At 37.2% G+C, this 57,671-nt stretch carries 62 protein-coding genes, 2 riboswitches and 1 other annotated feature; of the genes, 36 read left to right on the plus strand and 26 right to left on the minus strand.

What is annotated here, in order from left to right; all coding sequences use genetic code 11:
* Positions 1-284: 284 nt before the first annotated feature.
* Both D8M05_RS12615 and D8M05_RS12620 read right to left on the minus strand, forming a co-directional pair.
* Entirely contained in the window at positions 285-1,250 is a 966-nt protein-coding gene (locus D8M05_RS12615; RefSeq protein ID WP_121132341.1) for a M23 family metallopeptidase, read from the minus strand.
* A 61-nt stretch (positions 1,251-1,311) separates the two neighbouring features.
* The gene (locus D8M05_RS12620; RefSeq protein WP_245985348.1) at positions 1,312-1,899 is read right to left on the minus strand and encodes a YhcN/YlaJ family sporulation lipoprotein; all 588 of its coding nucleotides are present in this window, start codon (positions 1,897-1,899) and stop codon (positions 1,312-1,314) included.
* A 134-nt stretch (positions 1,900-2,033) separates the two neighbouring features.
* On the opposite strand from D8M05_RS12620, the gene D8M05_RS12625 reads away from it, so the two are divergent.
* Positions 2,034-2,309, plus strand: a complete 276-nt coding sequence (locus D8M05_RS12625) for a YutD family protein (protein ID WP_121132343.1) — start codon at positions 2,034-2,036, stop codon at positions 2,307-2,309.
* A gap of 55 nt (positions 2,310-2,364) precedes the next feature.
* Here the strand turns inward: D8M05_RS12625 and D8M05_RS12630 are convergent, their stop codons facing one another.
* The gene (locus D8M05_RS12630) at positions 2,365-2,616 is read right to left on the minus strand and encodes a hypothetical protein (RefSeq protein ID WP_121132345.1); all 252 of its coding nucleotides are present in this window, start codon (positions 2,614-2,616) and stop codon (positions 2,365-2,367) included.
* 442 nt (positions 2,617-3,058) lie between these two features.
* On the opposite strand from D8M05_RS12630, the gene D8M05_RS12635 reads away from it, so the two are divergent.
* Entirely contained in the window at positions 3,059-4,489 is a 1,431-nt protein-coding gene (locus tag D8M05_RS12635) for a VWA domain-containing protein (RefSeq protein ID WP_183072793.1), read from the plus strand.
* A gap of 265 nt (positions 4,490-4,754) precedes the next feature.
* On the opposite strand, the gene D8M05_RS12640 is transcribed toward D8M05_RS12635, so the two are convergent.
* The gene (locus D8M05_RS12640) at positions 4,755-6,197 is read right to left on the minus strand and encodes an amidase (RefSeq protein WP_121132349.1); all 1,443 of its coding nucleotides are present in this window, start codon (positions 6,195-6,197) and stop codon (positions 4,755-4,757) included.
* A 102-nt stretch (positions 6,198-6,299) separates the two neighbouring features.
* On the opposite strand from D8M05_RS12640, the gene D8M05_RS12645 reads away from it, so the two are divergent.
* The 3 genes from D8M05_RS12645 to D8M05_RS12655 are packed head-to-tail and all read left to right on the plus strand — an operon-like array spanning position 6,300 to position 8,199.
* Positions 6,300-6,737: a DUF86 domain-containing protein gene (locus D8M05_RS12645; RefSeq protein WP_121132351.1), complete on the plus strand. Its 438-nt coding sequence runs from the start codon at positions 6,300-6,302 to the stop codon at positions 6,735-6,737.
* A gap of 15 nt (positions 6,738-6,752) precedes the next feature.
* Entirely contained in the window at positions 6,753-7,391 is a 639-nt protein-coding gene (locus D8M05_RS12650; RefSeq protein WP_121132353.1) for a helix-turn-helix transcriptional regulator, read from the plus strand.
* Positions 7,392-7,407: 16 nt separating this feature from the next.
* On the plus strand, positions 7,408-8,199 hold the full coding sequence (locus D8M05_RS12655; protein ID WP_121132355.1) for a TIGR01457 family HAD-type hydrolase: 792 nt from the start codon (positions 7,408-7,410) through the stop codon (positions 8,197-8,199).
* An 87-nt stretch (positions 8,200-8,286) separates the two neighbouring features.
* On the opposite strand, the gene D8M05_RS12660 is transcribed toward D8M05_RS12655, so the two are convergent.
* Positions 8,287-8,787 carry a phosphatidylglycerophosphatase A family protein gene (locus tag D8M05_RS12660; protein WP_121132357.1) on the minus strand — a complete coding sequence of 167 codons (501 nt, stop codon included), beginning with the start codon at positions 8,785-8,787 and terminating at the stop codon, positions 8,287-8,289.
* A 149-nt stretch (positions 8,788-8,936) separates the two neighbouring features.
* Here D8M05_RS12660 and D8M05_RS12665 point away from each other — a divergent pair, with 149 nt between their 5' ends.
* Together D8M05_RS12665 and D8M05_RS12670 are read left to right on the plus strand one after the other, a co-directional pair.
* A complete protein-coding gene (locus D8M05_RS12665) occupies positions 8,937-9,917 on the plus strand; it encodes a protein kinase family protein (RefSeq protein ID WP_121132359.1) in 981 nt (326 codons plus the stop codon).
* A 31-nt stretch (positions 9,918-9,948) separates the two neighbouring features.
* On the plus strand, positions 9,949-10,917 hold the full coding sequence (locus D8M05_RS12670) for a 2-hydroxyacid dehydrogenase (RefSeq protein ID WP_121132361.1): 969 nt from the start codon (positions 9,949-9,951) through the stop codon (positions 10,915-10,917).
* Positions 10,918-11,189: 272 nt separating this feature from the next.
* Here the strand turns inward: D8M05_RS12670 and D8M05_RS12675 are convergent, their stop codons facing one another.
* Entirely contained in the window at positions 11,190-11,414 is a 225-nt protein-coding gene (locus tag D8M05_RS12675; protein ID WP_121132363.1) for a NifU family protein, read from the minus strand.
* 192 nt (positions 11,415-11,606) lie between these two features.
* Here D8M05_RS12675 and D8M05_RS12680 point away from each other — a divergent pair, with 192 nt between their 5' ends.
* The 3 genes from D8M05_RS12680 to D8M05_RS12690 all read left to right on the plus strand — a co-directional run bounded on the left by D8M05_RS12680 (position 11,607) and on the right by D8M05_RS12690 (position 13,155).
* On the plus strand, positions 11,607-11,939 hold the full coding sequence (locus D8M05_RS12680) for a YuzD family protein (protein ID WP_121132365.1): 333 nt from the start codon (positions 11,607-11,609) through the stop codon (positions 11,937-11,939).
* A gap of 89 nt (positions 11,940-12,028) precedes the next feature.
* Positions 12,029-12,382, plus strand: coding sequence for a HesB/IscA family protein (locus tag D8M05_RS12685; RefSeq protein ID WP_121132367.1), 354 nt, complete (start codon positions 12,029-12,031; stop codon positions 12,380-12,382).
* Between the two features lie 71 nt (positions 12,383-12,453).
* Positions 12,454-13,155: a Crp/Fnr family transcriptional regulator gene (locus tag D8M05_RS12690; RefSeq protein ID WP_121132369.1), complete on the plus strand. Its 702-nt coding sequence runs from the start codon at positions 12,454-12,456 to the stop codon at positions 13,153-13,155.
* A gap of 360 nt (positions 13,156-13,515) precedes the next feature.
* On the opposite strand, the gene D8M05_RS12695 is transcribed toward D8M05_RS12690, so the two are convergent.
* On the minus strand, positions 13,516-14,508 hold the full coding sequence (locus tag D8M05_RS12695) for an NAD(P)/FAD-dependent oxidoreductase (RefSeq protein WP_121132370.1): 993 nt from the start codon (positions 14,506-14,508) through the stop codon (positions 13,516-13,518).
* Positions 14,509-14,709: 201 nt separating this feature from the next.
* On the opposite strand from D8M05_RS12695, the gene D8M05_RS12700 reads away from it, so the two are divergent.
* Together D8M05_RS12700 and D8M05_RS12705 are read left to right on the plus strand one after the other, a co-directional pair.
* The gene (locus D8M05_RS12700) at positions 14,710-15,021 is read left to right on the plus strand and encodes a YuiB family protein (protein WP_121132372.1); all 312 of its coding nucleotides are present in this window, start codon (positions 14,710-14,712) and stop codon (positions 15,019-15,021) included.
* Between the two features lie 415 nt (positions 15,022-15,436).
* On the plus strand, positions 15,437-16,093 hold the full coding sequence (locus D8M05_RS12705; protein ID WP_121132494.1) for a 3D domain-containing protein: 657 nt from the start codon (positions 15,437-15,439) through the stop codon (positions 16,091-16,093).
* A gap of 134 nt (positions 16,094-16,227) precedes the next feature.
* Here the strand turns inward: D8M05_RS12705 and D8M05_RS12710 are convergent, their stop codons facing one another.
* The 3 genes from D8M05_RS12710 to deoD all read right to left on the minus strand — a co-directional run bounded on the left by D8M05_RS12710 (position 16,228) and on the right by deoD (position 18,877).
* Positions 16,228-16,701: a divergent PAP2 family protein gene (locus D8M05_RS12710; RefSeq protein ID WP_121132374.1), complete on the minus strand. Its 474-nt coding sequence runs from the start codon at positions 16,699-16,701 to the stop codon at positions 16,228-16,230.
* 131 nt (positions 16,702-16,832) lie between these two features.
* Positions 16,833-17,423, minus strand: a complete 591-nt coding sequence (locus D8M05_RS12715) for a biotin transporter BioY (RefSeq protein WP_121132376.1) — start codon at positions 17,421-17,423, stop codon at positions 16,833-16,835.
* Between the two features lie 746 nt (positions 17,424-18,169).
* A complete protein-coding gene (gene deoD / locus D8M05_RS12720; RefSeq protein ID WP_121132378.1) occupies positions 18,170-18,877 on the minus strand; it encodes a purine-nucleoside phosphorylase in 708 nt (235 codons plus the stop codon).
* A 194-nt stretch (positions 18,878-19,071) separates the two neighbouring features.
* Between deoD and D8M05_RS12725 the strand changes: the two genes are divergently transcribed.
* Positions 19,072-19,335, plus strand: coding sequence for a phosphocarrier protein HPr (locus tag D8M05_RS12725; protein WP_121132380.1), 264 nt, complete (start codon positions 19,072-19,074; stop codon positions 19,333-19,335).
* A 31-nt stretch (positions 19,336-19,366) separates the two neighbouring features.
* Here D8M05_RS12725 and kapB read toward each other — a convergent pair whose 3' ends face one another.
* A complete protein-coding gene (gene kapB, locus D8M05_RS12730; protein WP_121132382.1) occupies positions 19,367-19,765 on the minus strand; it encodes a kinase-associated lipoprotein KapB in 399 nt (132 codons plus the stop codon).
* 114 nt (positions 19,766-19,879) lie between these two features.
* Here kapB and D8M05_RS12735 point away from each other — a divergent pair, with 114 nt between their 5' ends.
* Both D8M05_RS12735 and D8M05_RS12740 read left to right on the plus strand, forming a co-directional pair.
* On the plus strand, positions 19,880-20,092 hold the full coding sequence (locus D8M05_RS12735; protein WP_245985350.1) for a hypothetical protein: 213 nt from the start codon (positions 19,880-19,882) through the stop codon (positions 20,090-20,092).
* 72 nt (positions 20,093-20,164) lie between these two features.
* A complete protein-coding gene (locus D8M05_RS12740; protein WP_121132384.1) occupies positions 20,165-20,752 on the plus strand; it encodes a superoxide dismutase family protein in 588 nt (195 codons plus the stop codon).
* Between the two features lie 45 nt (positions 20,753-20,797).
* On the opposite strand, the gene D8M05_RS12745 is transcribed toward D8M05_RS12740, so the two are convergent.
* From D8M05_RS12745 to D8M05_RS12765, 5 genes are all read right to left on the minus strand, one after another.
* Positions 20,798-21,970: a MalY/PatB family protein gene (locus D8M05_RS12745; RefSeq protein ID WP_121132386.1), complete on the minus strand. Its 1,173-nt coding sequence runs from the start codon at positions 21,968-21,970 to the stop codon at positions 20,798-20,800.
* A gap of 211 nt (positions 21,971-22,181) precedes the next feature.
* Positions 22,182-23,528: a glucose-6-phosphate isomerase gene (locus D8M05_RS12750; RefSeq protein ID WP_121132388.1), complete on the minus strand. Its 1,347-nt coding sequence runs from the start codon at positions 23,526-23,528 to the stop codon at positions 22,182-22,184.
* Positions 23,529-23,737: 209 nt separating this feature from the next.
* Positions 23,738-24,133: a S1 domain-containing post-transcriptional regulator GSP13 gene (yugI, locus tag D8M05_RS12755; RefSeq protein ID WP_121132390.1), complete on the minus strand. Its 396-nt coding sequence runs from the start codon at positions 24,131-24,133 to the stop codon at positions 23,738-23,740.
* Between the two features lie 77 nt (positions 24,134-24,210).
* Complete coding sequence (locus D8M05_RS12760; RefSeq protein ID WP_121132392.1) at positions 24,211-25,209, minus strand: potassium channel family protein; 999 nt, start codon at positions 25,207-25,209, stop codon at positions 24,211-24,213.
* A 125-nt stretch (positions 25,210-25,334) separates the two neighbouring features.
* Entirely contained in the window at positions 25,335-25,892 is a 558-nt protein-coding gene (locus D8M05_RS12765) for a thioredoxin family protein (protein WP_342772261.1), read from the minus strand.
* Between the two features lie 118 nt (positions 25,893-26,010).
* Here D8M05_RS12765 and D8M05_RS12770 point away from each other — a divergent pair, with 118 nt between their 5' ends.
* From D8M05_RS12770 to D8M05_RS12780, 3 genes are all read left to right on the plus strand, one after another.
* Complete coding sequence (locus D8M05_RS12770) at positions 26,011-27,069, plus strand: M20/M25/M40 family metallo-hydrolase (RefSeq protein ID WP_121132396.1); 1,059 nt, start codon at positions 26,011-26,013, stop codon at positions 27,067-27,069.
* A gap of 325 nt (positions 27,070-27,394) precedes the next feature.
* Complete coding sequence (locus D8M05_RS12775; RefSeq protein WP_121132398.1) at positions 27,395-28,189, plus strand: sporulation protein; 795 nt, start codon at positions 27,395-27,397, stop codon at positions 28,187-28,189.
* A 370-nt stretch (positions 28,190-28,559) separates the two neighbouring features.
* Positions 28,560-28,705: riboswitch (FMN riboswitch) on the plus strand.
* A 191-nt stretch (positions 28,706-28,896) separates the two neighbouring features.
* A complete protein-coding gene (locus D8M05_RS12780) occupies positions 28,897-29,481 on the plus strand; it encodes an ECF transporter S component (protein WP_121132400.1) in 585 nt (194 codons plus the stop codon).
* A 463-nt stretch (positions 29,482-29,944) separates the two neighbouring features.
* Here the strand turns inward: D8M05_RS12780 and D8M05_RS12785 are convergent, their stop codons facing one another.
* The gene (locus D8M05_RS12785) at positions 29,945-30,334 is read right to left on the minus strand and encodes a hotdog fold thioesterase (RefSeq protein ID WP_121132402.1); all 390 of its coding nucleotides are present in this window, start codon (positions 30,332-30,334) and stop codon (positions 29,945-29,947) included.
* Between the two features lie 32 nt (positions 30,335-30,366).
* Positions 30,367-31,302: a 1,4-dihydroxy-2-naphthoate polyprenyltransferase gene (locus D8M05_RS12790; RefSeq protein WP_121132403.1), complete on the minus strand. Its 936-nt coding sequence runs from the start codon at positions 31,300-31,302 to the stop codon at positions 30,367-30,369.
* 187 nt (positions 31,303-31,489) lie between these two features.
* Here D8M05_RS12790 and D8M05_RS12795 point away from each other — a divergent pair, with 187 nt between their 5' ends.
* From D8M05_RS12795 to D8M05_RS12835, 9 genes are all read left to right on the plus strand, one after another.
* Complete coding sequence (locus D8M05_RS12795) at positions 31,490-32,884, plus strand: isochorismate synthase (protein ID WP_121132405.1); 1,395 nt, start codon at positions 31,490-31,492, stop codon at positions 32,882-32,884.
* Entirely contained in the window at positions 32,884-34,635 is a 1,752-nt protein-coding gene (gene menD / locus D8M05_RS12800) for a 2-succinyl-5-enolpyruvyl-6-hydroxy-3-cyclohexene-1-carboxylic-acid synthase (RefSeq protein ID WP_121132407.1), read from the plus strand. The genes D8M05_RS12795 and menD overlap by 1 nt, the downstream gene beginning before the upstream one ends.
* 4 nt (positions 34,636-34,639) lie before the next feature.
* Entirely contained in the window at positions 34,640-35,443 is an 804-nt protein-coding gene (gene menH / locus D8M05_RS12805) for a 2-succinyl-6-hydroxy-2,4-cyclohexadiene-1-carboxylate synthase (protein WP_121132409.1), read from the plus strand.
* A 36-nt stretch (positions 35,444-35,479) separates the two neighbouring features.
* Positions 35,480-36,298, plus strand: a complete 819-nt coding sequence (menB, locus tag D8M05_RS12810) for a 1,4-dihydroxy-2-naphthoyl-CoA synthase (RefSeq protein ID WP_121132411.1) — start codon at positions 35,480-35,482, stop codon at positions 36,296-36,298.
* 94 nt (positions 36,299-36,392) lie between these two features.
* Entirely contained in the window at positions 36,393-37,829 is a 1,437-nt protein-coding gene (locus D8M05_RS12815; RefSeq protein ID WP_121132413.1) for an o-succinylbenzoate--CoA ligase, read from the plus strand.
* 652 nt (positions 37,830-38,481) lie between these two features.
* Entirely contained in the window at positions 38,482-38,802 is a 321-nt protein-coding gene (locus tag D8M05_RS12820) for a hydrolase (RefSeq protein WP_121132415.1), read from the plus strand.
* Positions 38,803-38,937: 135 nt separating this feature from the next.
* Positions 38,938-39,477 (plus strand): hypothetical protein, encoded by a 540-nt coding sequence (locus D8M05_RS12825; protein ID WP_121132417.1) that lies wholly within the window; start codon positions 38,938-38,940, stop codon positions 39,475-39,477.
* Between the two features lie 26 nt (positions 39,478-39,503).
* Positions 39,504-39,968: an RNA deprotection pyrophosphohydrolase gene (gene ytkD / locus D8M05_RS12830; protein ID WP_121132419.1), complete on the plus strand. Its 465-nt coding sequence runs from the start codon at positions 39,504-39,506 to the stop codon at positions 39,966-39,968.
* Between the two features lie 328 nt (positions 39,969-40,296).
* Positions 40,297-41,058, plus strand: a complete 762-nt coding sequence (locus tag D8M05_RS12835; protein WP_121132421.1) for a MerR family transcriptional regulator — start codon at positions 40,297-40,299, stop codon at positions 41,056-41,058.
* Between the two features lie 31 nt (positions 41,059-41,089).
* On the opposite strand, the gene D8M05_RS12840 is transcribed toward D8M05_RS12835, so the two are convergent.
* From D8M05_RS12840 to pckA, 4 genes are all read right to left on the minus strand, one after another.
* Positions 41,090-41,890: an ABC transporter permease gene (locus D8M05_RS12840; protein ID WP_121132423.1), complete on the minus strand. Its 801-nt coding sequence runs from the start codon at positions 41,888-41,890 to the stop codon at positions 41,090-41,092.
* Complete coding sequence (locus D8M05_RS12845) at positions 41,880-42,674, minus strand: ABC transporter ATP-binding protein (protein ID WP_121132425.1); 795 nt, start codon at positions 42,672-42,674, stop codon at positions 41,880-41,882. The genes D8M05_RS12840 and D8M05_RS12845 overlap by 11 nt, the downstream gene beginning before the upstream one ends.
* A gap of 17 nt (positions 42,675-42,691) precedes the next feature.
* A complete protein-coding gene (locus D8M05_RS12850; protein WP_121132427.1) occupies positions 42,692-43,678 on the minus strand; it encodes an ABC transporter substrate-binding protein in 987 nt (328 codons plus the stop codon).
* A 363-nt stretch (positions 43,679-44,041) separates the two neighbouring features.
* Positions 44,042-45,625 (minus strand): phosphoenolpyruvate carboxykinase (ATP), encoded by a 1,584-nt coding sequence (pckA, locus tag D8M05_RS12855; protein WP_379543373.1) that lies wholly within the window; start codon positions 45,623-45,625, stop codon positions 44,042-44,044.
* A 233-nt stretch (positions 45,626-45,858) separates the two neighbouring features.
* A riboswitch (SAM riboswitch) is annotated at positions 45,859-45,966 on the plus strand.
* Between the two features lie 199 nt (positions 45,967-46,165).
* Between pckA and metK the strand changes: the two genes are divergently transcribed.
* Positions 46,166-47,362, plus strand: a complete 1,197-nt coding sequence (metK, locus tag D8M05_RS12860; RefSeq protein ID WP_121132431.1) for a methionine adenosyltransferase — start codon at positions 46,166-46,168, stop codon at positions 47,360-47,362.
* A gap of 65 nt (positions 47,363-47,427) precedes the next feature.
* A complete protein-coding gene (locus D8M05_RS12865) occupies positions 47,428-47,661 on the plus strand; it encodes a hypothetical protein (protein WP_147405180.1) in 234 nt (77 codons plus the stop codon).
* A gap of 301 nt (positions 47,662-47,962) precedes the next feature.
* Here the strand turns inward: D8M05_RS12865 and D8M05_RS12870 are convergent, their stop codons facing one another.
* Entirely contained in the window at positions 47,963-48,487 is a 525-nt protein-coding gene (locus D8M05_RS12870; RefSeq protein ID WP_121132435.1) for a gamma carbonic anhydrase, read from the minus strand.
* 95 nt (positions 48,488-48,582) lie between these two features.
* On the opposite strand from D8M05_RS12870, the gene D8M05_RS12875 reads away from it, so the two are divergent.
* The 3 genes from D8M05_RS12875 to D8M05_RS12885 all read left to right on the plus strand — a co-directional run bounded on the left by D8M05_RS12875 (position 48,583) and on the right by D8M05_RS12885 (position 50,479).
* Complete coding sequence (locus D8M05_RS12875) at positions 48,583-49,659, plus strand: tetraprenyl-beta-curcumene synthase family protein (protein WP_342772262.1); 1,077 nt, start codon at positions 48,583-48,585, stop codon at positions 49,657-49,659.
* A gap of 82 nt (positions 49,660-49,741) precedes the next feature.
* Positions 49,742-50,029 carry a TIGR04104 family putative zinc finger protein gene (locus D8M05_RS12880; protein WP_121132437.1) on the plus strand — a complete coding sequence of 96 codons (288 nt, stop codon included), beginning with the start codon at positions 49,742-49,744 and terminating at the stop codon, positions 50,027-50,029.
* A gap of 18 nt (positions 50,030-50,047) precedes the next feature.
* Positions 50,048-50,479, plus strand: a complete 432-nt coding sequence (locus tag D8M05_RS12885) for a GNAT family N-acetyltransferase (protein WP_121132439.1) — start codon at positions 50,048-50,050, stop codon at positions 50,477-50,479.
* Between the two features lie 577 nt (positions 50,480-51,056).
* Here the strand turns inward: D8M05_RS12885 and mnmM are convergent.
* Positions 51,057-51,617 (minus strand): tRNA 5-(aminomethyl)-2-thiouridylate-methyltransferase MnmM, encoded by a 561-nt coding sequence (mnmM, locus tag D8M05_RS12890; protein ID WP_121132441.1) that lies wholly within the window; start codon positions 51,615-51,617, stop codon positions 51,057-51,059.
* Positions 51,618-51,773: 156 nt separating this feature from the next.
* Between mnmM and D8M05_RS12895 the strand changes: the two genes are divergently transcribed.
* The 4 genes from D8M05_RS12895 (at position 51,774) to leuS (ending at position 56,345) form a co-directional block, all read left to right on the plus strand.
* Positions 51,774-52,538 (plus strand): hypothetical protein, encoded by a 765-nt coding sequence (locus D8M05_RS12895; RefSeq protein WP_121132443.1) that lies wholly within the window; start codon positions 51,774-51,776, stop codon positions 52,536-52,538.
* Between the two features lie 2 nt (positions 52,539-52,540).
* Positions 52,541-52,909 carry a GntR family transcriptional regulator gene (locus D8M05_RS12900; RefSeq protein ID WP_121132445.1) on the plus strand — a complete coding sequence of 123 codons (369 nt, stop codon included), beginning with the start codon at positions 52,541-52,543 and terminating at the stop codon, positions 52,907-52,909.
* Positions 52,906-53,616 (plus strand): ATP-binding cassette domain-containing protein, encoded by a 711-nt coding sequence (locus D8M05_RS12905; protein ID WP_121132447.1) that lies wholly within the window; start codon positions 52,906-52,908, stop codon positions 53,614-53,616. Before D8M05_RS12900 ends, D8M05_RS12905 begins: the two co-directional genes overlap by 4 nt.
* 38 nt (positions 53,617-53,654) lie before the next feature.
* Positions 53,655-53,864: a binding site (T-box leader), on the plus strand.
* Positions 53,865-53,927: 63 nt separating this feature from the next.
* Positions 53,928-56,345: a leucine--tRNA ligase gene (gene leuS, locus D8M05_RS12910; RefSeq protein ID WP_121132449.1), complete on the plus strand. Its 2,418-nt coding sequence runs from the start codon at positions 53,928-53,930 to the stop codon at positions 56,343-56,345.
* Positions 56,346-56,396: 51 nt separating this feature from the next.
* Here leuS and D8M05_RS12915 read toward each other — a convergent pair whose 3' ends face one another.
* Positions 56,397-57,146: a hypothetical protein gene (locus D8M05_RS12915; RefSeq protein ID WP_121132451.1), complete on the minus strand. Its 750-nt coding sequence runs from the start codon at positions 57,144-57,146 to the stop codon at positions 56,397-56,399.
* A gap of 149 nt (positions 57,147-57,295) precedes the next feature.
* Entirely contained in the window at positions 57,296-57,460 is a 165-nt protein-coding gene (locus D8M05_RS20235) for a hypothetical protein (RefSeq protein ID WP_183072796.1), read from the minus strand.
* Between the last annotated feature and the right edge of the window lie 211 nt (positions 57,461-57,671).

The raw sequence follows: 57,671 nt of genomic DNA on the forward strand, positions 1-57,671 counted from the left end.
GGCGGTGACTCCTGCGGGAATAGCACGTGTCCGAAGACCCCGCAGCGGCGTTTTTTCCGCGAGGAGGGCTGAGGCCGTGCCCGCGGAAAGCATCCGCCCGGAGCGATCCCGGACGGCGAGATTTGCTCCGATTTAAGATATTTTGAATTAAATTAGTCAGAAGTTTACATCAACTATGAATTAACATTCAATTGTAGAAAGTTAACATTCCGAGATTCCTATGCTATAATATTCGTCTTTTGATTGGAAGGTTTTCGTTTTGTCCCAGCCCCTTTCATATCTAATTATCGTTTATCTTTCGCTATTCGTTCCCATTTTCTTAAATAAGGGTGAGGGTCAAACGAAAATTCACTGTATCCATTATCTTTATACATCCCGTAATGCAAATGTGGAGGGAATTTACCCGATGTTCCAGGAGGTCCATAGCCAGTGGAGCCAACACTACCAATAATGTCACCCGGTTTTACTACTTGGCCAATTTGGAGTTCATCTTGATAGCCACTCATATGCGCATAATAATGGTAGATATTATAAATATCCCTGATTCCAATTCGCCAACCACCATATAAGTTCCATCCCATCATTTCAACTACACCATAAGTTGTTGATTTTACTGGTGTGCTGTAATCTGCAAATATGTCCGTTCCTTCATGCGTTCTTAGACCGCCAAATCCTCTTCTGTCACCCCATGTGCTCCGGTAACTGTAGTTATACCCTATATCGACAGGGAAGTCACGATCCGTTAAATTGATGTCTTTAAACTTTCGGAAAACCTTTGAGGTGTTCATAATGGTTTGCACCGTTAAGTCACGTTTATAGTAATTCCATAACCCGATTTTTATATCATCTTCTGTAGGGCCATATTCCAACAACATATTAGCCATGGTAAACAAAATATCTTCTGGATTATTTATATCAGCTATTCCGTCCCCATTTGCATCTTTCCCTTTACCATCAAACATTTCAATAATCCCAATCGTATTGTTCTCACTACTATTTCCGATTCCAAACCAAATTTCAGCAGGTATGTCGATGGAGACAACTTTTTCGGCTTCATCACTATTTATTATGTTACGTTCAAAATTATCGATTGCTGCAAAATAATACCAAGGGATTTGTGTTAAAGCTTCTGTTTTCTTAAATAGAGCCATACGTTTGTCATAAATATTCTCTTCATCTTCTGCATGTACTGTAAATGCAAATAAAAAACAAAACAACAAAAATAGGGGAACGACACGCCTGTTTAACATTAGAATTCACCTCCTGAATGCTACACATAATCTTAAAAATGCTCTTAAATACTTTACAGGTTTATTCTTTATCTTCAACTTCATTTGTGTTATTTAAGCCTTGTGTTGATTTTTTCATTTCCTTAATCAGTTGATTAATTAAATTATCGTATTCTCGATCGGTCGTTGAATTATGGAGACTCTGAATGTCATACATAAGGGACGAATTATCCGATACGTATACTTCAAAGAAGCTTGGCATAAGGGAATCGGCACTACGTTTTGCGATGTCTGCGGCAGCATTCTCCTCTAAATCCCCATTTTTTTCATATGCAATAAGGACTTCTTCATCTGTAACAAGTGTTGCAACTTCATTAAAGCCATCATTTTGTAAAATGATTTTCGTAATCATGTCTGCATATTGGTTGCGGTCAATTTTACTAGTCACATTGTTTAATTCATTGACATCCATTTCGTCTTTTGAATAGTGAACATATCCTAATTGTTCATTTAAATCTGTATCAGGTGGTGCTTCAAGTTGACGGTTGGGATCAAGTTTGTCTTCCATTTCTTCACTTTCTTGCATTGTGAAATCATTACCTGAACAAGCTACTATAAATAGTGTGGTACTAAATGCAATAAGTAATGGTGTTATTTTCTTTGTCTTCAAAAGTAAACCCTCCTTTAGGTAAATATCTCAAGCTTAGTTTGTGGCTTAAGTGTAGAAATAATGCTTACTTTTTCTGGTTTCTATTAGGAAACATGTGGTAAAATAGATACAATTGAAAAGAGGTGGGCCTTTAGATGATTGAATTATCTGGGAAAAGATATGAATTAATCGAAAATATAAAAGAAGGTTTTCAGGAGGTTGCTGTTAAGGATCGTTATTCCGAGATATTAGCCAAATATGATTTCATCGTCGGGGATTGGGGGTATAACCAACTTCGGTTAAAAGGCTTTTACCACGACCGACATGCAAAAGCAGCAATCGATTCCAAAATAAGTACATTAGAAGATTATTTATATGAATACTGTAATTTTGGTTGTGCATATTTTGTCCTGAAAAAGGTAACAAAATAAAAGGTAAAAGAGGAGAAGAGCTTTGAATCGAGAGCGCTTACTCCTCTTTTGGTTCTTATTCATCATGAAGCGGGTGTGCTCCAGGAATCTGTCTCGGCAGGTCATCATGTTGCTCTTCATCAGGAAATACAAAAGCACTCGTACGTTTTTGTCCCTCTTTCCAAGGGGTAGACTTACTTGAGACAGCCACTTCCTTATTAATGGTTGAACCAAATGGCCCTTCTGGAAATTCTTCAGGTATTAGTTCATTCTTCATTCGATCTACATTGGAAAAATCAGAGTATTTCTTGTTACGATCTTTCGGCATTTTAACACATCCTTTCAGATAGTAGTTTTCTCAGAAACGATGATTTCTATGAAGACTTATTTCCTCTATCATTGTAAGGACGTTGTAATTAAATATAACTTAAGTCAGTATACACACAGGAAAACAAAAATTTTAAAAAATGATAATTTAGGCCTAGTTAAATAAATAAAACGTGACTTTTTTATCGTTTAAAAAGTATGAAATCATGAAAAATACTCATGAATAATTAGTTACGAATGGATTATTTTTAATAATAACTGTTTTATTTCATAGGCTAATATATTTGTGGAATAATTTTCAGAAAATAGCCACCATATTGACATATATATCAAAATGGATTAAAAGTTGATAAGGGTAAGGTCCAAAAACAAAACCATTTTAAATCGCACCAGTTTTGATTTTAATGATTACTGATAATTGACTAACGAAAGGGGACATGATTATGAGACGTAATAGATTTGTTATCTTCAGTCTACTGTTGACACTATCTATCATTGTAATTGGCTGTGGTAATGAAAAAGAGTCATCAGATGAAGAGCCACAACCTTCTGAATATATCACAGAAGAAAAGAGTCATAGTGAAGCCGACAACATTACTCATGATGAAACGAAAGAGGAAGATGACAAGGAAATGATAGAAAAAGATCTATCCTTTCTAGATGGAATATCACCTGCTCCCGAAAATGGTACAAGCGTAATCGACCAAACACAGGGAAAATATGCGGATATTGATGTTAGAGACGAATCTGTTAATGCCGATGTTTTGGAAAATGTCGGAAAACTAGAGCCACTACCGGAAGATGCTAGTGATGAACAGTTAGATATGTATTTTAATTATCTATATTCGTTAGTAGCAGAGGATTTTCCCGATCCACAGGATATTATAAAAAAATGGGAATTTGGATCCTTTGGTAATCCAGATTTACCTGATTCACGCTATCATTTTAAAGAAAACTATAATGTTGAAATTCTCTTAGATTCAAGTGGAAGTATGGGCTTTTATGCAGGTGATAAGACTCGAATGCAAGTTGCAAAGGAAACGATAAGTACTTTCCTAAAAAATGTTCCAGAAGATGCAAATGTTTCACTACGAGTGTATGGGCATGAAGGGACGGGTTCTGATAGTGATAAAGCACTCTCTTGTGATTCGATTGAACAGGTATATGGTTTTCAATCGTATAATGCTACGGATTTTGATGCAGCACTTCGTAAATTCGAACCTGCAGGCTGGACACCTCTTGCAGAAGCATTAAAACAATCAGAAAAGGCACTCCAACAGTTTGATTCAAAAAATAATACGAATCTAATATATTTGGTAAGTGACGGAATCGAAACCTGTGATGGTAATCCAGTGAAGGTAGCAGAATCTCTTGTAGATTCAAATGCACAGCCAATTATTAATATCATTGGATTCCAGGCTGATAACGAGGCACAAGATCAATTGAAGAGCATGGCAGAGGCGGCAAATGGAATTTATAGTACGGCAAGCAATCAAGAAGAACTGGAAGCAGAATTTGACCGTGCTGAAGAAGTGTTAGAAGCATGGGAAGAATGGAAAGATGATGCTTTGGATGATCTAGATGCCGAAGAAGTAGATGCAAGTTTTGACATATTAGCCTTTACAAATGATTGGGGACAAATCAATAGAGGGCAAAAGCTAAATGTGTCACGTTTAACAAAAATATTTAGAGATGAAGGCATTATCAATAAAGAACAAGAAGATGTCTTTCATGCCAAGAAAAATAAAATAGAAGAGCTGATTTATGATGTTCGGGCTGAATTAGAGTCTGAATTGAGAGATGTCAGTGCACAAAAGATAAATGAAATGAAGTCTATTATTAATGAGAAATATAACGATCAATCTAAAGAATAGACTGTTTTCGTATTGATTTGCTATTGCTATAAAATGGCCATAGAGAGTAATCATGCATCATCCTAGCGTTCTGGCAATACACTTCTTCGCGGACCTTAGATCTTATTAGGGCGGCTGGTGAGCCTCCTGTAGGCTACCATTGACCTTTCATCCCGCTGGAGTTTACGTGTATTGCCTCCACAGTTGGGTGATGCATTATCTCTAGTTACGCTGCAGTTTATATAAAAAATTACTTTTGACCCAGCCTCTTGCTTGTGTCTTCATTCTATTCGCTTTCATCTACATCTAATACATCACATCGTACATATCCTCTGAACTTTTTCTCAATAATCCTTCCCAAACGAAATAATGCATCTTCATTTCCAATTGCACTTATAATTTGAATACTAATTGGTAAGTTATTTTCGTCTGTTGCAACTGGAATAGAAAGAGATGGAAGCCCCCATACATTCGCATAGGCAACGAATGGCATGTAATTTAGAAAAGATTTTTTTATTGAAAATATTTCACGATATACTTTCCCATGTTTTGGTGCACTTGTATGGTAAATCGGAAAAATTAATAGCCTTGTCTTTAAATAATCCTTGAGCCTCTGGTCACCTTGTTCTAATGTTTCCTTCACTTCGCGTATCCGTTTTGATGAAGGTTTAAAAACTTTTGATCCGATAATACCCCAAGATAGAGATGGGTGTACGTTCGTTCGTTGTGTCAATTTTTCCCGAGCAAAAGCCCGTAGAACACCTGAACGATCATTACTATATGCTTCTCTTTGTAGTAAGTTGCTACCGTCGATGGCAAGAATGTCTTGCCATAATCTTGCACTATCCTCAAAGAAAGGAGGGACCGTTCGTTTCGTTGAGAATGACCTTTCTAGAAATACCTCTAGATTGTCGAGTGTTTTTTTTGTGTAATCAGATAGTGGATATTCAATACTCCCTGGTAAAATTTCAATTTTAAATTTTTGTAAATGACGGGTATGTGTTGATTTCTTCGTAATAATTTCATACATCAATCGCATATCTTGAACGGATTTCCCCATCGGTCCTACAGAAAACATTCTTTGTTGTATATCGGTAGGTGCTTCTGGAAAGTGCCCTTCTTGTGATACTTGATGCATTCCGGGTTTAAATCCAATAACACCATTAAAATGAGCGGGTATTCGGATGGAGCCACCAATATCAGAGCCTATTCCAACAGCAGCACCACCTACAGCTAACAATGCACCTTCACCACCACTAGAACCCCCTGCGGTTTTTGATAAGTCCCATGGATTATTCGTTCTTCCATATAGTTTATTTTCCGTTTCTTGGCTGAAACATAATGTTGGTGTATTTGTTTTTCCTAATATAATTGCTCCTGCATCCTTCAATGCTTTGATTACGTCTGCGTCCTGTCTAGAAATTAAATCCTGCCGATGCTCTAATCCTCCAGTCGTCGTCATATTGATAACATGAAATGCTTCCTTTACACTGATTGGAACACCGTGTAAGGGACCTTTGACAACCCCTTCTAAAAGTTGTTGATCCATTACAGCTGCTTCTTCCAAGGCTTCTTGAAAACGATTCTCTACCATGGCGTTAATTTTAGGGGTCGTTTTTTTAATCTGCTGTATGTAGGTTTCAACTGCTTCTATACTAGTTATTTCCCCTTTTTTAATTTTCTTAGCAAGTAATGTCGCATCCATATCAATAATTGACGTTTTAAACATTGAAATTCCCTCATTATCCTATGATATTTTTAAATGTATTTCACTTATTTTATATGTATTATGATATGATAAAATTATAGAAAGTCAATCGGGGGTAATCATATGTATTTTGTTGATCAAAGTAAAATTGAGGAAATACTTATATATATGGATAAGATTTTGAAGGAATTAGGGGAATTTAAGTTTCATACATTCGCTGAAAAATTGGGGTATGAGCGAATGGTTCATGTGTTAATCGAATCAACATTGGATGTAGGAAGTATGATGATTGATGGATTTATTATGCGTGATCCTGGGAGTTATGAAGATATCATTGATATTCTAGTGGATGAGAAAGTAATACCTTGTGAAGAACAGGATGACTATAAAGTATTTATAAGTTTGCGAAAAATGCTTGTAACAGATTATATCGATGTTGACCACGAAAAACTAAAAGCCGTTATGGATGATAAAAAGGCAAATATAGAGCAGTTCAGTTCACATATAAGAACGTATATCAACAATGAATTAGGAGTCGCAAACGCTTTTTCAAATAAATAATGAGGGGTGGGGAAGATGAATATAAAAACACCTACAAAGCAAAAACTATTAGAGGTATTAAAAAAGAATGATGAGAATTCAATTAATGATATTATGCAGCATTTCTCTATTTCGGATATTGCTGTAAGAAAGCATATTCATGAGCTCGTACAGCAAGGTTTTGTTAAAAAGATAGCACATAAAAAAAAGGTTGGAAGACCATACTTTACCTACGAACTTACAGAAAAGGGACATGAAACGTTTCCAAATCAGAATAAAGATTTACCTGTTGAATTGTTACATGATCTGGAGGACTTACAAGGGCCGGAAGCAGTAAAAGAATTACTATTGAAACGAATGAAACGGGAAACAACCGAATATGAAGAGCGAATGAGATCAGAGACATTGGATGGTAAAATTGCCGAATTAGCAAGCATTCAGAATGAAAAAGGTTATATGCTGGAAGTAGAAAAGATTGATAAAAATCAGTATGAAATTCGAAATTACAATTGCCCAATCGCTAATATTTCGACATTATACAGCCAAGTTTGTCATAATGAAAAATCAATGTTACAGAAATTGTTTTCTGGAAGTGAAGTTGCTACACATTCACTAATAACAGATGGAAGCCATTTGTGTCGCTGGACGATTACAGATAAAGGAAAAGACAGCTAGAGAAGAGGATAAGGACATGAAACAATATAAGGGTTATTTGATTGATTTGGATGGAACAATGTATCTTGGACAAGAGCCGATAGATGCGGCAGCTGATTTTATCGATGCATTAGTTATGAAGGGTATCCCTTACTTGTTTGTTACGAACAATTCTACTAAAACGGCTGAAGATGTTGCCTGGAAACTAAATCAAATGGGGATTAAAGCTAAACCAGAACAGGTTGTTACTACAAGTTTAGCAACTGCAAATTACATTAAAAAGCAGCATGAAAATGCACGTGTTTATGTCATCGGTGAAGAAGGGATTCGACATGCGCTTGAAGCTTCAGGATTGAGAGTAGTGGATGATGAAGAATCAGATTATGTTGTCGTTGGTCTTGACCGACAAGTAACCTATGAGAAATTTGCTAAAGCATGTCTTGCCATTCGAAATGGGGCAACATTTATTTCGACAAATGGGGATGTTGCTATTCCGACTGAACGTGGTTTATTGCCAGGAAACGGATCGATTACTTCTGTTGTGACAGTAAGTACTGGAGTAGCACCGATTTTTATCGGGAAGCCAGAAGCGATTATTATGGAAGAGGCATTAAACATTCTCGGCATCTCGAAGGAGGATACCGTAATGGTTGGGGATAATTATCATACAGATATTAAAGCAGGGATTAATGCAGGTATCGATACACTCATGGTATTCACTGGGGTCACCCCATATGAAGACTTGCCAGTACTTGAGGTAAAACCAACCAATTATGTCCGAAGTTTAAGAGATTGGATTCACCATATAGAAGACAACCTTAATAAGTAAAAAAGAGATAGAGCAGAATTTGCCCTTTCTCTTTTTTATACGCTCGGTTAAATTGCACCGAATCCAAATCTAATACAGAAAACAATGTTATTCATCATCTTCTTCGCTTTCAGAACTATGTGCTAATCTACTTGACGCAGCTGCAGCGATTGCTCCCACGATATCATCTAGAAAAGTATGAACCTCACCAGTGGATTTATCATTTAACCTTTTCAAGATTCCGGGTTTTTGTTTGTCGATAAAACCGTAATTGGTAAATCCAATGGAACCGTAGACGTTGATAATTGAAAAGGCGATAATTTCATCTACGCCGTATAAGCCTTCATCTTTTTCAATAATTTCTTGTAATGGCTCTTCAAGTTGTTTCTTCTCTGCAAGTATGTCTAATTGAATCCCTGTAATAATTGCGTTCTGTACTTCACGCTTTGTTAATACACGGTCAACATTATATTTACACATTTCAATTGTTAAATTCTCATGGTAACTAGATTGCAGGTAATAGACAAGTTCTGCAATGTTATCAAGTGTTACACCCCGCTCTTTAAGTAGTTCTCTTGCCTTTTTTTCTAAATCTGCATGTTTAGTCATTGTATATCTCCTTTTCGAAATAATAGTTAAATAATGCCGCCTGCTTACATATAATAGTATTACAGTAAATCTAAAAGATGTGGAAGTCTCCTAATTATTTCCTAATTGCCTAAAAATTTTTTGTGAAGAAAGGGAAAGGAGCGGTATTTTTGCCTTTAAGTAGATTTCTTTCTACCTATTATGATATCCAAGTAGAAGAAAAAATTCAGTTTGATGAACAAGAAGGATACTTGCAAGATAATTATCTATATTTTATCACTTCCATCCCTGATAAGGAAATTGTTTACATGGAGCAAGCGACAATTGCCTATTACCTAAAAGAAAATAATTATAATCATTTATCCCTGCCAATCCCTAATATCCATGGGAAGTGGTTTACCCCTCTAGAGGATAAGAAATATATTGTCTTAAAAGTCGAAGCATACCGAGAGGATGATGGGATCACAGATGGTCAGGCTTTAGCATCCTTTCATCAAATAGGGGCTGCCTATCAATATCAGCCGAAGGAAATTTCGAGTTATGGCAACTGGAGAAAATTATGGATTGATAAGCTAACTGCCTTTGAAATGAAAATTGAGGAAGAAGTAAAAAAGCAACCAACCGATTATTATCGTTTATTAATGGATGTGCTGCCTTATCTGATTGGAATGAGTGAAAATGCGATTCAATATGCTCGTCAAAGTGAAACAGACACGAGATTTCACGAAGCAGATCAAGGAACTTTTTGCTTTCATCGTTATCATAATCAGCTAAAGCAACCAATCCTATGGTTCGACCAACTTGTTTATGATCATCCAGCGAGGGATATTGCGGAATATATCCGAACATTGCTATTAAATAATGAGGACGACGAGGAAATCGTTGCATTTGTAAGGGACTATCAATCGATTCATCCGTTATCTGTGTTCAGCTGGCGTTTGGTATATAGCCGATTAATTTTTCCAAGCGCATTATTTGATTTTATTAGCCGTGGCTTTATGGAGGCCCCCGTTGATTACAACCTCCTACATCAGGAATTGATCGGATTACTTGAAAAACAAACACAATATGAAAGAAGATTAAGCAACTTTTATGAAAATTTAAGCATTGATACTGAAACTTTAAACATTCCTGTGGTAAACTGGCTATAGATAAGTCATACATACAGGAGAGGTGCAACAGTTGAAGAAACCAATAATTTATATAACTAGAAAAGTTCCTGAAGATTTAATTAAACCGCATGAAGATAAATTTGATGTTCGTATGTGGGAGAAGGCAGAGGAACCAGTCCCAAGAGAAGTATTAATGGAAGAGACACGCCTTGCTGATGGTTTGTTATGTATGCTCAGTGAGAAAATTGATGAAGAACTATTTCTTGCAAGTCCCAATTTAAAAGTCGTGTCCAATTTAGCTGTGGGATATGACAATATTGATGTGGAAGCAGCTCAGGAACATCAAATTGTCGTAACAAATACACCTGATGTATTAACAGAAACAACGGCTGATTTAGGTTTTGCCTTATTAATGGCAACTGCAAGACGGGTTGTGGAAGCGAATGACTACATTAAAAACAATAAATGGAAAAATTGGGCACCATATTTACTCGCAGGTGCTGACATCCATCATAAAACGATCGGTATTGTTGGCATGGGAAGAATAGGGGAGGCTGTAGCTAGACGGGCAACAGGTTTTGGTATGTCCATTCTATATCATAATCGTACGAGAAAGCCAGATGCTGAAAGAGAATTAGGTGCAACCTATACTTCATTCGATGAATTATTAACGGAAGCGGATTTTATCGTATCAGTCGTACCGCTAACAGATGAAACACATAAAATTTTTAATGAAGAAGCTTTTGCAAAAATGAAAGATTCAGCTATTTTTATCAATATCTCTCGTGGTGCGACGGTTGATGAAGCTGCACTTGTTCAGGCGCTTCAGACAAAACAAATACAAGCAGCTGGATTAGATGTATTTGAACAAGAACCAATTTCTGCTGAACATCCCTTGATGAAATTAGATAATGTCGTTTGCTTACCGCATATTGGCTCCGCAAGCACAGAGACGAGAACAGAAATGATTGAACTATGTTTGGATAATATCAGTCGCGTCATCAATGGAGAAGTTGCCAAGACACCAGTGTCATCATAAGGTTGCTTGTATAATGTTTGTTGCTTTTTATTTTCGCTGCTATCATTAGTGGACTTCTTTAATCCTCAAAAATATTTAGGGCAGCTATCATAGCGAAGTATTCTGCCGGAGCGTATGGTAGCACCCAACATGAATAAGGGGGAGCGAGAGCTACACTAATCTGATTGAAATAGATCCGAAGTCTATACAAATTATGTGAAATTTATATAATACAGCCTATCATAAAAAAAGTCAGACACGTCGTTCGTGTCTGACTTTATGCATAAGTCATCTTAGAATACTTGTTCAATTTCTTTTACTCCTGGAACTTCGGAGATTAATGCTCTTTCGATTCCGGCTTTTAATGTAATAGTTGAACTAGGGCAATTTCCGCAAGCTCCCATTAAACGAAGAAGAACGATACCTTCCTCATCAACATCAACTAACTCTACATCCCCGCCATCACGAAGTAAGAATGGACGTAATTTATTTAATACCTCTTGTACTTGTTCTTGCATCAATGTCTCTCTCCTTTTCCATATGTTATATTGTAAAGTGAAACTTAAAATCGGCTTGAAAACTATTCTCAATTACATTATAGCATGTAACCTACGAAAATAGGAGTAATTGTACCTCTTTATATTTTATCTTTTCACAAAGATTTTGTAAACTATAAGTAAGAAAGAAAGCTTAAGGAGGAGGGGTTTAAGATGAGAAAGAGTAAGGTTATAATTACGATTTATGGTACAGAGCAAATTTGTGCAAGCTGTGTAGGTGCCCCAGGTTCTAAAGATACGTATGAATGGCTTCAAGCTGCAATTCGCAGGAAATATATAGATGATGAGATTTCGTATAAATATATTGATTTTAATCAGCCGCAAAGGGATGAATCGCATAAGACGTTTATAGAGCGAATTGTCGATGAAGATTTATTTTGGCCAATTGTGATGGTAAATGATGAGTTAGTAGCTGAAGGAATTCCTCGTTTAAAAACCATTTATGAATCTTTAGATGAGCATGGAATTGAGTTGAAATCAAGCTGACGGAGTGCACGGAAAAATCAATGACTTGTATAAGAAATAGATAATTTGTATACTTATTAATAGGAAGATAAATAAAGGAGGTCCGCGATATGGTTATCAACTTAACGGAACAAGCGAGTGTGCGTATTAAAGAAATGATGAAGGACGAAGAAGCAAATGTTAGCCTTCGTTTTGGAGTAAGAGGTGGCGGATGCAGCGGATTATCTTATTCGATAGGATTTGACTATGAAATAAATGCGTTAGACATACAGGAAGATGTGAACGGAATTCCTGTCGTTGTTAACAGCCAAGATATACCGATTATAGAAGGTACAACCATCGATTATAAAGAAAATATGATGGGTGGCGGATTTAGCATTGATAATCCGAAAGCAGTTTATTCCTGTGGTTGTGGTTCATCATTTAGAACGGCAGAAGTAGTTGGAACACCTGGGGATTGCTAATATGAAAGCTGGGATGTCTGAAGATAGGCATTCTGGCTTTTTTCAGTTGGTTAAAAGGTAGGAGGGAAAGTATGAGTGAATCATGTAACCATGGTGTAAGCATGAATCAATTATGCGTATCGAAAGTACCATTTTTCAATCATTTAGCTATGGATGAAATGTTAAAGATAACGGAAATGAGTAGACATGTAAATTTTAAAAAAGGGGAGACGATTTTTAGGGAAGGCGATCCCCTTGAGTATTTGTACATCGTCCATCAAGGGCGAGTGAAAATATACCAACTGTTTGAATCAGGGAAAGAGCAATTATTAAGGATATTAGATCCAGGTGAGTTCATGGGTGAACTTGCTTTATTTACGGAAAAGACATTAGATAGTTATGCGGAAGCAATGGAAAAAACACAAATATGTGCGATCCATCGTGATGATATGCAGCAGTTAATGCAAAAACATCCGACAATTGCGGTCAAAATCTTAGAGCAGTTTAGTAATCGCTTGGATGAAACGGAAAAATTAGTTGGGAATCTTAGCTCAAAAGATGTGGAAACAAGAACAGCAAGCTATTTGCTCGAGTTGGTAAAAGTAACAGAATCACTTGAAATTGTCCTACCGATGAGTAAAAAGGATTTAGCATCTTATCTAGGAACAACTTCGGAAACGATTAGTAGAAGGTTGTCAAGTTTTCAAACAAATGGTTGGATTGAACAAAATGGACAGCGAAATATACGAATATTGGATAAATCTGCACTAGAAGAAGTTGCGACCGGAATGTAAGAAGGGAGCATATATCCCGAGAAAAGAGCGTATATCCCGAGAAGAGAGCATATATCCCGAGAAGAGAGCCATATATCCCGAGAAGGGAGCAAATATCCCGAGAAGGGAGCATATATCCCGAGAAGGGAGCATATATCCCGAGAAGAGAGCATATATCCCGAGAAGGGAGCATATATCCCGAGAAAAGAGCGTATATCCCGAGAAAAGAGCGTATATCCCGAGAAGAGAGCATATATCGCGAGAAGAGAGCGTATATCCTGAGAAGGGAGCATATATCCCGAGAAGGGAGCATCAATATCTGTAGACCAAGCAATGCATATAATAAAAGAGCTATCATACCTACATGATAGCTCTTAGTAATTATCTTAAATTTAAATCGGAAGAATGTTTTGGTTGTACGCGTGCTTTCGGGTCGATGTAACGTTTGGCGTTATTGATTGCTGTTGGTCCTTCTCCAAAGCCAGTAACAATTAAATTCACTTTGCCGTCATATGTACAAATATCACCTGCAGCATAAATTCCTGCTATATTTGTCTCCATTTTTGAGTTAACTACGATACTGTTTTTCTCAATTTCTAAGCCCCAATCTTTAATTGGCCCTAATTTTGAAATAAAGCCATAGTTACAAATGATAGAGTCGGGTTCGAGTTCCATTATTTGCTCACCTTTGACTTCTTGTAGGATAAGGCGATCTATCTTATCTGACGTTACGATGTCAGACGCAGCAAACGGTGTAACAATCTCAACAGATGATGCGTGAAGTTTTTCCACGCTATGCTCATGGGCTCTAAATTCGTTGCGCCGATGTACGAGAGTTACCTTCGATGCAATCGGCTCTAACATTAATGCCCAGTCTACAGCAGAATCTCCTCCACCAAGTAGGACAACATGTTGATTTTTAAATTGATTCATGTCATTTACATAGTAATGAAGATTAACACCTTCGAATTGCTCGCTCTCACCGATATTTAAACGACGGGGTTGAAATGCACCATTACCAGCTGTAATAATCATGGTCCTTGTGAAATGTTCTTCTCCTGTATTCGTTGTTAGTTTTAGTGTATTGTCTTCAAGGCGCTCTACTTTTTCAATGGATTGTTCAAGTATGATTGTCGGATCAAAAATGCTTGCTTGCTTTTCAAGGTTATCAATCAAGTCCTTTGCGCGGATTTTCGGGAAACCTGCGACGTCAAAGATATCTTTTTCTGGATATAGTGCGGATAGTTGTCCACCTATTTGAGGAAGACTTTCAATTATTTTAACACTTGCTTGTCGCATGCCACCGTAGAAAGCAGTAAATAATCCTACAGGTCCTGCCCCGAGAATGGTAACATCATATATTTTTTCTTCCATTAGTTAATATCCTCATTTCTATCAATTATTTATGCTAACATCATAGTATCACAAACCTGACCTTTCTGTGTAACATAAAAAACTTTACAGAGAATGTAATAATTGTTGATGTAAAGGTGAGACACTAACCTTTGCTTTTCTTTTGAAATCATTTACAATGTTAAGGGTATATTACATAGAAGCTGAAGGGAGTCGGGGCCAATGATACAATTGACGGTTTCCATTATATTATATTTTGTTATCTTTTTTGGTGTTGCATTTATTGTAAATATGTTGATTAAAAAGACATGGTTAATGTCAGTTCTTTATCCATTTATAATCGTTCTCATTATCGATAAACAATCAATATGGGAATATTTTACGAACCCTGGGAAAGCCTTCTCATCCTTAGGTGAAATAATAACGAACTTAACTGGATATGATATTGCAATTTTCCTTGCTGGCTTCATTGGTACAATTGCCTCAGGATTTGTTATGAAGCTGCTTCGTAAGAGTGGTTATAGCATGTTTTAAAGAATACTCCTGTAATTTTATGTGGACCTTTCTGAGGTATTGACTTTCAGGGGATACTGAATAACCCTCTGTTGAGTTGACACATCGATGTGTAAATAACACCAAACCCCGTAATCCCAATGGCCTTGCCTTTGGGATTACTTTTATTCTTACTTCGCGTATTTCAAATTAGCTGAAAAGTTAATAGCATCGGTGTGGAACTTTAAATAATAGTTTTTCCTATCTTTAAGAATGATAAGTTATAATTTTTCTATTTATCAAAATACTCTAGCGGGAAATGTATAATTTTTTTTCAAATGGTAATCCTTAACTGGTAGAAAGAGTAAACCTTTAAATGTTGATATGTTATTTTTAAAGGATCACTACCAGAAAGGTGTTATGCGTGAAAAACAAAAAAATAATCCGGCGAACAGTGATGTCACTGTTATTTATTGTGGCATTATATGTAACTCTATCTTCTATCTCAAATGTAACAATAGCAGATATGAAGGTTTGGGGACAGGGAATACATCAGGAAACACTTGAACAAATGGAACAAACAACTGAGTACAGACAAACAATGATGAAAGATAAGGACTTAAACACAGTAAAACCAACAAAAAGGTTAATTTCGAGTGATGAGATTGATGGTCCGGAAAGTTTAGAAGATGCACTTAATCTAGAACAATATCCTTCCAACACGGTAACAGCAACTGGATATACGGCAGGCGTGGAATCAACTGGGAAATCAAGCTCTGATCCAGCTTACGGGATTACGTACTCAGGTGTAAAAGTTACACGAGACTTATATTCTACAATTGCTGCGGATTTAGATGTATATCCAATTGGCACAATCCTATTTATTCCAGATTATGGGTATGGTGTTGTAGCGGATAAAGGTAGTGCCATTCAAGGTAACAAGATTGATTTATATTATCATACTGTGGAAGATGTTTATCAACATTGGGGAAAGAAAGAAGTTGAAGTATATGTTGTCGAATATGGTGACGGAACTTTAACAGAAGAAGAACTCGTTGTACTAAATGAAACGGAAGCATTACAGGTATTTAGACAGCAAATTAATGGACAGTAAAATTAGAAAAAGTGTAGTCTACTCGTTTAATCTGCATACGGACTGGACGAACAACACGGTCGGCTAGCGTTAAACACACATAATCTTATACGTTCAAAAGGAGACTTCCGAATTTAAGTAGGAAGTCTCCTTTTTTAAAATAGCGGATAGAGCATGAAAGCAACGATAATTCCAGTAATTGCACCGAAAAATACTTCGCTTGGCTCGTGACCTAATAATTCTTTGAGTTCTTTTCTTTTTTGATAATCCTCTTTACCTTTCCAATCCTTCGCTGTTTCAATAAAAATCTGAAAGTCTTCAATTAATCGGTTTAGTGCAACAGCATGTCTACCTGCGTGTCTTCGTACACCTGAAGCATCGTACATGGTGATGACACTAAATATCGCTGCAATACCAAACATGGAAGATGACACACCTTCAACAATACCCACGCCTGTTGTTAATGCAGTAACTGCGGCAGAGTGACTACTCGGCATTCCGCCAGTACTAAATGCTAAATTTGGTTCGAACTCTCTAGTTGCGATTAATTTTATGGGAACCTTTATTACTTGTGCAAAAATGATTGCGGATAATGCTGCCCATATTGGGAAATTTGTAAATAACTCCATGCTAAGGTTGCCACCTTCCTACTCCTAAGTTACAGAATCGATTAGAATGATTTGTCGCTATTTTACCATACAGATCTTTCAAGGTAAACGACAGGGCTATTTCAAATTAAATTTCTCCAGTTTTAGTTCGATTAGGCAGCGCGTTGCCATCTTAAAGGTATCCTTTTTAATACAGTTACCATGAATAGGGCGGCAGCAATTGTAAACCCAAAATCCTTAATAAAGAAGGGTATCATTCCAGTTGCAGCAAGCCCGTAGCTAATTTCTAATTGTAGCCATGTGTTCATAGCAATATACATATAGGTAATGCCAACAGCGTAATTAATCATCAAACCAAAGAATCCAGCAATAGAATAGATTATTGTATTTGCTTTTTTACTTGATTCTGCCAACCATCCAGTAACGAACGCGGTAAATACAAAAGAAATAATAAATCCGCCTGTTGGGTCAACGAATGCGAAAGGTCCACCCTGAAAACCTGCGAATACTGGAACACCACAGACACCAATGAAGACATATCCAATCATTGCGAAAGCGCCTAATTTTTTACCAAGCATTAATCCTGCTAAAATTGCAAAGAATGTTTGTAACGATAAAGGTACACTTGTCCCACCAATAGGTATCGCTAAAAAAGGAAACCAAACGGTAATGTTTGCACCAATAGCCATTAAACAAATAAATACTGCCCCATATGTAAGATCAATCGGACGTAATCCCCTCATCACAAATCCCCCTCTTTTTTTCTAATATTAAGCGGAGTCATTTACATTGTCAACCTTTATTTTTTTTAGGTTTACAATAGGGCAAAAAAGAGGAGGGGTAAAAAGTAATCTGCTTAGAAAGAACCGAACAATGCTTTAAATCTTCCATTACAATTCAAATTACTTCGGATTTTGTATAGACTGTTGATTTCTTTAATTCAGTATTGTGAAACTCTCGCTTACATTTATTAATGTTAAGCCCTGCCTTTCGCTCCGGCAGAATACTTCGCTTTCCACGGGCACGGCCTCAGCCCTCCTCGGAAGAAGAGCCCTTCCTGTGGGGTCTTCAGACACGTGCTGTTCCCGTAGGAGTCTTCGTATTCTGCCTACGCTTAGATAGCTGCTCTAGATATTTTTTAGACTATAGTCCATAAAAACACGTTTTGGATATCCTATTTTGCATAATCATCATATTTCTAGTTAAGAAAAGTAGAGCAGATTCTCAGTGGAGGAAACACACGTAGACTCCTGCAGGAGGAGAGGCCTAGATGAGACACCGTAGTGCGTTAGCACGAAGGGGGCTCATCAGCCGCCTTAAGGTGCGCGAAGTGTGTTTCCGGAACGACGTACTTCACACTATACTGAATTAAATACGTCCACACTTTACATCAACTATGAACTAATTTCCTGTTGTAAGTTAATATTCTAAGCCTCGTGTCTGATGATGGTTCGCTTATAGAGCGGGAGGTTTTAGTTATGTCCAAGTCTTATTCAATAATTGCATTCAATGCAATTTCCATCATTTCATTAAAAGTTGTTTGACGTTCTTCAGCAGTTGTTTCTTCTCCTGTTATAATATGATCCGATACAGTTAAAATGGATAATGCTTTGCGGCCGTATTTTGCTGCAAGTGTATATAATGCTGTAGATTCCATTTCGATTGCTAACACTTGGTATGCTGCAAGCAACGCATTGATTTCCTTTGCGTTCTCACGATAGAATGAATCACTTGTAAAGACATTACCAACACGAAGGTTTAATCCTTTTTCAATACCATGATCATAAGCGTTTCTTAGTAAGTCGAAATCTGCTAGTGGTGCAAAGTCGATTCCGTTAAAGACCATTCGATTTACCTGTGAATCTGTCGTTGCACCTTGTGCAAGAATGACATCTCGTACTTTTACATCCTTTTGAAGTGCGCCACAGGTACCCACACGAACTAGTTTTTGTACGTCGTACTCTCTAATTAACTCATTCACGTAAATAGAAATAGAAGGGACTCCCATTCCTGTGCCTTGAACGGATACACGCTCACCTTTGTACGTTCCCGTAAACCCTAACATGCCACGAACCTCATTATATTGGGATACATCTTCTAAAAATGTTTCCGCAATAAATTTAGCACGTAACGGGTCCCCAGGAAGTAATATTTTATCTGCAATTTCGCCTTTTTTTGCACCGATATGTACACTCATATCCGATACCCTCCTTGATTTTTATAAACCAAAGTTATCATATTGTAAAAGTAAAGACAAATTTATCGGAGAAATTCACGAAACTGCAAGCTATTAGTTTATTTAATAACTAAAATTGTTTATAATAAATATATATTGGTTCGTATATAATATAGCAAACGAATCAATTTAAAAAGTCTGGAAGGATGAATCAAATGAAATCACAAACATTTACAATTACAGCAGAATCCGGGGTACATGCTAGACCTGCTACATTATTAGTAAACAAAGCAGGACAATTCCAATCTGATGTTAATATTAACTATAAAGGGAAAAATGTTAATCTTAAATCGATTATGGGGGTTATGTCTTTAGGAATTCCTAAAGGTGGAGAAATTGAAATCTCTACAGAAGGTAATGATGAAGACGAAGCATTAGAGGCTTTAGCTGGAGTAGTGAAAGAGCATTTAGGAGAGTAATGGAAAGAGCTAGGTTTCTAGCTCTTTTTTTTTATAACATGTAGTATTTTTTCTTGTAATCCTTGTCTTCTAATTGTTCTAATGTACTTAATGCTTTTTTATTATAAGCGGTGTCTTCTTTTAGAAGCTTCTCTTTGTATGTCTGGACTGCTTGTTTTAGTGACTCCCCATATGAAGGAATGACTTCTGTAAACAAATGAACTGCGGGTTTTTTCACGTTCATTTTTTCGTGAAAGTAAAGTGCCTTACGTTCGTGAAAGAAAACATTCTCTACTTCTCCTGGATTATGTATGTCTCCTTGCATCGGATGTTTTATTACTGCAAGCACCTCGATTAAGCAGGTCCTGCCACGATCTTCTTTTACCTCCCCAATGTAGGTTCCTGAGTGGTAATGTGCTTTTATAATTTCACCAATACTTACTTCTGCCATCATATCACCTCTAATTTGTATTTTGCCAGAAAGAGATTAGATTAGCTAATAATTAGACTCATTACTTGGTAATGAGTCGTTTTTTGATATAATATGAGTGGAAGGAAGTGAATAATGATGTATCTATATATGCCGTTTCTATATTTTCCGCAAGATAAATCAGAATATTTGCCTGCAGTGCTATCATTGATCTTTTTTATGGCATTAGCGTGCATCGCTTTATACTTATTCTATAAAAAATCAAAGAAAGACGAAAAAGCTTTTGATGAAGAATATGAAAAGAAAATAAAGCAAGCAACAAGTTCTAAGGGGAACTCTGACAAGTGACAGCCATCCATGCATAGGACTCGATACTAAAGGTAATACTTTAGTATAAAAGCTCTGTGGAGGATTATGCATATGCGGTTACTATTATTAGGTTTTTCCATCTTTTTTCTTGTTTCATGTCAAAGCGGCGATAGTGAAATGAGTCGTACAGTTGATATGTATAATGATTCTGGTGATATGGTTGGAACTGCTGTTTTAAATCAAGGTTCTGATGGTGTATCCATTAAATTAACATTAGAAGGACTAGAACCTGGGTTTCATGGAATACACGTTCACGAGTTCGCATCTTGTGAAGCCCCTGATTTCGAGAGTGCTGGCAATCACTTGGATCCTGATGGGAATGAGCATGGATTAATGCATCCCAAGGGTGCACACTTAGGTGACTTACCAAACATCGAAGCAGATGGTGGAGGACTTGTGGATGCGGAGTTAATGCTACCGGGTGCTACTTTATTAGACGGAAAACAATCGCTTTTAAGAGGTGAAGGAACTTCTATTGTTGTCCATGAAGCGCAGGACGATGGAGTTAGTCAACCGAGTGGAGACTCTGGGGCGAGAATCCTATGTGGTGAATTAAAAGCAGACCCAGATCAAGAATCTGATTCTGAGACAGAAGATTCTCCGTCAGACCCGACTGAAACAAACGAAGAGGAAGAATAGAAAAACCGCCATGATTATGGCGGTTTTTTAATTAGGAGGAAAAATTTATCTTTGCTTCACTGCATCAATAATACGCTTAACACCTTCTTCTAAGGTTGCCCGTGGACAAGCAATATTCATACGCATGAATTGCTCGCCTTCCACGCCATAATCAACACCTGCATTAAGTCCAACCTTTGCTTCTTGGATCATAAACTTTTTTAAATCATCGCTATTAAGTTGGAGTGCACTACAATCAATCCATAACAAGTATGTTCCTTCAGATCTCGTTACTTTCAATGTTGTTTCTGATTCTAACGTTTCAATGACGTAATTCCTGTGACTTTCAAGAACGGCTATAAGTTCTTCTAGCCAAGGTCCGCCGTGAGTATAAGCTGCTTCAAGCGCTGTATTTGCCATTGTATTTAGTCCGTTCGGATGATACCCCTGTTTGGTAAATTGATTATTTAATTTTTCACGTTTTTCTTTATTGCTTGTGACAACATAAGATACCTCAAGTCCTGCTAAATTAAATGTTTTAGATGGTGCCATACATGTAATTGTATTATCGGCGATTTCATGAGAAATAGAAGCAATTGGTGTATGATGCACCCCCCTGAAAACAAGATCAGCATGAATTTCATCAGAGATTATCATTACACCATTTTCCAGACAAAGTCTTGCAATCTCTTTTAATTCGTCTATACTCCAGACTTTTCCTACTGGATTATGCGGAGAGCATAAAACAAACACTTTCACACCAGATTTTAACTTCTCGGAAAAATCATCAAAATCAATATGATACTGGCCATCATTATAAATAAGGGGATTTTTGACAATTTCTCTATGATGTCCCTTTATTACGTTGTAAAATGGTGTATAGACAGGGGTTTGTATTAATACCTTATCCCCTGGTTCGGTAAAGGCTTGTATTGCCATATGTAAGGTATTTACTACTCCAGGACTAAATGACAACCATTCGGAATTAATTTCCCAACGATGCCTATTTCCAATCCAATTTACAACAGAATCTTGCACTTCTTTGTCAATAACTGTATAGCCATAAATTCCGTGCTCAGCACGCTTAATTAATGCTTCATTGATTTTATTTGGTGCTCTGAAATCCATGTCTGCCACCCACATTGGTACTACTTCTTTGGATCCAAATACAGATTCTATCATATCCCATTTAACTGATCGCGTTTTTTTTCTTTCATGTACTTCTTCAAAAATACTCAAAGATTAACCCCCCTATATTATGTATAATGAATATTATAGCAGAGAAAAAGTAAATGAAGTCAAAAAAAAGCAAAGCGTTATACGCCTTGCCTACAGGGGGAATACGAGAAAGTCTTACGATAACAGTTATTCCCCGCTAGATAATTTCTAAACCTTTTCTTAGAAAAAATTTTAAATTAATTTGAATAGGTGAAGAGGAGGGACTATAAAATTATAATCGTTTTTCCAATTCTTCTTTTTGTTTTTCGAATCCAGGCTTACCTAGAAGTGCAAACATATTTTTCTTGTATGCTTCAACACCAGGTTGGTCAAATGGATTAACTCCTAGCAAGTACCCGCTAATTCCGCATGCTTTTTCAAAGAAGTATACGAGATAACCAAACGTATAAGCATCAAGCTGTGGTACCTCGACAATTAGATTCGGGACGTCTCCATCTGTATGTGCTAGCATCGTACCTTGGAATGCTTTGTCATTAATCTCGTGTATGCTTTTTCCTGCAAGGTAGTTAAGGCCATCAGAATTATTTTCTTCTGCTTCTAAAATTAATTCCTTCTTAGAATTGTTCACATGTAGAACCGTTTCAAATATATTGCGTCGTCCTTCTTGAATGTATTGACCTAATGAATGGAGATCGGTCGTAAAGTTAGCTGAAGAAGGATAGATGGCTTTATTATCTTTTCCTTCACTTTCACCAAACAATTGCTTCCACCATTCTGAAAAATATTGCAAGCTTGGTTCATAATTAATAAGTAGCTCTGTAACTTTTCCTTTATTATATAAAACATTACGAACAGCTGCGTACTGGTATGCAGGATTTTTCTCGAGGCTTGGCTCACTTAAGTCATTCATGGCATCTTTTGCACCTTGCATCATATCATCCGTTGATATTCCGCTTACAGCAATCGGCAGAAGTCCAACAGCAGTTAGTACAGAGTAACGACCACCAACGTCATCAGGTATTACAAATGTTTCATAGCCTGCTTCATCGGCAGAAGTTTTAAGTGCACCTTTTGCTTTGTCTGTTGTAGCATAAATACGTTTTACTGCTTCATCTTTTCCGTATTTTTCTTCTAAGTATTTTTTGAAAATGCGGAAGGCAACAGCAGGTTCCGTTGTTGTACCACTTTTTGAAATAACATTAATCGAGAAATCTTTATCTTTTAGTACATCAAAAAGTTCGCTCATATAGGTTGAGCTTAAATGGTGGCCAACGAAAATGATTTGTGGTACTTTTCTTTCTTCTTTGGAAAGTAAGTTTTGGAAAGAATGATTCAACATTTCAAGTGCAGCACGCGCCCCTAAATATGAACCACCAATACCGATGACAAGAAGAATATCGGAATCACGTTTTATTTTCTCGGCAGCAGTTTGAATACGAGCATATTCTTCTTTATCATAATTCTCTGGTAAGTCAACCCAGCCTAAATAGTCGCTCCCAGCTCCAGTTTTATTATGTAACATATTGTGGGCAACCTCAACAAATCCTGAGAGGTTGTCTATTTCTTGTTGGTTAAAGAATGTTAGTGCTTTGTCATACTTAAATGAAACATGCGTCATTTTAAGTCCTCCTTAATATGGAATGTTTTCTACTATGATTTCTATACATACTTACTTTACTCAATTGAATTACGTAAATCAAGCGTAAGATTGTATGATACTGAACAAGCTATAAGGCAAAAAAGCACGCTAATCTTAACTGCGTGCCTAGGGTATAGCGCCCAAAACTAGGCATTTAAAGAGAAACGCACTAGATGGGAAGTATTTTATTATTTTTTAAAAGCTTCACGTTCAGATGATTGATCAATCCACTCTTGTAGTTTGTCTTTTAAAGTATTGAAACCTGCATTATCATTATCTTGTTGTTGTTTTGGTGCAGAGTGTGTTGTCTTTTTAGCTTTTGGAGCAGCTTTTTGTGGTGCTTCTTCCGTTGCACGAATGGATAGTGATACTTTTCCTTTCGCATCATCCACGTTTATTACTTTAACTTTTACTTCATCTCCGACTGTTAAGTGTTCATTAATATCTTTTACAAATCCGTGCGTAATTTCTGAGATATGAACTAATCCCTGTGTTTCTTCGTCTAATGCAATGAATGCACCATATGGTTGTATGCCAGTTACTTTACCATCAAGTACTTGACCTGCTTCAAATTTATTTGTCATGCTGAACATCTCCTATTCGATTCTTTTTACACAATATGTTATTTTATCATACAATGTATATTCTCGCAAAATATAATTTACCAATCTATGAAAGAAAGAAGGATGTCGTCCTCCTTTAGTATATATTCTGCTGGTGGATGGATTTTATATCCACCATCACGAAGAATACCTAAAAGAAGATGTCCTTGCTTTAACATAATACTTGAGGTCTCTAGAAATGATAAATTGACAAGCTCACTTGGAATTTTTGAATGAGAAAATTGTTTGCGATTTAATAGTTGAATAATATCTTCAAATGGTTTAGCGGTTTTCTTATGTGATAGCTCGTGAAAGAATAGTGTACTTAGGAAATCATTCGGTTTGATAATTGTTGTTGCTCCAGCCCGTAATGCGTTCTCAATTTGCACACTCGATAAAACCTCAGCAATAATCGGAATGTCTTTATTGTTTCCTCTAATAGCTAGTGTAGCTAGAATCACCCAATTATCAGCTTGCTTTTCACTTTTTAAAACGTCTGAAGTAATGAGTACCTTTGCCGCATGATTGATATTGGCCCTATCTAATATGGAATCTTCGGTCGCGTCACCATGGATGAAGTGTACAGGATATAGCTGATAAGAAATTTGTCTTTCTGTTTTATCAATTAGTACAATTTGTAGTTCAGGAAATTTATCTGCTAACAGTCTGATCAATAGCTTGCTTCGTTCATTCCAACCAATTAATATGAGGTGTTTACTTCCTTTAAATTGCAATTTTCCTTGCTCTAAATCCTGTTCACGTTGCAAGGTTGCTGTTGAAATAGATGATATGTAAAATGCAATTATTCCTCCACCAGTTAAAATTAATACGATAGCAATTATTCTACCAACTGGAGTGAGTGGCACAAAATCACCATAACCAACTGTTGCAGCCGTAACAAATGCCCACCATATTCCATCAAAAGTTGTCGGAAATTGATTTGGTTCGATCAAATGGATTATCGTCCCGAACAATAACATAATAATAAAAGCCGATACTAATAGTTTTATGATTATTGGTAATCGGAAATATAAGTGTTTTAGAAGTTTGACTGTCATTGTTTCACCTTTTAACGAATGGATTTATTTTATAGTATGGACAAAGCGTCTTATTTACTATACATGGGGGAGAAGAAGGAGAAATGAAAAATAGTCTGCTTGTATTGTAGCAGACTATTTTTCATTTATAATACAGCTTTAATACTTTGATAGACATAATTCCAGAAATCTTGGTTACTTTGATATGTTTCCTGAAATGATGCATACATTGCTTCTGCTTTTTCTTTATATTCATCCGCATCTTGTGGTGGAAGGGAACTGCGCGATTCATCAACAAATTGCTGAACCTCAGCAGCGCGGGGACCCCATTTTGCTACTTCATTACCTTCCTTATCGATAAAAATGAAAATAGGAATCGAACGAGATTTTCCATTTGTTAAGTATTGATCCATTAACTCCAGATTTTGATCACGCAGTACCATACGTGTTTCAATCGTTGCCTTTTCTGCGAATTTAAGCAAAATAGGAATATTTAACATTGCGTCTCCACACCAATCTTCTGTTAGAACAATGGCACGAAGTTGTTTTTCTTGTGTTTTATTAATAAAAGCTTCGTCTTCTTCTGGTGGGGCGAATGTCTTGTAGATATGTTCTAATCCTTCTTTGTTCATTTTCATGGAATCAATGTAGTCTTGCGCTGGAATCGCTTTTTCAAACCAATTGTTTAAATTCAACTGTTCCACTCTCCTTATTCTTTTCTTTCTTAAATTCTAACCATAATTGCTGTGAGCGTAAACAAATGTGCTCTACTTGTGAATTTTTGATATGATGAAAGTAGATGTTGACATAGGAGGTAAATCAATGAGAAATTCAAATCAGGAATTTTTATTAGAATTATTAAAAACACCCTCTCCATCTAGTATGGAAATGGAAATTCAAAAAAAGTGGATAGATTATGTGAAGGATTTTGCTGATAAAATCATTACAGATAACGCAGGAAATGCCATAGGTGTTCTGAATCCAGATGCAGATTTCAAGGTATTACTCGCAGGACATTGTGATGAAATTGCGCTAGTTATCAATCGGATTGATGAGAATGGATTTTTGCATTTTGATAAAATGGGAGGTATTAATCCGAAGGCGGCTGTTGGTATGCGGGTAACCGTATTAGGTTATAACGGAGCAACAACTGGAGTTATCGGAGTGAACGCACAGCATCACGGTGGACTCAAAAATGATTTTGATTTACACGATTTATTCATTGACTGTGGATATAAATCGAAGGAAGAAGCTAGTGAATACATACAAATCGGTGACCTCTGTGTTTATAAAACAGAGCCTGAGATCTTAATGGATCGTTATGTTGCTGGTCGTGGTTTAGATAATCGTACAGGAGCTTTTATTGTAGCGGAAGTATTAAAACGACTATCCGAGAAAAATGTAAAAGTAGGTGTATATGCTGCAAGTACGGTTAATGAAGAAACAAATATGGGTGGAGCATATTTTGCAGCAGCAGGTATTGAACCAACAATGGCTATTGCCTGTGATGTAACATTCGCTACAGATTATCCTGGTGTAAATAAAAATAAGCATGGTGACGTTCGTTTAGAAGGAGGACCAGTTTTAGCAAAAGGTGCTCCGATTAATATTAAAATAAATAAATTATTAGAAAAGGCAGCGAAAAAATTAAATATGGCTGTCCAATACGAACTAACACCACGAATGACAGGTACGGATGCAGATAAGATGCGCCTTACTGGAAAAGGTGTTCCAGTATCGCTCGTATCCTTGCCATTACGCTATATGCATTCCCCAGTGGAGTCGGCAAGCTTCCAAGATATCGATGAAGAAATTGATTTACTGGTTACAATGATTGCTGATTTAACAGGGACAGAAAGTTTAAATCCATTAGAAGATTAAATAGAGTTTAGTTACTTATTAATTTTGTAAAGGTAAGTAGCTCGGCTTTCGTAGAGAAAATTTCAAATAACAGTGTAAATATAGTGCTAAACGACATAGAGTTTAGCACTATATTTTTGTTGTTAAATCAATGTTTTTTGATATTTGATTGAAAATGAACATTAAATAAAGAAATACATTTCATAAGGATAATCAGGAGGGAGACGCTTCTATCTTAGAAGTTTTCTATTGCTCATCATTGGTTAAATAAGATAAACTTAACTTAGTTCCAGAATTATAGGAATATACTTATTAGTTTCAAACAATTCATTGGAGGGGTTTATATATGTCATTATTTAAGAAAACGATTGCAAGCTTCGGGGTTGGTTCAGCTAAAGTCAATACGAAGGTAACTAATGATGTTGTCAAACAGGGAGAAAACCTCTATGGAACGGTCATTATCTTAGGGGGGGACACGGATCAATCAATCGAATCTATCAAACTACAACTTATGACGTTGTACGGTCATGAGCGTAGTGATCGTCTTACAAGGGCGGAGGTACATACTCATAGAGTAAACGAGCCATTTACCATCAAACAAGGGGAAAAGAAGGAAATTCCTTTCTCTTTTGAGATTCCTTTGGATACCCCAATGACAATGGAGGATCCGAAAACCCGTCTGAATGTACCGCCTGTTTGGATAGAAACCGGTTTGGAGATCAAAAAAGCCTTTGACCCCAGGGACAAAGACCATATTTCTGTGAGACCGACTGATTCGTATCAAAATATCATCGATTCCATTAAAATGCTTGGCTTCCGGTTTAGACAAATGGAAAATGAAAAAACACCACGGGCAATTGCCAGCCGCCTTCCTTATGTGCAACAATTCGAGTTTGTCCCTACAATTGGTAAATATGCTCGCAAGCTGGAGGAATTAGAAGTGTATATTGTTCCAGGTGAAAAGGAAACAAAGCTGTATTTTGAAGTGGATAAATATACAGGAGAACCTAGTGGGTCCATTTTTGACAAGCTAAACTTGAATGAATATAGAGGAATGATTACGCTTAATAATGAGACAATTATAAAAGATATCGACTATGTATGCGATCAAATTGAAGAAATTGTCGATAGTGTCGTTTAAAGGCTGTGATCAATTCGCTTAGCGGATTGGTCCTTTTTTCTTGCTCAAAAACAAATGAACACCTCATACACCCAAAATATATTAGCCTCTTTCTATAATTATTAGCCTTGTCTTTATGGATGGAATTCATCTTACCGAGTTTAATCTAATGGCAGTAGGTGGATTACTGCAAAAAAGGTTCCGATTTCAGCTGAGGCCGATACTAAATCTTATCACCTACAGTTTCATGCCTGCAGCTGTTTTTTAACTTACCAGTTAGAGATGATTTTCAGGCCTCGTGTACATAGTACAATACAAAAAGATCCTACGAAAAAAACCTTTGCAATTGTGACAATATCGTGTATAATAAAAGTTAAATTAAATAATCGATTCTAATCTTCGGGGCAGGGTGTAATTCCCGACCGGCGGTAAATAGTGTAATAACTTGAAGTCCGCGACCCAATTTGTTAATGCATTTTGGCTGATCTGGTGAAACTCCAGAACCGACAGTTAAAGTCTGGATGAGAGAAGATGTCGAGCCTGATTTTGGTGCTTCGTGTGCCTTAATTTGCTGATGAAATTTATAATTTAACCCTAAAGCCCCATTAGGCTTTAGGGTTTTTGTGTTTTCTAGCTTTAGCAACCTTATTTCATCGGCAGTCTGTATCAGACCAAGGCTTCTCCTTCACGACAAGAGAGGAATCGATAAATTGAAGGAGGAAACGATGATGCAAAAATCAGCACAATCATCGAAATTATTAAAACTTATTATTCTAGCTTTACTAGGTACGATCTCATTGGTATTATTTTTCTTGAATTTTCCATTACCAGCTTTACCGCCTTACTTGAAAATTGATTTTAGTGAAGTGCCAGCCTTAATGGCATCTCTTATTTTTTCACCGATGGCAGGGGTCATTGTTGTAGCAATTAAGAATATACTTTATCTTGCTGTTTCAGGAGCAGGGGACCCAATTGGGGTTGCTGCAAACTTTTTAGCTGGGATTATGTTTGTCTTACCGGTCTCCATCTTTTATCATAAATTCAAAAAAGGTGTTAAAAGTGTTATTTCGGGTCTTGTTACAGGAACGATAGTAATGGCAGTCGGTATGAGTGTTTTAAATTACTTTATCATCTTACCTGCGTATGGTTGGTTTATGGGCTGGGAAATGACAGAAGAAGTGATTTGGGCATCCGTAATCGCTGGTGTGTTACCATTTAATGCAATTAAAGGAATCGTTGTAGGAATACTCTTTGTTCCATTATTTATAAAAATGCGTAGTTGGATTGAACAAAAACAAGCTAATTTAGTATAAATAGATAATGAAGCTAATCTCCTTGGAGGTTGGCTTTTTTGATTCGTTGTAAAAGTTGGGTGATAGGGATATCTCTGATAAGAGAGGATAAATCCGGAGAAGAGAGGATTTATCCGGAGAAGAAAGCATAAATCCGGAGAAGAGAGGATAAATCCGGAGAAGAGAGCGTATATCCCGAGAAGGAAACATATATCCCGAGAAGTGAGCAAATATCCCGAGAAGTGAGCAAATATCCCGAGAAGCGAGCAAATATCCCGAGAAGCGAGCATATATCCCGAGAAGGAAGCAAATATCCCGAGAAGCGAGCAAATATCCCGAGAAGGAAACATATATCCCGAGAAGAAAGGATATATCCCGAGAAGAAAGGATATATCCCGAGAAGCGAGCATATATCCCGAGAAGGAAGCAATATCCCGAGAAGCGACCATATCCCTACAAAAAAAGTAGATTCTCAATCGAGAATCTACTTTTCCTTCTTAGGCACAACACCAACCGTACATCTAGAAATACATACCAAGTTATCTGCTTCATCGGTTATTTTAATTTCCCACACATGAGTTGTTTTGCCGATGTGGTGTGGGGTGGCTGTTGCAGTAACAATACCATCTCTTTTACTTTTAATATGGTTCGCATTAATTTCCATTCCAAACACATTATTTTTTTCTAAATCAACATGGAGTGATGCAGCAATGCTTGCAGCCGTTTCAGCAAGTGCAACAGATGCTCCGCCATGTAAGTATCCAACAGGCTGATGTGTTCGCCCGTCAACTGGCATTGTCAAGACAACTGCCTCTTTATCTAATGAGATGACTTTGATTCCTAACGAATGTAGTAGGGTATTTTCGGTATTCATATATAACTCTCCTTTTTAAAAGACATTTTTATTTATATAAAATGACTGATAAGTAATGAAATTCCTAATAATAACCCGTAAATTGTATTCGTTATTCCTGTTGCTTTCATCGCGGGCATCATTTCTAGTGGTTCCGTTTTTCCTCGGAAATTCTTAATGACACTTATTGCTTTAAAAACAGCGATAAAACTAATTAAAGACCAAACTGGAAGTATTCCTAAAATAATATAAAGTGCTGTTAATCCAAAAGCGATGATAAATAATACTGTCATAAAGGTGATTGCTTTTTCTCTCCCTATCAGAACAGGAAGTGTTTTTCTACCACCTTTTTTATCGCCATCACGGTCACGTATATTATTTGCTAAATTAATGCTTCCAATAAATATCATTGTTGGTAATGAAATAATAATTATTTCTGATGTTAATGCTCCTGTTTGTATAAAATAACTAATACAAATGATAACTGTACCCATGAGGAGCCCTGAAGCAAGTTCTCCGAATGGTGTGGTTGAAATTGGTAGAGGTCCGCCAGTGTATAAATAACCTAAGGCCATACATGCCAAACCAATGACTGCAATCCACCAACTAGATACCATACAAATGTAAATCCCTAATAGCAAAGAGATAAAATAGAGGAAGAACGCTAAATTTTTGATGGTTTTCGGTTTAATTCCATCACGGACAATGGAACCGCCAATTCCAACAGATTCCTCGGTATCTAGTCCACGTTTGAAGTCGTAGTATTCATTAAATAAATTTGTTGCTGTTTGTATGAGTAAGGATGCTACTAGCATGGTAAGGAATAGGAGCCAATTGATGGAACCATTTAGGTAAGCAGCCATTGTTCCGATGAAAACAGGGACAAACGAAGCTGTTAGCGTATGCGGTCTGAGCATTCGCCACCAAACATGGAATCCTCCTCGTTCATTTAGAGCATCTTTCACATTTTTATTTTTCGTATACTCCATTATATTTTCCCCCAAAAAGTTTACCTAATATCATATTAATTTTAGGAGAATAAGGAGGGGGTGTCAATCATTCCTTTTTGTTTTTAAGTAGTTTTCCTAAAAAGTAGATAGCTTTTCTTGAGAATCATGGAAAAAGAGCATAAAATGGATATGGACGTTTGTCATGTGAATATCGGAGGTTTTTTTTATGATTGATTTGAAGCATGAACAAGTGGAAGCACTATTAGAAAAATCGATTTACGGGTTAAATAATGATGACTTTCAACTTGTTAGCTATACGAAGAGAATAAATACGGTAAATCCATTTCAGTTTTTTGAAGCTGCTAAACAGACTGAAAAAAATCGAATATTTTGGATGAGCTCAAATAAAGAGTTTTATTTAGTTGGTATTGGGTGCGCATCTGAAATGATGTCCGAGAAATCGGAAACGCGCTTTAATGAAACAAAGGATAAATGGAATAATGTCCTGAACAAAGCAGTAATTCATAATGGATATGAAGTCCCTGGAACAGGAATCGTTGCACTCGGAGGAATGTCTTTTGATCCAGAAAAGCAAACGACAACATTATGGGAAAACTACAAAGCCAGTCACTTTGTTATTCCTGAATATATGCTGACGGTATACCGAGATACCTGTTATTTAACCGTAAATGTAAAAGTTACGAAAAATGACCATCCAACACAATTAGCAAATGAAATAAAAGATATGGAAAGTACATTATGTCATGAAACAATAATAGAAGATGAAATTCTCTCTATTATTAATAAAGAAGAAATAGATGCATTACAGTGGAAGGAAACGGTACGTAAGGCAACAGATGAAATTAAAAAAGCTTCTGCTGATAAAATAGTACTTGCTCGTGAGATGCGCCTAACGTTTAATCGCAGGGCAAATATTGGGTTAATCTTACAAAACCTATTAGAATCACAGCCCAATAGTTATATTTTCGCATTTGAACAAGGGGAGGATTGCTTTGTTGGTGCAACACCAGAACGGTTGGTCAAACTAGAAAATGCAAGGTTGTTTTCGACATGTCTGGCTGGTACAGCACCTCGAGGTAAGACCCCTGAGGAAGATAGTGTCATTCGCTATGAACTCCTGCATGATGAGAAGAATCTGGAAGAACATCAATTCGTAGTGCAAATGATAAAAGCAGCTATGGAAGATTACTGTACCGATTTGAAGATACCGTCAGAACCAGTGATTTATCCACTAAGGAATTTGCAACATCTTTATACGCCTGTTACTGGTATCTTGAAAAAAGGATTTAGTATTTTTGATATCATCGAAAAACTTCATCCAACTCCAGCACTAGGAGGATCTCCAAAAGATAAATCTCTCGTTTTCATTAGAGAGAATGAAGTTTTAGATAGAGGCTGGTATGGTGCGCCTGTAGGGTGGATGGATAGTAATAATAATGGAGAATTCGCGGTTGCGATCAGATCTGCGCTCGTACAAGGAGATGAAGCATCACTATTTGCAGGTTGTGGTGTTGTGAAAGATTCTATTCCCGAACAGGAATACGAAGAAACAAATATGAAGTTCTTACCAATGTTATCCGTTTTAGGGGGACAGGCTTAATGGAACATACAGAAGTACTAACAAGATATACAGCAAATTTTGTTGATGAAATGGTGAAAAGTGGTGTAACTGATGTCGTGATTTCACCAGGGTCACGCTCTACACCACTTGCATTAACATTTACAGAGCATCCATCAATTAAAGAATGGATTATCATTGATGAACGTTCTGCAGCTTTTTTTGCTTTAGGAATGGCTAAGCAAATAAAACGACCTGTTGCCCTCGTTTGTACATCAGGAACAGCAACAGCAAATTATTTCCCAGCAATTGTAGAAGCACATTACGCAAGAGTGCCTCTTATCATTGTTACTGCGGACCGACCGCATGAACTTCGTGATGTCGGTGCACCACAAGCAATAGAACAGATTAATCTTTACGGTGATTATGTGAAATGGTTCCATGAAATGGCTTTACCTGAGGCAACACCTGAAATGTTGAATTACGTACGAAATAAAGCCTCTCGTGCTGTTTATTTGGCAAAAGAAGGAAACGGTGGCCCCGTACATTTGAATTTCCCGTTCCGTGAACCACTTATGCCTGACTTCTCTATCGAGAATCTATGGGATTTGAAAGAACAGGATAGGATGGAGAAAGATTATAGCCAGGATTTTGATGGAAAAAAACGATTGTCGTATAGACAGTTACAGTTATTAGTAAACAAACTAAAAAACAAGGAAAAAGGCGTCATTATTTGTGGACCACAAGTTGATGAAGATTTTCCTGAAGCGGTAACCGCACTTGCGAAGGAGTGGGGCTTACCAATATTAGCTGATCCATTATCCCAAGTAAGAGCTGGTATGCATGGAAAAGAACATATTATTGAAGGCTATGATGCATTCTTGCGTAATAAGGACATTAGAGACATTCTTCGGGCTGACTTCATTATTCGCTTTGGGGCAATGCCTGTCTCTAAAGCATATCTGTTCTATGTGAAAGAAAATAAACAAGCCTTACAATTTGTTGTAGAAAATAATGCCGGGTACCGTGAACCTACTGGTAATGTATCAGAATTTATTTTTGCTGATCCTGTAGAGCTATGTGATGCTTTACTTGCTGAATCAGCAGACATTACATTTGATAAAGAATGGCTTAGTACTTGGCAGGAAATGAATCACATTGCAAAAAAACATCTAACAAAAGGTGAAAAAGATCGTGTGACAGAGGGAGACGCAATTAAAGAATTACTTGGCATTACTCCTGATGAGAGTACTATTTATGTTGCGAATAGCATGCCGATTCGAGATGTAGATAGCTTTATGATGTCAACTGAAAAGCAGATAGAAATTCTTGCCAATCGTGGGGCTAACGGAATAGATGGTCTACTTTCAAGTGGAATGGGAGCAGCAACAGCAGGGAGATCTGTTACGATTGTAGCGGGTGACCTATCCTATTTCCATGACATGAATGGATTGATGGCTGCGAAACATTACAATCTTGATATAACAATCCTTTTAATTAACAACAATGGTGGTGGAATCTTTTCTTTTCTACCACAAGCAAATGATAAGAAACATTTTGAAGCCTTATTTGGAACTCCTCTAGACATAGATTTTAAAAACTCTGTGTTTATGTATGGTGGCAAATATGCCCTTGCAAGAACGAAGAAAGATTTACAATATCTGTTAAGTGCTAGTTATGAGCAAGAAGGACTTCATGTAATTGAAATCAGAACCGATCGTACGGAAAATGTTGAATGGCATCGGGCAATATGGGATGCCATTGAAGCAGAAATATTAGAGCAGTGGAGCTGATTTTTTGTATTTCTCAATAAATGATGCAAAATATTGGTATGAAATTCATGGACAAGGGATTCCAGTAGTGTTGTTACATGGCTTCACAGGAAGTACTACAACATGGAAGAATTTTATCAATACTGTGGACAAGCAATTTCAAATTATTACGATTGATTTGCCTGGACATGGTAAAACGCAGACAAGTGAGTCAAGAACAGTGGAAGCGTGTTGTCGGGATTTAAAGCAATTATTTGCGTTTCTACATCTCGACGCTTTCCACCTAGTTGGCTATTCGATGGGTGGAAGGACAGCCCTTTCCTTTGCGATGCTCTATCCAGAAGGCATACTCTCTTTAATACTTGAGAGTGCATCACCTGGTTTAGCAAATGTAGCCGAACGTGTGGCACGAGTGAAAAATGATGAGGGTTTGGCGAAGAGAATTGAAACAGAGGGTCTAGAAGCTTTTGTTTCCTTTTGGGAAAATATTCCATTGTTTGAAACACAAAGGAATTTACCTGAAGAAGTGCAGCATTCCATTCGTAGAGAGAGGCTTTCGCAATCCCCAAATGGCTTAGCGATGTCACTACGTTTTATGGGAACGGGTAAACAACCATCTTGGTGGGATAAACTAGAGGGATTTTCTGCCCCTGTATTATTAATCGTTGGGGAACATGATGAGAAATACGTGGAGATTAATAAAAAGATGCAAAGTAGATTTATTTCGTGTAAGCTAATAAAGTGTGAAGATGCTGGACATGCAATTCACGTGGAAAAACCTAAAATTTTTGGTAAACTAGTAACTGAGTTCATTTTGAATCACAAGTAGTACATAATAACAGCCATTTATAAAGGAGGAAATATTATGACTGTACAATGGGAAAAAGTAAGAGAATATGAAGAAATTATTTATGAAAAATATAATGGAGTGGCAAAAGTTACAATCAATCGTCCACATAAGCGTAATGCATTTACACCGCTTACGGTAAACGAAATGATTTCTGCCTTTACAGATGCACGAGATGACTCTGAAATCGGTGTTATTATTTTAGCTGGTGAAGGGGAAAAAGCATTCTGTTCTGGTGGGGACCAATCTGTTCGCGGTCATGGTGGATATGTCGGAAGTGACGAAGTTCCACGTTTAAACGTACTTGACTTACAACGCTTGATTCGTACAATCCCTAAACCTGTCATTGCAATGGTATCAGGCTATGCAATTGGTGGCGGGCATGTACTACATGTCGTATGTGACCTAACAATTGCTGCAGATAATGCTATTTTTGGACAAACTGGACCGAAAGTAGGAAGCTTTGATGCTGGTTATGGAGCAGGCTACCTGGCGCGTATGGTAGGACACAAACGTGCTCGTGAAATTTGGTACCTTTGCCGTCAATACAATGCGGATGAAGCATATGAAATGGGCATGGTAAATAAAGTAGTTCCTCTTGACCAACTAGAAGAAGAAACATTACAATGGTGCGAAGAAATCTTGGAAAAATCTCCAACAGCACTTCGTTTCTTAAAAGCTTCTTTCAACGCAGATACAGATGGTTTAGCTGGTTTACAGCAAATGGGTGGAGACGCAACCTTGCTTTATTACACAACAGATGAAGCAAAAGAAGGTCGAGACGCATTCAAAGAGAAAAGAAAACCAAACTTTAAAAAATTCCCTCGTTTTCCTTAAATAAATCATAAAAGCCTTTGCCTTGAAAGAGAGCAAAGGTTTTTATTTATGTGTATTAAGAGAAGCAAATACTATTCAATAGAGGTGAAGATGAATGGCGGAAACCATTCCACATTGGTTAACAAAACAAGCAGATCTATCTCCAAATCATATAGCGATTGAACTGGATAGTGGCGATGCGATGACGTTTAGAGAACTGAAAGAGTATAGCCAAATGCTTGCAAAAAAGCTTGCCAATCTAAACATTGAAAAAGGTACTCATGTTGGAATATTATCTTCTAATAGCATTATAATGCTTGCGACAATCCACGCACTAAGCTATTTAGGAGCAGTTGGTGTTTTATTAAATGTCCGACTAACTGAAGAAGAAATGAATTATCAGGTAAAAGATGCGGAGGTAAATGTCCTATTAACAGCAGACAACTTTAGGGAATTTGCAGAGCAACTTGATGTACCAACTATTTTTTCTTTTTCAGATATGGAAAAACTTCAGCCTAGGGAAACTAAACTGCAAACGGAACTCCATTTAGATGATCATTTTACGATCATTTACACTTCAGGTACGACTGGATTTCCTAAAGGAGTTATCCATACATATGGTAATCACTTATGGAGCGCAGTTGGATCCGCACTGAATCTAGGTATTCATCCAAATGATAAATGGCTTATTCCATTGCCATTATTTCATGTGAGTGGTCTATCAACTTCTATGAAAAGTGTGATTTATGGCATGCCTATTTATCTTCTTGAGAAATTTGATGAAGAGATCGTCCATCACGCTATCATGGAAAAGGGAATTACGATTGCATCTGTCGTTACGGTGATGGTCCAGCGTCTTATGAAACAGTTAGGGAATGGACAATATCCAGAAGCATTTAGATGTATGCTGCTAGGGGGTGGACCAGCTCCAAGGCCATTACTAGAGGCTGCAAAGGACAAAAATATTCCTGTATTTCAATCGTATGGGATGACCGAAACATCTTCACAGATTGTTACGTTAAGTCCATCGTATGCTCTGGAAAAAATTGGATCAGCAGGGAAGTCATTATTCTCGGCACAGCTTAAAATCAGTGGGCAAACGGATGCCCAAGTTGGTGAGATAATGGTGAAGGGCCCAATGGTAACAAAGGGATATTATAAAAATGATGAAGCTAATCAGAGGTCATTTCAAGATGGATGGTTAAAAACGGGAGATTTAGGCTATTTAGATGATGAAGGATTTTTGTATGTGGTCGATCGAAGAAAAGATTTAATTATTTCTGGTGGGGAGAATATATACCCTTCTGAAATTGAAAGTGTATTAACCGGAATGGAACAGATTAAAGAGGTAGGAGTAGCAGGTAAGCAGGATGATACTTGGGGGCAGGTTCCTGTTGCATTTGTTGTGAAAAATGAAGAAGTGACAGAAGAAGAAATATTAACCTATGCAGGAGAACGATTAGCAAGATATAAATTACCTAAGGAAGTCCGCTTTGTTGATTCATTACCAAGAAATGCATCGAATAAACTTGTACGAAACAAATTAATGTAAGTAGGAGAACCTAATTTAAGGTTCTCTTTTCGTATATTTTGTTGCAATTATTTTTCACAATTTGTATAGACTGTTGATTTCTTTAATTCAGTATTGTGCAAAACACATCGTTCCGGAAACACACTTCGCTTTCCACGGGCGGCTGATGAGCCTTCTTCGTGCTAACGCACTACGTAGTCTCACCTAGGCCTATCCTCCCGTAGGAGTCTCCGTGTGTTTCCTCCACTAAGCTCCTGCTCTATTTGATTTCAACTAAAAAAATGCTGCTTTCGCGAGGGAAATCTACCCAAAACGTGACTCTGTGTTCGATAGCTTTAATAACATCTAAAGCACTTAACATAGCGTAGGCAGAATGCGTAGACTCCTGCGGGAACAGCACGTGTCCGAAGACCCCACAGGAAGTGGTTTTCTTCCGAGGAGGGCTGAGGCCGTGCCCGCGGAAAGCGAAGCATTCTGCCGCAGCGAATTACAGCACATAGCATTAATAAGTGTAAGCGAGAGCTAAACAATACTGAATTAAATTAGTCCGAAGTTTACATCAAGTTCAAAATAACTTTCCATAGTTGACAAAAACAATCTTTTAGAAAACAGCATTTCTTTTTTAGAATACTTTCCTTATAAGAGGCTCAAATTAGTAGCAGGAGGTGTTCGTATGGAAAAGAGTAGGTATTATATTAATATTGGAACCGGTGAAATATCACAAGAAAAATATGATAATAATGATGATTTCGTTGTACATGCGACTGAAACGGAAATCGGTGAACTTAGAAGAATCATAAATCATATGCAATCTGCAGACATTGGAACATTTTTCCGCGCGCATGTTCCGATTGTCGAATATCATAACGATAGCTCGAACGATGCCTATGATGAGAACTTAATTGTCGCTTTTCAAATGATTCATGATTTAGGGGATGAAAAAACACAGAAACATATTGAAAGTATGGGAATTCTAGGTAATAATAGTATGTAATCATTTGTGAGAAACTTAATGTGAAGAGTAGGTTATATCTTTTACTAGAAGTGTCCCTTCCTTGTCCACGAGAGTATGTTTAACCCCTTAGAGGAAGAGGAATACTATACTTTAAGAAGCTAAGGGGGAATCTTTGTGGGGAAAATAGTATCACTGCTTGGTGTGTTAGGTGTTGGAATTTTATTAACTGTTTTGATTATGAGCAATGATAATCAATTCGTTTCCGCGAAGAATCACGGACAAGTAAATTCAAATTTAGAAAAAACACAAACGATACAGCTAAGTCAGTCATACGACGTGACGCATGAAGAAGTTGTTAAACTAACCAATCAATTTATGAACATCCTTGTACAGGAAATTGATACGAACTACAAAGCATTATACGTGAAGAATGTAGATGAACTTCTAACAGCTTTTGAAGAGGTAACCACTAGAGAAGTAGCTGCTCCATATGTAGATTTCTATTATACAGAAGAAGCAGATGGCATGTATATTCTACCAACAGAAACACCACCATGGTTTGTGGAAGAAAATGAATACGAGATACAAAGAATCACTGATAATAAAGTGAAAGTTATTCAACATAATCAAACTGTAATGGATGGTAAGTATACGATTGAGTTAGAATTAACCTATAAAAATAATTGGAAAATCACAAAAGTAACACTTATTTAGTTGTAAAAAAGGTAGTTGAAAAGCGTTTGAAGATATTCAGAGATTATTACAACAATGAAGTAAAGCTTTCCTTTGATGATCACCCTTTTTCAGATCGCCCGAAACATGTTTTAGTTATTTGTAGGCATCAAGATAAGTGGTTACTGACGAAACATAAAGAAAGAGGATTGGAATTCCCAGGAGGTAAAGTAGAAATTGGAGAAACCGCTGAACAAGCGGCAATACGGGAAGTAGATGAAGAAACTGGTGGTGTTATAAAGGATATTCACTATATCGGTCAATATTATGTGGAAGGTAAAAGTGATTATGTCATAAAAAATGTATACTACGCGAGAATCGGGAAATTAGAAAGCAAAGATACTTATTTTGAGACATATGGCCCAGTGTTACTAAGGGAAATCCCGGAGAATGTAAAATATAATAATCGTTTCAGTTTTATTATGAAAGATGGCGTTTTGGAGTATTGCATGGGTCGAATTAGTAATGTATAAGAATTAATAGAAAGAAGCACATGATACCTGAGTTATAATATCATGTGCTTCTTTTGTTAGAGGCTTTTTCCAAAAATTGTTGATTATGTTACAAATTGTATAGATTGTTGTTTTCTGTAAAAAAACAGCGTAATACTAGTTTTATAAAAGTAAAGCAGAATCTTAGTGGAACGGTGTTTTTAGGATTATTATTCTGAATTAAATAAGTTAACATTTATATCAACTACGAGCAAAACTTACAAAAAGAAACCATAAAAAAAGATAAATTTTCTCCTTGACCTTTACGCAACGTAAAGGTCTATCATATTAAATGTCAGGAGGGTTCATGATGGAATATACAGTAAATAAATTGGCTCAAATGTCAGGGGTGAGCGGCCGCACCCTTCGCTACTATGATCAAATTGGACTTCTAAAGCCAGGGAGGATTAATTCATCTGGATATCGCATATATGGCCAGAAGGAAGTTGATCTTTTGCAGCAAATATTATTCTATCGTGAGTTAGAAGTAAGTTTAGAGGATATTATGAAAATCATAAATCAGCCATCCTTTAATCCAACGTTGGCTCTGAAAGATCACTATAACGAATTAAAGAAAAAACGAGCCCGACTTGACAAAATAATTGCAACTGTTGAGACGACAATTTCAAGTATGGAAGGAGGAAGAACCATGCATGACAAAGAAAAATTCGCAGGCTTTAAAGAACGATTAATAGACGAAAATGAACAGAATTATGGTAATGAAATTCGTGAGAAATACGGAGACGAAACGGTGGATGCTAGCAATAGAAAACTAAGAGGGATGTCTCAAGGTGATTATGAGGCAATGACTAAACTTGGGGAAGAAATCCTTGTATTACTCAAGAAAGCCTACGTAACCGGTGACCCTAAGTCAGATTTGGCACAGGAGCTTGCTGCGAAGCATAAGGAATGGTTGATGTATTCATGGACTAAATACGCAAAAGAAGCGCATGCTGGACTTGCAGAAATGTATGTAGCAGATGAACGATTTACTGCTTATTATGATAAGAAAGTAAAAGGTGGAGCGGAATTTTTACGGGATGCAATTTTGGTTTATTTGGGGATGAAATAAATAGAAAATGGCTTGGGTTACAAGCCATTTCTTATGTCGATTGTTTTATCAGCCAGCTTTCAATTCTTTCTACTACTTTGTACATAATTGCAGCAAGAATGGCGATAATCACAAGACTGGACATCACAAGTGTAAAGTCGAATACTTGGAAGCCGTAGATGATGAGATAACCAAGTCCTTCTTTGGAAACAAGGTATTCTCCTACAATAACTCCAACCCATGATAACCCGACATTAACTTTTAACATGGAAATAATTGTTGGTAATGTTGCTGGAAATACAGCTTCCTTAAATCGTTGCCCCTTTGTTGCACCGAAACTTGTTAACACTTTTTCATAGTTTGGATCTACCTCATTAAACGCGGAGTAAACGGTTAGTGTTGTAATGATGACGGATACGAGAAATCCCATTGTAATAATAGAAAGATAACCAGGTCCGAGTGCTACGATAATAATCGGTCCAAGTGCAACCTTTGGCATGGCGTTTAAGATAACGAGATATGGATCCATTATTTTTGAAAAGCGATTAGAGGACCAAAGCATGGTAGCTAGGATAACCCCACCAATCGTACCGATAATAAATCCCATTATCGTTTCAAAAAGCGTAACAGATAGATGCTTAAATATCGATCCATTTAAAAATCGTTCAAAAAGCGATGTAATGATTTTACTAGGTGAGCTGAATAATAACGGATCAATTAGGTACATTCTGCTGGAAATTTCCCAAATGGCAATAAATGCAACTAAGATAATAAGTTGCCACGATAGGACAATTTTACGCTCACGTTTTAAGCTTTTCTGATAGTTATCAAATAGATGTTGATCACTTTTCATGTGAGCGCAGCCCCTTTTCTGTTTCCTTTTCTTCTAACTCTTCCCAAATTTTATCAAATAATATTTGGTACTTTGGATGCTTGCGAACGGTTAATGGTAGCTGGTTTCGTAATTCAATCGGTACTTCAAATGTTTTTGCAATTGTTCCTGGGTTTGCTCCCATTACTAAAATGCGATCACTCATCGCAATGGCCTCGCCAATGTCATGTGTTACAAGAATAGCTGTTTTATGGTATGCCTTTAAAAGCTTCCCAACCAAGTCTTCTAGTTTAAGTTTTGTCTGGTAATCAAGTGCAGAGAAAGGTTCATCAAGTAACAGTATTTTAGGGTCATTTATTAACGTTCGAACCAATGCCGCACGTTGTCGCATCCCCCCAGAAAGAGATGCGGGATGACTATTTTCTACACCTTCAAGGCCAACCTCTTTGAGAAGTTCTAAGGCAGTCGGTTTTAATTTTTCTACATTCTTGTTGTGTATTTTTGGTCCAAGCAAAACATTATTTAGAATCGTTTTCCAAGGGAATAGATAGTCTTGTTGGAGCATATAGCCAATTGCTAATTCAGATTCATTGATTGGTTTTTTTTCTAACAATACTTGCCCATCGGTTTGCCTGAAAATACCTGCGATAATGGATAGAATAGTAGACTTCCCACAACCACTTGGGCCAAGCAATGAGATGAACTCTCCTTCTTTCAAAGAAAAAGATATATTATCTAATGCCTTTGTGTAACTGTCTTTTGAAAAGTAGTGATGTGATACACGGTCTAAGGTTAGAAATGACAACAGATTTCCCTCCTTAGTTATTTAGTAACCTCTTTGGCAAACTCTGTGTTTACTAATTCTTCATAAGCAACGTCAGCTGGAAGTTCCCCAGCTTCATCCATGATTGCTTTTAAGTTTTCCCATTCCTCTTCATCTAAAATAGGATCGGTTGCAAAAGAATCCTGACTCTTATAACGTTCAATAGAAGATGCTAGTAGCTCTACATCGGTATCTTCAAAGAAAGGTTGAACGACTTCAGCAATCGTTTCCGCATCATTTTCCCCAACCCATTGCTGCGCTTTGTAAATTGCCCTCGTAAATTTCTCCACCGTTTCACTGCTCTCATCTAAATAACTTTGCTTTGCCATAAATCCGGTGTATGGCACCTTTCCTGACTCTTCACCAAATGATGCAACAATATGTCCAGTACCTTCCTTTTCAAATACACTCGCTGTAGGCTCAAATAGTTGAACATATTCATAATCTCCAGAAGCAAATGCACTTGGGATATTGGCAAAATCAACACTTTGGTCTAAATTAACATCCTGATGTGGATCGATACCGTGCTGTTTTAAAACATATTCTCCAACCATTTGTGGCATTCCGCCGATACGCTGACCTAGGAAATTGCTACCCGCTAAATCTTCCCAAGTGAAGTCAGGTTTCGGTTCTTTTGCAACTAAAAATGTACCATCTGTTTGTGTTAGCTGTGCAAAGTTTATCGCATAATCCTTTGAATCCTGAGCATACACATAAATCGATGTTTCTGCTCCAACAAGGGCGATGTCAGCACCATCTGATAATAATGTTGTCATCGTTGTATCGCCTCCCCACGTTGTTTGCAGGTCAACCTCCAATCCTTCTTCCTCAAAAAAGCCGTGCTCTAATGCAACGTACATTGGTGTATAGAATACAGATCTAGTAACCTCTGCTAATGTTATTTTCGAAGTACCGTTAGAATTACAGGCTGAGAGAATGATGAGTAAAACAATTGAAAATAAAGCTACGAACTTAAACCTTCTCATATCGTCAGGTCCTTTCTTAATGGATGATATTTAGTCAACACAGTTTATGCTAACGTGTAAAATTGTGTGATTGCCTATATAGGAATAGTTGTTGAGAATGGCGATTGCCCATAAAGTAACAACAATTATAAAAAGGGGGGGATGCTTCTAAACTAGAATAGCTGCTTATAAACCTATGTGGTGCTTATAAGGTGGAATTTCCGCTCATAAATATACTAGTATTGAACATAAAAGAATCACTGCCATTATTTGGAGCAATCTAGTGCAAAGAAAAAGCCGGACTCTGCATAGAGGCCGGCTGTTAGAATCATCTAACCATGACTAACATATAAATGAAATCCTATTGGGATGAGGAAATAATTATTATTTACCTTTGTATAAAGGTCCTGCTTGCTTAATTTCATCAGATGCTTGTGTGAATTTCTCAAAGTTGTTATGGAACTTCAAAGCAAGGTTTTGTGCTGCTTTTTCATACGCATTTTTATCTTCCCATGTTTGCTTTGGAATTAACACGTCATCAGGTACTCCAGGAATGTGCATTGGAATCTCTAAACCGAAAATATCATCTTTTTCAGTTTCAACAGAATTTAACTCACCTTCCAATGCAGAGTGGACCATTGCACGTGTATAGGAAAGTTTCATTCGACTTCCAACACCATAGGAACCACCAGTCCAACCAGTGTTTACTAGGAATACCGTTGCATTGTATTGATCAATTTTCTCACCAAGCATTTCGGCATATTTTGATGGTGCAAGTGGTAGAAATGGAGAACCGAAGCAAGCTGAGAAAGTTGCTTGAGGTTCTGTTACACCACGTTCTGTTCCGGCTAGTTTACTTGTGTAACCACTTAAGAAATGGTACATTGCTTGTTCCTTCGTTAGTTTACTAATAGGTGGTAATGTTCCAGACGCATCAGCAGTTAAGAAAATAATTGCATTCGGATGACCAGCAATACTTGGTGAAACAATGTTATCGATATTGTTAATTGAATATGCTGCTCGTGTATTTTCTGTTAGCGATGTATCATCATAGTCTGGCTTACGTGTATTTTTATCAAGCATAACGTTTTCTAACACCGAACCGAAACGGATGGCATTATAGATTTGTGGCTCTTTTTCTTTGGATAAGTTGATACATTTTGCGTAGCAGCCACCTTCGATATTGAATACACCATTAGGGCCCCAACCATGCTCATCATCTCCAATTAACCGGCGATACGGATCAGCTGATAAGGTTGTTTTTCCTGTACCAGAAAGGCCGAAGAATAAAGCAACATCACCTTCAGCACCAACATTAGCTGAACAGTGCATGGATAGGACATCCTTTTGTGGTAATAAATAGTTCATGATAGAGAAAATGGATTTTTTTATTTCTCCTGCATATTCTGTACCACCAATTAAAATAACGCGCTTTTTAAAGGACACGATAATAAATGTTTCCGAATTTGTACCATCTACTTTAGGGTCGGCTTTAAAGTTTGGTGCAGAAATAACAGTGAATTCTGTTTGATGGTTGCTCAATTCTTCATCAGTTGGTGTGATAAATAATTGACGGGAAAATAGGTTATGCCATGCATATTCATTGAAAACTTGAATTGATAAACGATATTTTTCATCGGCACCAGCAAAACCTTTGAATGAAAAGACCTCATCTTGATCTTTTAAATAATCGACAACTTTATGGTATAATTGATCGAAAAATTTTTCTTCGATTGGTTGGTTTATAGCACCCCAATCAACATGATTTTCACAAACTTCATCTTTTACGATAAATTTATCTTTAGGGGATCTACCAGTATATTTACCAGTAGTCGCTCGAACAGCACCGGTTTCAGATAAAACTGCTTCTTCTCTTTCTAGGATTTTTTCCACTAATTGTGGAACGGATAAATTTCCATATAAGTTTTTGTGAACATATAATTCGTTTAATAATGTTTTTTCCACCATTTTCACTTCAGTTCTCCTACCTTTTTGGATGGTTTAAGAAATGACTAACAAACATCTTTAATTTCTTAATTGTTTATTAGTATAACACATTGTATAAGATAGTCCATACTATTTGGGGTTATTTTATGAAACTTTTATAACAATGGTGTATGAAAACTTTTAGTAGTTGTTATAACTAATTAACGGTTGACATAAATCCCTAGTTTCGTTAATCTTTAAAGTGAACGGATACTCTCTTATTCAGAGTTGGTGGAGGGACAGACCCGATGAAACCCAGCAACCATCACGTCATGTGAAAAGGTGCTAACCTGATGCAAGGATGATTCCTTGAACAATAAGAGGGAAAGGCCACGGTAACCCTTTCCATATTAGTAGGAAGGGCTTTTTTACTTTATAGATGAATCAAGCCTCTTTTAAAGTTTAATAGCAGGTTGTCTTTCTCCCATAATTAATAATAACTATTTCTAACATGAATGAATAAAAAGAATGATATAAGAGTAAGAGTTCCGTAATTTCATATTAAAGGAGAGAATTAGCCAAATGGCTACCAATCGTCGTTTGTTTACGTCAGAATCAGTAACAGAAGGGCATCCAGATAAAATGTCTGATCAAATTTCGGATGCAATATTAGATGAAATTTTAAAAAAGGATCCTAATGCACGTGTTGCGTGTGAAACAACGGTTACAACTGGACTTGTATTAGTTGCTGGAGAAATATCTACTAGCACATATGTTGATATTCCGGCAATTGTTCGCGGGACGGTGAAAGATATCGGGTATACCCGTGCAAAATATGGCTTTGATGCCGAAACATGTGCAGTATTAACTGCTATTGATGAGCAATCTGCAGATATAGCAATGGGTGTGGATAAGGCGTTAGAAGCTCGTGAAGGAAAAATGAGTGATGAAGCAATTGCTGCTATTGGTGCTGGGGACCAAGGGTTAATGTTTGGTTTTGCATGTGATGAAACGGAAGAACTGATGCCACTTCCTATTTCATTGGCTCATAAGTTGGCGAAGCGATTAACAGATGTTCGTAAAGAAAATATTGTGGATTATCTACGCCCAGATGGGAAAACACAGGTTACGATTGAATATGATGAAAATGATCAACCCGTACGAGTGGATACAATCGTTATCTCTACACAACATCACCCAGAAATCACACAGGAACAAATAAAAGAGGATTTGATTAAGCATGTTGTAGAGTCTGTTGTACCTGTCGAATTACTAGATGAACAAACAAAATATTTTATTAACCCAACAGGACGCTTTGTTGTTGGTGGACCACAAGGTGATGTAGGGCTAACAGGTCGTAAAATTATTGTTGACACATATGGTGGCTATGCTCGCCATGGTGGTGGTGCTTTTAGTGGGAAAGATTCTACAAAAGTTGACCGTTCTGCTGCATATGCGGCGCGATACGTTGCGAAAAATATAGTAGCAGCGGGATTAGCTAAATCCTGTGAAGTTCAATTAGCGTATGCAATTGGTGTTGCAGAACCCGTATCTATAGCGATTAATACATTCGGAACAGGAATTGCCACTGAGGAAGTTTTAGTAAATGCAGTTCGTGAGTTGTTTGATCTCCGCCCAGCTGGAATCATTGCCATGCTTGATTTGAGAAAACCAATCTTTAAAAATACCGCTGCATACGGGCATTTTGGTAGAACAGATATTGTATTCCCATGGGAAAGAACGGATAAAGTAGAAGAATTAAAGGCGTTAGTAAAATAAATAATGAGAAAGTCATCCAGCTTTGGTGTTGGGTGGCTTTTTTAGATTTTTTAGCTGTTGGAGGAATGCTGAAATCATTGTATGAGCATATATCCGTAGAAGAGAGCATATATCCGGAGAAGAGAGCATATATCCGTAGAAGAGAGCGTAAATCCGGAGAAGAGAGCGTATATCCAGAGAAGAGAGCATATATCCGGAGAAGAGAGCGTAAATCCGTAGAAGAGAGCGTAAATCCAGAGAAGAGAGCATATATCCGGAGAAGAGAGCATATATCCGTAGAAGAGAGCGTAAATCCGTAGAAGAGAGCGTAAATCCGTAGAAGAGAGCGTAAATCCGTAGAAGGGAGCGTAAATCCGTAGAAGAGAGCGTATATCCAGAGAAGAGAGCATATATCCGGAGAAGAGAGCATATATCCAGAGAAGAGAGCATATATCCGTAGAAGAGAGCATATATCCGTAGAAGAGAGCATATATCCGTAGAAGAGAGTGTATATCCAGAGAGAGAGCGTAAATCCAGAGAAGAGAGCGTATATCCGGAGAAGGGAACGCATAATCCCGAGAACAACCACTCTCCCCCAAAAAACAGCTTACAATAAGTAAATTATTCCTTGCCTAAATCAGTACTCTCCCTATAATAACGTCCTTTTTCTACATAAGATTTCCTTACGCGTTCCATCTCTAGGTAATCTGCTTCTGTCAACTCACGAACAACTTTGGCTGGGCGGCCCATTACCAATGTATGTGGTGGAATCTTCTTTCCTGGTGGAACAAGACTGCCAGCGCCAACGAATGCACTTTCGCCAATCTCTGCACCATCTAGGATGAGCGATCCCATACCAACTAGCGCATTTTTACGTACAATTGCAGAGTGAAGTGTTACTTGGTGTCCAACTGTTACATCATCCTCCACAATTAATGGGTTATTCGGACTTTGGTGAAGCATCGATAAATCTTGGATGCTTACTCTTTTTCCAATATGGGTTGATGCAACGTCTCCTCGTATGACTGTTTTAAACCAAATGCTCGATTCTTCTCCAATCGTTACATCACCAACAATTACAGCATCTCTTGCAATAAATGCGGAATCATGTATTTGTGGTTTACTCCCTTTGTAATCTCCAATCATCTAAGGTAATCCTCCTATAAAATATGTTTGTTTCTATCTTAATATTGCTATAATAAGTATAGCAAACTTTTTCATTATTGAACGGAGGATTTCAGGTGGCACATGTACCCAAAACATCGATGGTATTGATGACTACAGTTTTTCGAAGGGTTTTTCCAGTGGTAAATGAGGAATTGACATATTGGCATAAAAAGGCAGAGCAAATACCAAATAAGGAACTTCGTAAACAAGCGCTCGCAAGTATAGAAGCAAAGCGTTTTCACTGTCAAGGTGGTGCGGTATTTGCACTGTTAGCTGAAGAATATTGGAAGGATGCCATTCGTTTTATTGTTGCATATCAAACAATTAGTGATTATCTTGATAATCTATGTGACCGAAGTACATCCTTAGATCCTGATGATTTTCGTTTGTTACATCAAGCAATGGAAGACGCTCTATCACTAGAAAATGATGGGACAAACTATTACGGGCATCGCGACGAACAGGATGATGGGGGTTATTTAACAGAATTGGTTCATACTTGTCAGAATGTATTACAAGGAATCCCGTACTTTTCATTTGTTAAGAAGCAATTATTAAAATTAGAAAATATGTACGCTAATCTTCAAGTTCATAAACATGTTAAAGAAGATGAACGGTTGGATAGGCTAATGCGTTGGTATGAAGAAAATAAAGAAAAAACACCAACACTGTCTTGGTATGAATTTGCCGCTGCTACTGGGTCGACCTTAGGAGTGTTTTGCCTTATTTCTTATGCTCTCTCTGGTAAAATAACAGAGGAATTAGCACAAATAATATATGAAAACTATTTTCCATATATGCAAGGTTTACATATACTGCTCGACTATTATATCGATCAACAAGAGGATAAAATAAAGGGGGATTTAAATTTTTGTAGCTTTTATTCAAATCAAGATCAATTGAAGGAACGCCTTTTATACTTTATTAAGGAAACAGACAAAGCAGTGCAACGGTTGCCAGATAAAAAATTTCACCAATTTGTGCATCATGGACTTGTAGGCTTATATTTAGGGGATGAAAAAGTGATGGGACTCGATGGTGGAGCTAAAATGGTTAAGGAACTTCTACGGATTAGCGGGAGAACTGCGAAGTTTTTTCATTGGAATGTTAAAATGTACTACAGATTTGAGAAGGATCGAGAAACAAGTTAATATCAGTTGGTTCGGTCGGAATTTTCACCTAATTATGATATTATTATATATGTAGTACAAGTGAGAAGAGGAGGGCGAATACTTGCCAACATGTAAAAGTTGCAAAAATCAATGGACATGGATTGAGACTGTTCGATCTTTTCGAATGATTTGCCCATATTGTAAGAAAAAGCAGTATGTAGCAGCTTCATCAAGAAAATGGAGCAGTATTATTACACTTCTTGTTCTTATCCTTGTTTTTGCAGTGAATCTATTTTTAGATCTTTCAATTGGTTGGGGAATCTTAATAGCGATCGGTTTAGGTATAATTGTATTAGCAATCCAGCCTTTTGTTCTTGAATTATCCAATGAAATGGAACCTTTTGTTTAAGAAAAAAGGGGGGATTCGATGATTATTAGAGAAGCTGAAGAAAACGATATAGCTGTATTAACAAAACTAATGACTGATTTAGGCTATCCAACCACAGAGGAGAGAATGGCACAACGATTTAGAAGGATTTCAAATACTCCTGGCTATCATACGATAGTTGCAGAATTGGACGGAAAAGTTGTGGGGATGGCTGGGTTATGTGAACAATTATTTTACGAGTACGATGGCTCCTATTTTCGATTGGTTGCCTTTGTTATTGATTCCAAGCATCGTAGGCAGCACATCGGGAAAAGGTTCCTTCAAGATGTTGAGAAGTGGGTAGCTACACAAGGTGCAACAACTATTGTTTTAAATAGTGGAACTCGGGCTGAACGTGATGCGGCACATCAATTTTATAAAAATATGGGATATGAAGAGAAAAGTCTTGGATATCGGAAGCAGCTTTTCTAGATTATTGTTGTACTAAATGTATAAATTGTGGATTATTTGAATTCAAACAATTAAGCTCTCGCTCACACTTATGATTGGTTTATGTCGTCATTCGCTGCGGCAGAATACTTCGCTTTCCGCGGGCACGGCCTTAGCCCTCCTCGGAAGAAAACCACTTCCTGCGGGGTCTTCGGACACGTGCTGTTCCCGCAGGAGTCTTCGTATTCTGCCTACGCTATGTTAGTTGCTCTAAATATTTTTGAGATTTTAGTCCATATAACCACGTTACGGATAGTTATTTTCTGTAAAAAAACAAAATATCTCTAGTTTTATAAAAGTAGAGCAGATACCTTAGTGGAGGAAACACACGTAGACTCCTGTGGGAGGACAGGTCTAGGTGAGACTACGTAGTGCGTAGCACGAAAGAGGCTCACCAGCCGCCCACGGAAAGCGAAGTGTGTTTCCGGAACGACGTGCTATACACATACTGAATTACACTAGTCAACACTTTATATCAAATGCGAAGATTTACAAGCAACAAACAGTTTAAAAAGAGCCGAAAATAAAAAAGCAAGATTAGAGTATTCTTCCTCTAAACTCACTTTTTTTGAATGGCAATAATAAATGGTGGATCGTTTTTTTGATTAATAAATCCGTAGCGTAATACACTGAATTCTTTTTGGTTAAGGTTAATGACATGTTTCAAAATTGCTTCTTTCTCCTCTTTACCTCCTTCATGACCATGGTAGACAACTAGGATAAGCAGACCATTTTTCTTTAAAAATTCTAGGATTACATCCATTGCCTGTATCGTAGACACTGACCTAGTAATAATTCGTTTATCACTCCGGGGCAAGTATCCTAGATTAAAGATTGCACCACCGATTGTTTTGTCTTTCGGTAAATACTTTTTGATATTTTCATGGCTATCGTGTATTAGGGAGACATTTGACTTTTGCCTTTGTAAAATCGCCTCCCTCGTAACAGTGATGGCTTGTTCCTGGATATCAAATGCAATGACAAAACCAGATTCCCCGACCAAATCACTTAGAAATAATGTGTCATTACCATTACCACAGGTTGCATCAATAACCGTTTCACCTTCTTCGATAGACTCTTCAAGAAGATAATGGGCGTAATTTAAAATTCCTTTTAGCATTGTGATAAACATTCCTTCATTTAATATTTTTAGTTCAAAATCTATTCTAACAGATATTAGCCTGGCAGATAAAGATTATAAAAAGAAATCATTGCATCTCTTTTTGTATCAGTGTACTATTTAACTATAACACTAATACGGAGAGGGAGTAGGATTATGGATCCATCATTTAAAGGGCTTTATGTGAAAGAGTGGAAAATGATGCGAGGTTTTTTTCTTGGGATGTTCTTAATACCAGCTTTTCTATTTATGTTTTCAGTAAATCATTCAATTGTTGGATCATTAGTCAGTTTGTTGGCCTTTGGTTTTTTGATCTTACCTTTTTCTTTGTTATATAGCTTAAATACCGAAGCCATCCAACTCGGTTTATGGTTGCATCATCCAGGATCTATTCATCGTTTGTTATTGATAAAATATTTAAATGGTATCATCTTTGCTTCTATTTATTTACTCGTCATCTCAATCGTAATTATTATTTTTAATTTAATGGCTGGATTAACAAGTTTACATGGTTTTGAAGTTGTTCTTACTTATTTCCTTATTTGTATTCAAATGATTATTGTATCCATTTTTCCTGCAGCGGTTATTCTTTTTTGGTGGACGCTTTATCAGTGGTGGCGTACCTATATTCGCGGTTTGGCTATTATTGCCATAATCGGTGTGATTTACGGTTGTACATACTTGATTACAGCATTTTTCACTACAGATATTTTTGAAAGAATCACACAATGGGGAGTACTTAGCATTCCATCTCGTTTTGCAGGAGAAAATGCTCAATTACTAGATATTTCTTTCGGTTTATTTACTATTGATGAAGCGGGAATGACGATCTATTTAGGTAATTATATATTTTTTGGTGTAATTGTTCTCCTTTCTTATTTACTTTCTGCTTATTTACTGGATCGTAAAGTGGAGGTTTAGTAATGGGATTAGAATTTGATGCGAATAAACCAATCTACTTGCAACTAATCCACCGAATATCGAGCGAGATTGTTCGTGGGGATAAAAGAGAGGGAGAAAAGCTTCCGTCTGTCCGGGAATATGCAGTGGAAGTGGGTGTGAATACGAATACAATCAGTCGAGTCTATCGGGAATTAGAATTGTTACAAATTGTCACAACGAAGCGTGGGCAAGGAACATTTGTTACAGAAGATGTAAATCGGTTAACGCGCTTAAGGGAAGAAATGAAACAGGAACAAATAAAGCAATTTATAATGGATATGCAGGAAATGGGATTTTCCATTAATGAAATGCTTGAAGGAATAATGAATAATGGGAGTGAGGGGCAATGATTCAACTGACAAATGTTACGAAGCGATATTTAGCAACAAAAGCAATTCGTCAATGTACGTTATCAATGGATTCAGGAAAAGTAATTGGAATCATTGGGGAGAATGGCAGTGGGAAAACGACATTATTAAAATTGCTATCGGGATTATTAAAACCCTCTAAAGGAATAGTGGAAATTGATAATGTCGTCGTTGATCGTAGGATTGCTAACAAGCTAGCTTTTCTTACAGATAGTGAATATTTTTTTCCGTATTTATCCGTAATGGAACTGATTGAATTTTATAATAGTCAATTTGATGACTTTGATAAAGAAAAAGCAGTGGAAATGGCTAAATTTATGAATCTGAATGTAGAGCAGAAAATTAAATATCTATCAAAAGGGAATAAATCTCGGGTGAAAATCGTCGTAACATTATCTAGGAACGCACCATATGTTGTATTAGATGAACCGTTCTCTGGGCTTGATCCAATGGTACGAAAAGCAATTATCAATGGAATCATTAAATTTATTAATATGCCAGAACAGACCTTGATCATTACGACACATGAAATAAAGGAAGTCGAGCCTATCTTGGATGAAGTAGTCGTATTAAGAAAAGGAAAAATCATTGCACATGAGACAGTTGACAATGTTCGAGAAGTAAATAAAATGGATGTTGTGGACTGGATGGAACAGCTTTATTCCAAGGAAAATATGTCTGTTTCTTGACATTGCAAATTTAATTCATTACAATACCATTAAATAATCTAACGACGAAGCGAAGGAATAGTAGTAAATTTTTCAGGCAAAGAGAGGCAGTGGTTGGTGGAAACTGTCGTTCGAAAATTTATGAACTCGCCTTCAAGGTTGCAAGAGTGAACGGATAGTAATTCTTGCCGTTAATCCGCGTTAAGGATACAAGTGAACGTATAACGTTAATTTGGGTGGTACCGCGGGAAAAGTCTCTCGTCCCTTCTTGGGATGAGTGGCTTTTTTTGTTGGGGTGACCGTTAGATAAATGAATAGAGGAGGAAATACAGATGAGTTATAGTCATCAGCAAATTGAGAAAAAGTGGCAATCGTATTGGCAAGAAAATAAAACATTTAAGACCGATACGTATTCAAGTAAAGAGAAATTTTATGCACTAGATATGTTCCCGTATCCATCTGGAGTGGGACTACATGTTGGGCATCCAGAAGGGTATACAGCAACAGATATCCTATCACGAATGAAGCGGATGCAAGGGTTTGAAGTGCTTCATCCAATGGGATGGGATGCGTTTGGGCTTCCTGCAGAACAATATGCGATTGATACAGGCAATAGTCCAGCAGAATTTACGGAAAAGAATATTGCCACATTTAAACGCCAAATCAAGGAACTAGGATTTTCCTATGATTGGGACCGTGAAGTAAATACGACAGACCCGAATTATTATAAGTGGACGCAGTGGATTTTCATTAAGCTTTATGAAAAAGGCTTGGCATATATTGATGAGGTTGCCGTTAACTGGTGTCCAGCTCTAGGTACCGTTTTGGCAAATGAAGAAGTGATTGATGGGGTTAGTGAGCGGGGTGGTCATCCTGTTATTCGTAAGCCGATGAAACAATGGATGCTTAAAATCACTGCATATGCTGATCGCTTACTAGAAGATTTAGAAGAGTTGGATTGGCCAGAGAGCTTGAAAGAAATGCAACGTAACTGGATAGGGCGTTCAGAAGGCGCTGAAGTAACCTTTACTATTGATGGACATGATGAACAATTCACTGTATTTACAACACGTCCAGATACATTGTTTGGTGCGACATATGCTGTACTTGCACCAGAGCATCCTTTTGTCAAGAAAATTGTAACGCCTGAGCAAAAAGACGCAGTTGATAAGTACCTTCATGAGGTAGAGACAAAATCAGACTTGGAACGTACGGACTTAGCAAAAAACAAGACAGGTGTTTTCACTGGTGCGTATGCAATCAATCCAGTAAATAATGAAAAAATGCCAATTTGGGTTGCTGATTATGTATTGATGTCTTATGGTACAGGTGCAATTATGGCTGTTCCTGCACATGATGAGCGAGATTATGAATTTGCAACGAAATTTGATTTGCCAATTATTGAAGTTGTAGCTGGTGGAGATGTAACGAAAGAGGCTTATACGGGTGACGGTGAGCATGTGAATTCAGGTTTTGTTGATGGTCTTGGAAAAGAAGAAGCCATCTCCAAAATGATTGAATGGCTTGAAAAACAAGGTGTGGGTGAGAAGAAAATAACATACCGCTTGCGTGATTGGTTGTTCGCTAGACAACGTTATTGGGGTGAGCCAATTCCAATTATTCATTGGGAAGATGGTACGATGACAGCTGTTCCAGAAGAAGAGCTTCCGTTAGAATTGCCAGTGATGTCCGAAATTAAACCATCTGGAACTGGAGAATCACCACTAGCAAATAATGATGAGTGGGTAAATGTTATTGACCCTGTAACAGGAAAGAAAGGCCGTCGTGAAACGAATACGATGCCACAATGGGCAGGAAGCTGCTGGTACTTCCTACGTTACATTGATCCGGATAACACAGAAAAGCTAGCAGATCCAGAAGCACTTAAAAAGTGGCTTCCGATTGATATTTATATCGGTGGAGCAGAGCATGCGGTACTTCACTTGCTTTATGCGCGTTTCTGGCATAAATTCTTGTATGATATTGGAGTGGTTCCGACAAAAGAGCCGTTTATGAAATTGTTTAACCAAGGAATGATTCTTGGAGAAGGTAATGAGAAAATGAGTAAATCAAAAGGAAATGTTGTCAATCCGGATGATATCGTATTTTCTCATGGTGCTGATACATTGCGTCTATATGAAATGTTCATGGGACCACTTGATGCCTCTGTTGCATGGTCAACAAATGGGTTAGATGGTGCAAGACGATTCCTAGATCGTGTGTGGCGTTTGTTTATTAACGAAGAAGATGGTAGTTTGTCTGTAAAAGTAGTGGACGGAGAAAATCCTGACCTTGATAAGGTTTACCATGAAACAGTGAAAAAAGTAACCGAGGATTTTGAAAATCTTCACTTCAATACAGGGATATCACAAATGATGGTGTTTGTTAATGAAGGCTATAAAGCAGAAACACTACCGAAGGCATATGTAGAAGGATTCGTGAAATTGTTGTCACCAATTGCACCACATCTTGCGGAGGAGCTATGGGAAAAATTAGGTCACGAAAGTACAATTACGTTTGAAGCATGGCCTGCATATGACGAAGCAAAACTTGTTGAAGATGAAGTAGAAGTTGTCCTTCAAGTAATGGGTAAAGTTCGTTCTAAAATTAATGTAACAAAAGACATTTCAAAGGATGAGCTTGAAAAAGTAGCACTCGAAGATGAAACCCTACAGAAATGGTTGGATGGTAAAACGATACGTAAAATAATCGTTGTACCAGGTAAACTGGTTAATGTAGTAGCTAATTAATTACAAAGTAAAAAAGGATCTCTTCCTGTCATTAGGAATGAGATCCTTTTCTTATTTTGCTTCCTGCCATTCTAACTTCAGAATAATCCATTCTCCTTCTGTGAAATACCAGAGTGACTCAATGGTACCTAATTGATCTGCATGAAAAGCGCCACTTACTTGTTTAAAGCTTTTTAGACCATACCCTTTGCTATCACTTATCTTTACAGATTCAAAAAATGCTATAGGTTCAATTATAGGGGAGGTATCCTTCAATAACTTTCCATCTTGATCGTATATTTCTAGTCGTACATACTCATCTGCTCTATCATGGACATCCATGATAATCGGTTCTGCATTTGGCGATGTTTTTATTTCAACCTTGAAATCATCAATGAATTCCCCTGAAACGTAGGGTTGTTTTGGTAAAGGTATTTCCGCAAGATTATTACCTGCCAATGTGTGCAAATCATAATGATATAATCCACCACTCCCACCTGTTGGACTCTGGTATAACATATCCTTAATTTTATCATGATTGAAATCAAAAAAATGAATTTCAGGTTCATATCCACCACCATAGTTAATTGTCCAGCTTTCATCATTTGGGCTTTTAATTTCTGCCCAGATGTTATGGAAATATTCAGCGTCTGGTGAGAATGGAGTACCTTTTAATTCAATTGCTTCGAATAACCCATCCCCAGTAATGTCTGCTTGATAGGTTTCAATTACGATTGTTTCTTGTTCACTTGATGAAGCAAGAACAAGGTAAGGCTGGAGTACTGTTAATATAATCCCCACAGTTACGGTTACAATTTTCATTATCACAAGTCTCCTATTTGTTAATTATTTTAGTTTGTGATAAATAGTTGATAGTTATGCGTTTCATACGATTAAGACGATTGAAAAAGCGCGTTCTATGGAACGCGCTTTTTCGTCTGGTAACTTTATATAAAGGGAACCTTGTCTTGTTAGTGTACTCCTTGGTTTTTCCCACCAATGCCTGCCATAAACGGCATAACCTTTTGTACGGTTTGACCAAGACTTTGGTTGTTTCTGGTCATTGTATAGTAAGTTGCTGCACCTACGCCGACTGAAGCTAGAAGCGGTAACCACATTTGATTCTTCTGCATCATAAACCACCCTTTCGATTTTCTGTCCAGACATTTATAGGATGGCTTAACAGCTACAAATCATGTTAGGTATCATCTACCAATTAACCTTTTGCTTCATCTAGCGCAAGCGGACCAACGACTAGCGAGACTTCGCTCACCTCCGAACGATAGCGTTCGACATAGTCGAACTTCCTTAAACCTCTTGGTCGTCATGTCTCCTTTATCTCCTACG

The organism is Oceanobacillus bengalensis (genome assembly GCF_003628445.1).
Lineage (GTDB): Bacteria > Bacillota > Bacilli > Bacillales > Amphibacillaceae > Oceanobacillus > Oceanobacillus bengalensis.

Coding starts and splice junctions, on each gene's coding strand:
- D8M05_RS12615 (WP_121132341.1), bottom strand. CDS start 1,250: ATGTTAAACAGGCGTGTCGTTCCCCTATTTTTGTTGTTTTGTTTTTTA.
- D8M05_RS12625 (WP_121132343.1), top strand. CDS start 2,034: ATGATTGAATTATCTGGGAAAAGATATGAATTAATCGAAAATATAAAA.
- D8M05_RS12630 (WP_121132345.1), bottom strand. CDS start 2,616: ATGCCGAAAGATCGTAACAAGAAATACTCTGATTTTTCCAATGTAGAT.
- D8M05_RS12635 (WP_183072793.1), top strand. CDS start 3,059: ATGAGACGTAATAGATTTGTTATCTTCAGTCTACTGTTGACACTATCT.
- D8M05_RS12640 (WP_121132349.1), bottom strand. CDS start 6,197: ATGTTTAAAACGTCAATTATTGATATGGATGCGACATTACTTGCTAAG.
- D8M05_RS12645 (WP_121132351.1), top strand. CDS start 6,300: ATGTATTTTGTTGATCAAAGTAAAATTGAGGAAATACTTATATATATG.
- D8M05_RS12650 (WP_121132353.1), top strand. CDS start 6,753: ATGAATATAAAAACACCTACAAAGCAAAAACTATTAGAGGTATTAAAA.
- D8M05_RS12655 (WP_121132355.1), top strand. CDS start 7,408: ATGAAACAATATAAGGGTTATTTGATTGATTTGGATGGAACAATGTAT.
- D8M05_RS12660 (WP_121132357.1), bottom strand. CDS start 8,787: ATGACTAAACATGCAGATTTAGAAAAAAAGGCAAGAGAACTACTTAAA.
- D8M05_RS12675 (WP_121132363.1), bottom strand. CDS start 11,414: ATGCAAGAACAAGTACAAGAGGTATTAAATAAATTACGTCCATTCTTA.
- D8M05_RS12680 (WP_121132365.1), top strand. CDS start 11,607: ATGAGAAAGAGTAAGGTTATAATTACGATTTATGGTACAGAGCAAATT.
- D8M05_RS12685 (WP_121132367.1), top strand. CDS start 12,029: ATGGTTATCAACTTAACGGAACAAGCGAGTGTGCGTATTAAAGAAATG.
- D8M05_RS12690 (WP_121132369.1), top strand. CDS start 12,454: ATGAGTGAATCATGTAACCATGGTGTAAGCATGAATCAATTATGCGTA.
- D8M05_RS12695 (WP_121132370.1), bottom strand. CDS start 14,508: ATGGAAGAAAAAATATATGATGTTACCATTCTCGGGGCAGGACCTGTA.
- D8M05_RS12700 (WP_121132372.1), top strand. CDS start 14,710: ATGATACAATTGACGGTTTCCATTATATTATATTTTGTTATCTTTTTT.
- D8M05_RS12705 (WP_121132494.1), top strand. CDS start 15,437: ATGTCACTGTTATTTATTGTGGCATTATATGTAACTCTATCTTCTATC.
- D8M05_RS12710 (WP_121132374.1), bottom strand. CDS start 16,701: ATGGAGTTATTTACAAATTTCCCAATATGGGCAGCATTATCCGCAATC.
- D8M05_RS12715 (WP_121132376.1), bottom strand. CDS start 17,423: ATGAGGGGATTACGTCCGATTGATCTTACATATGGGGCAGTATTTATT.
- deoD (WP_121132378.1), bottom strand. CDS start 18,877: ATGAGTGTACATATCGGTGCAAAAAAAGGCGAAATTGCAGATAAAATA.
- D8M05_RS12725 (WP_121132380.1), top strand. CDS start 19,072: ATGAAATCACAAACATTTACAATTACAGCAGAATCCGGGGTACATGCT.
- kapB (WP_121132382.1), bottom strand. CDS start 19,765: ATGGCAGAAGTAAGTATTGGTGAAATTATAAAAGCACATTACCACTCA.
- D8M05_RS12735 (WP_245985350.1), top strand. CDS start 19,880: ATGATGTATCTATATATGCCGTTTCTATATTTTCCGCAAGATAAATCA.
- D8M05_RS12740 (WP_121132384.1), top strand. CDS start 20,165: ATGCGGTTACTATTATTAGGTTTTTCCATCTTTTTTCTTGTTTCATGT.
- D8M05_RS12750 (WP_121132388.1), bottom strand. CDS start 23,528: ATGACGCATGTTTCATTTAAGTATGACAAAGCACTAACATTCTTTAAC.
- yugI (WP_121132390.1), bottom strand. CDS start 24,133: ATGACAAATAAATTTGAAGCAGGTCAAGTACTTGATGGTAAAGTAACT.
- D8M05_RS12760 (WP_121132392.1), bottom strand. CDS start 25,209: ATGACAGTCAAACTTCTAAAACACTTATATTTCCGATTACCAATAATC.
- D8M05_RS12770 (WP_121132396.1), top strand. CDS start 26,011: ATGAGAAATTCAAATCAGGAATTTTTATTAGAATTATTAAAAACACCC.
- D8M05_RS12775 (WP_121132398.1), top strand. CDS start 27,395: ATGTCATTATTTAAGAAAACGATTGCAAGCTTCGGGGTTGGTTCAGCT.
- D8M05_RS12780 (WP_121132400.1), top strand. CDS start 28,897: ATGCAAAAATCAGCACAATCATCGAAATTATTAAAACTTATTATTCTA.
- D8M05_RS12785 (WP_121132402.1), bottom strand. CDS start 30,334: ATGAATACCGAAAATACCCTACTACATTCGTTAGGAATCAAAGTCATC.
- D8M05_RS12790 (WP_121132403.1), bottom strand. CDS start 31,302: ATGGAGTATACGAAAAATAAAAATGTGAAAGATGCTCTAAATGAACGA.
- D8M05_RS12795 (WP_121132405.1), top strand. CDS start 31,490: ATGATTGATTTGAAGCATGAACAAGTGGAAGCACTATTAGAAAAATCG.
- menD (WP_121132407.1), top strand. CDS start 32,884: ATGGAACATACAGAAGTACTAACAAGATATACAGCAAATTTTGTTGAT.
- menB (WP_121132411.1), top strand. CDS start 35,480: ATGACTGTACAATGGGAAAAAGTAAGAGAATATGAAGAAATTATTTAT.
- D8M05_RS12815 (WP_121132413.1), top strand. CDS start 36,393: ATGGCGGAAACCATTCCACATTGGTTAACAAAACAAGCAGATCTATCT.
- D8M05_RS12820 (WP_121132415.1), top strand. CDS start 38,482: ATGGAAAAGAGTAGGTATTATATTAATATTGGAACCGGTGAAATATCA.
- D8M05_RS12835 (WP_121132421.1), top strand. CDS start 40,297: ATGGAATATACAGTAAATAAATTGGCTCAAATGTCAGGGGTGAGCGGC.
- D8M05_RS12840 (WP_121132423.1), bottom strand. CDS start 41,890: ATGAAAAGTGATCAACATCTATTTGATAACTATCAGAAAAGCTTAAAA.
- D8M05_RS12850 (WP_121132427.1), bottom strand. CDS start 43,678: ATGAGAAGGTTTAAGTTCGTAGCTTTATTTTCAATTGTTTTACTCATC.
- pckA (WP_379543373.1), bottom strand. CDS start 45,625: ATGGTGGAAAAAACATTATTAAACGAATTATATGTTCACAAAAACTTA.
- metK (WP_121132431.1), top strand. CDS start 46,166: ATGGCTACCAATCGTCGTTTGTTTACGTCAGAATCAGTAACAGAAGGG.
- D8M05_RS12865 (WP_147405180.1), top strand. CDS start 47,428: ATGCTGAAATCATTGTATGAGCATATATCCGTAGAAGAGAGCATATAT.
- D8M05_RS12870 (WP_121132435.1), bottom strand. CDS start 48,487: ATGATTGGAGATTACAAAGGGAGTAAACCACAAATACATGATTCCGCA.
- D8M05_RS12885 (WP_121132439.1), top strand. CDS start 50,048: ATGATTATTAGAGAAGCTGAAGAAAACGATATAGCTGTATTAACAAAA.
- mnmM (WP_121132441.1), bottom strand. CDS start 51,617: ATGCTAAAAGGAATTTTAAATTACGCCCATTATCTTCTTGAAGAGTCT.
- D8M05_RS12895 (WP_121132443.1), top strand. CDS start 51,774: ATGGATCCATCATTTAAAGGGCTTTATGTGAAAGAGTGGAAAATGATG.
- D8M05_RS12900 (WP_121132445.1), top strand. CDS start 52,541: ATGGGATTAGAATTTGATGCGAATAAACCAATCTACTTGCAACTAATC.
- D8M05_RS12905 (WP_121132447.1), top strand. CDS start 52,906: ATGATTCAACTGACAAATGTTACGAAGCGATATTTAGCAACAAAAGCA.
- leuS (WP_121132449.1), top strand. CDS start 53,928: ATGAGTTATAGTCATCAGCAAATTGAGAAAAAGTGGCAATCGTATTGG.
- D8M05_RS12915 (WP_121132451.1), bottom strand. CDS start 57,146: ATGAAAATTGTAACCGTAACTGTGGGGATTATATTAACAGTACTCCAG.
- D8M05_RS20235 (WP_183072796.1), bottom strand. CDS start 57,460: ATGATGCAGAAGAATCAAATGTGGTTACCGCTTCTAGCTTCAGTCGGC.